General features: G+C 43.9%; 52 protein-coding genes (1 of these 52 running past the window's edge). 26 read left to right on the top strand and 26 right to left on the bottom strand.

The features are described from left to right. Together NG798_RS19080 and thyX are read left to right on the top strand one after the other, a co-directional pair. Positions 1-580, top strand: the 3' portion of a protein-coding gene (locus tag NG798_RS19080) for an NAD(P)/FAD-dependent oxidoreductase (RefSeq protein ID WP_261225292.1). It extends 869 nt beyond the left edge of the window; only the last 580 of its 1,449 coding nucleotides appear in the window; its start codon lies beyond the left edge, outside the window; the stop codon is at positions 578-580. 79 nt (positions 581-659) lie between these two features. Beyond that, positions 660-1,382, top strand: a complete 723-nt coding sequence (thyX, locus tag NG798_RS19075; protein ID WP_261225291.1) for an FAD-dependent thymidylate synthase — start codon at positions 660-662, stop codon at positions 1,380-1,382. 241 nt (positions 1,383-1,623) lie between these two features. Here thyX and dcd read toward each other — a convergent pair whose 3' ends face one another. The 4 genes from dcd to NG798_RS19055 all read right to left on the bottom strand — a co-directional run bounded on the left by dcd (position 1,624) and on the right by NG798_RS19055 (position 4,792). After that, positions 1,624-2,205, bottom strand: a complete 582-nt coding sequence (gene dcd, locus NG798_RS19070) for a dCTP deaminase (protein ID WP_261225290.1) — start codon at positions 2,203-2,205, stop codon at positions 1,624-1,626. A 74-nt stretch (positions 2,206-2,279) separates the two neighbouring features. After that, positions 2,280-2,816: a P-loop NTPase family protein gene (locus NG798_RS19065; protein ID WP_261225289.1), complete on the bottom strand. Its 537-nt coding sequence runs from the start codon at positions 2,814-2,816 to the stop codon at positions 2,280-2,282. Between the two features lie 305 nt (positions 2,817-3,121). Continuing rightward, on the bottom strand, positions 3,122-4,369 hold the full coding sequence (gene codA, locus NG798_RS19060) for a cytosine deaminase (protein WP_261225288.1): 1,248 nt from the start codon (positions 4,367-4,369) through the stop codon (positions 3,122-3,124). A gap of 93 nt (positions 4,370-4,462) precedes the next feature. Then, positions 4,463-4,792: a hypothetical protein gene (locus NG798_RS19055; protein WP_261225287.1), complete on the bottom strand. Its 330-nt coding sequence runs from the start codon at positions 4,790-4,792 to the stop codon at positions 4,463-4,465. Positions 4,793-5,017: 225 nt separating this feature from the next. Between NG798_RS19055 and NG798_RS19050 the strand changes: the two genes are divergently transcribed. Then, positions 5,018-6,793, top strand: coding sequence for a tetratricopeptide repeat protein (locus NG798_RS19050; RefSeq protein WP_261225286.1), 1,776 nt, complete (start codon positions 5,018-5,020; stop codon positions 6,791-6,793). On the opposite strand, the gene NG798_RS19045 is transcribed toward NG798_RS19050, so the two are convergent. Together NG798_RS19045 and NG798_RS19040 are read right to left on the bottom strand one after the other, a co-directional pair. Then, positions 6,787-8,451: an NAD(P)H-hydrate dehydratase gene (locus NG798_RS19045; protein ID WP_261225285.1), complete on the bottom strand. Its 1,665-nt coding sequence runs from the start codon at positions 8,449-8,451 to the stop codon at positions 6,787-6,789. The two genes, NG798_RS19050 and NG798_RS19045, sit on opposite strands and share 7 nt — an antisense overlap. 35 nt (positions 8,452-8,486) lie before the next feature. After that, positions 8,487-9,119: an SPOR domain-containing protein gene (locus NG798_RS19040; protein WP_261225284.1), complete on the bottom strand. Its 633-nt coding sequence runs from the start codon at positions 9,117-9,119 to the stop codon at positions 8,487-8,489. Positions 9,120-9,494: 375 nt separating this feature from the next. On the opposite strand from NG798_RS19040, the gene mnmA reads away from it, so the two are divergent. The 4 genes from mnmA to NG798_RS19020 all read left to right on the top strand — a co-directional run bounded on the left by mnmA (position 9,495) and on the right by NG798_RS19020 (position 15,108). Next, entirely contained in the window at positions 9,495-10,550 is a 1,056-nt protein-coding gene (mnmA, locus tag NG798_RS19035; RefSeq protein WP_261225283.1) for a tRNA 2-thiouridine(34) synthase MnmA, read from the top strand. Between the two features lie 186 nt (positions 10,551-10,736). After that, on the top strand, positions 10,737-11,918 hold the full coding sequence (gene sat / locus NG798_RS19030; protein WP_261225282.1) for a sulfate adenylyltransferase: 1,182 nt from the start codon (positions 10,737-10,739) through the stop codon (positions 11,916-11,918). 123 nt (positions 11,919-12,041) lie between these two features. Then, positions 12,042-14,198, top strand: a complete 2,157-nt coding sequence (locus NG798_RS19025) for a caspase family protein (protein WP_261225281.1) — start codon at positions 12,042-12,044, stop codon at positions 14,196-14,198. A gap of 79 nt (positions 14,199-14,277) precedes the next feature. After that, on the top strand, positions 14,278-15,108 hold the full coding sequence (locus NG798_RS19020; RefSeq protein WP_261225280.1) for a DUF3598 family protein: 831 nt from the start codon (positions 14,278-14,280) through the stop codon (positions 15,106-15,108). 206 nt (positions 15,109-15,314) lie between these two features. Here the strand turns inward: NG798_RS19020 and NG798_RS19015 are convergent, their stop codons facing one another. The 4 genes from NG798_RS19015 to NG798_RS19000 all read right to left on the bottom strand — a co-directional run bounded on the left by NG798_RS19015 (position 15,315) and on the right by NG798_RS19000 (position 17,293). Then, entirely contained in the window at positions 15,315-15,584 is a 270-nt protein-coding gene (locus tag NG798_RS19015; RefSeq protein ID WP_261225279.1) for a GlsB/YeaQ/YmgE family stress response membrane protein, read from the bottom strand. 264 nt (positions 15,585-15,848) lie between these two features. After that, on the bottom strand, positions 15,849-15,992 hold the full coding sequence (locus NG798_RS19010) for a cytochrome P450 (protein WP_261225278.1): 144 nt from the start codon (positions 15,990-15,992) through the stop codon (positions 15,849-15,851). A 106-nt stretch (positions 15,993-16,098) separates the two neighbouring features. Continuing rightward, the gene (locus NG798_RS19005; protein WP_261225277.1) at positions 16,099-16,626 is read right to left on the bottom strand and encodes a cytochrome P450; all 528 of its coding nucleotides are present in this window, start codon (positions 16,624-16,626) and stop codon (positions 16,099-16,101) included. Between the two features lie 253 nt (positions 16,627-16,879). Then, positions 16,880-17,293 carry a peptide chain release factor 1 gene (locus NG798_RS19000; protein ID WP_261225276.1) on the bottom strand — a complete coding sequence of 138 codons (414 nt, stop codon included), beginning with the start codon at positions 17,291-17,293 and terminating at the stop codon, positions 16,880-16,882. Between the two features lie 597 nt (positions 17,294-17,890). On the opposite strand from NG798_RS19000, the gene NG798_RS18995 reads away from it, so the two are divergent. Further along, the gene (locus NG798_RS18995; RefSeq protein WP_261225275.1) at positions 17,891-19,378 is read left to right on the top strand and encodes a peptidoglycan-binding protein; all 1,488 of its coding nucleotides are present in this window, start codon (positions 17,891-17,893) and stop codon (positions 19,376-19,378) included. Positions 19,379-19,402: 24 nt separating this feature from the next. Here the strand turns inward: NG798_RS18995 and NG798_RS18990 are convergent, their stop codons facing one another. Continuing rightward, positions 19,403-20,275, bottom strand: coding sequence for an alpha/beta fold hydrolase (locus NG798_RS18990; protein WP_261225274.1), 873 nt, complete (start codon positions 20,273-20,275; stop codon positions 19,403-19,405). A gap of 134 nt (positions 20,276-20,409) precedes the next feature. Between NG798_RS18990 and NG798_RS18985 the strand changes: the two genes are divergently transcribed. Then, positions 20,410-21,216, top strand: coding sequence for a DUF1206 domain-containing protein (locus NG798_RS18985; protein ID WP_261225273.1), 807 nt, complete (start codon positions 20,410-20,412; stop codon positions 21,214-21,216). Between the two features lie 116 nt (positions 21,217-21,332). On the opposite strand, the gene uvrA is transcribed toward NG798_RS18985, so the two are convergent. Then, positions 21,333-24,254 carry an excinuclease ABC subunit UvrA gene (gene uvrA / locus NG798_RS18980; protein ID WP_261225272.1) on the bottom strand — a complete coding sequence of 974 codons (2,922 nt, stop codon included), beginning with the start codon at positions 24,252-24,254 and terminating at the stop codon, positions 21,333-21,335. 74 nt (positions 24,255-24,328) lie between these two features. Next, positions 24,329-24,772, bottom strand: a complete 444-nt coding sequence (locus NG798_RS18975; protein ID WP_261225271.1) for a retroviral-like aspartic protease family protein — start codon at positions 24,770-24,772, stop codon at positions 24,329-24,331. Positions 24,773-25,179: 407 nt separating this feature from the next. On the opposite strand from NG798_RS18975, the gene NG798_RS18970 reads away from it, so the two are divergent. Both NG798_RS18970 and NG798_RS18965 read left to right on the top strand, forming a co-directional pair. Continuing rightward, positions 25,180-26,808, top strand: coding sequence for a hypothetical protein (locus NG798_RS18970; RefSeq protein ID WP_261225270.1), 1,629 nt, complete (start codon positions 25,180-25,182; stop codon positions 26,806-26,808). Positions 26,809-26,988: 180 nt separating this feature from the next. Beyond that, positions 26,989-27,852, top strand: coding sequence for a M48 family metallopeptidase (locus NG798_RS18965; RefSeq protein ID WP_261225269.1), 864 nt, complete (start codon positions 26,989-26,991; stop codon positions 27,850-27,852). A gap of 34 nt (positions 27,853-27,886) precedes the next feature. On the opposite strand, the gene NG798_RS18960 is transcribed toward NG798_RS18965, so the two are convergent. Together NG798_RS18960 and hisA are read right to left on the bottom strand one after the other, a co-directional pair. After that, positions 27,887-28,576, bottom strand: coding sequence for a M15 family metallopeptidase (locus NG798_RS18960; protein ID WP_261225268.1), 690 nt, complete (start codon positions 28,574-28,576; stop codon positions 27,887-27,889). Between the two features lie 130 nt (positions 28,577-28,706). Further along, positions 28,707-29,480, bottom strand: a complete 774-nt coding sequence (hisA, locus tag NG798_RS18955; protein ID WP_261225267.1) for a 1-(5-phosphoribosyl)-5-[(5-phosphoribosylamino)methylideneamino]imidazole-4-carboxamide isomerase — start codon at positions 29,478-29,480, stop codon at positions 28,707-28,709. A gap of 176 nt (positions 29,481-29,656) precedes the next feature. Here hisA and NG798_RS18950 point away from each other — a divergent pair, with 176 nt between their 5' ends. Together NG798_RS18950 and NG798_RS18945 are read left to right on the top strand one after the other, a co-directional pair. Next, complete coding sequence (locus tag NG798_RS18950) at positions 29,657-31,081, top strand: GH25 family lysozyme (protein ID WP_261225266.1); 1,425 nt, start codon at positions 29,657-29,659, stop codon at positions 31,079-31,081. A 55-nt stretch (positions 31,082-31,136) separates the two neighbouring features. Then, positions 31,137-32,297, top strand: a complete 1,161-nt coding sequence (locus NG798_RS18945) for a glycoside hydrolase family 10 protein (protein WP_261225333.1) — start codon at positions 31,137-31,139, stop codon at positions 32,295-32,297. A gap of 175 nt (positions 32,298-32,472) precedes the next feature. On the opposite strand, the gene NG798_RS18940 is transcribed toward NG798_RS18945, so the two are convergent. Together NG798_RS18940 and NG798_RS18935 are read right to left on the bottom strand one after the other, a co-directional pair. Then, positions 32,473-32,826, bottom strand: a complete 354-nt coding sequence (locus NG798_RS18940) for a hypothetical protein (RefSeq protein ID WP_261225265.1) — start codon at positions 32,824-32,826, stop codon at positions 32,473-32,475. 73 nt (positions 32,827-32,899) lie between these two features. Beyond that, entirely contained in the window at positions 32,900-33,706 is an 807-nt protein-coding gene (locus NG798_RS18935; protein WP_261225264.1) for an acyltransferase, read from the bottom strand. A 29-nt stretch (positions 33,707-33,735) separates the two neighbouring features. On the opposite strand from NG798_RS18935, the gene NG798_RS18930 reads away from it, so the two are divergent. Continuing rightward, complete coding sequence (locus NG798_RS18930) at positions 33,736-34,161, top strand: DUF2358 domain-containing protein (RefSeq protein ID WP_261225263.1); 426 nt, start codon at positions 33,736-33,738, stop codon at positions 34,159-34,161. Positions 34,162-34,184: 23 nt separating this feature from the next. On the opposite strand, the gene NG798_RS18925 is transcribed toward NG798_RS18930, so the two are convergent. Continuing rightward, positions 34,185-36,935, bottom strand: coding sequence for a PAS domain S-box protein (locus NG798_RS18925; protein ID WP_261225262.1), 2,751 nt, complete (start codon positions 36,933-36,935; stop codon positions 34,185-34,187). Positions 36,936-37,906: 971 nt separating this feature from the next. Here NG798_RS18925 and NG798_RS18920 point away from each other — a divergent pair. From NG798_RS18920 to NG798_RS18910, 3 genes are all read left to right on the top strand, one after another. Continuing rightward, positions 37,907-38,317 (top strand): Npun_F0494 family protein, encoded by a 411-nt coding sequence (locus NG798_RS18920; protein WP_261225261.1) that lies wholly within the window; start codon positions 37,907-37,909, stop codon positions 38,315-38,317. A 500-nt stretch (positions 38,318-38,817) separates the two neighbouring features. Then, positions 38,818-40,284 carry a cobyric acid synthase CobQ gene (cobQ, locus tag NG798_RS18915; protein WP_261225260.1) on the top strand — a complete coding sequence of 489 codons (1,467 nt, stop codon included), beginning with the start codon at positions 38,818-38,820 and terminating at the stop codon, positions 40,282-40,284. A 129-nt stretch (positions 40,285-40,413) separates the two neighbouring features. Then, complete coding sequence (locus NG798_RS18910) at positions 40,414-40,650, top strand: 2Fe-2S iron-sulfur cluster-binding protein (RefSeq protein ID WP_261225259.1); 237 nt, start codon at positions 40,414-40,416, stop codon at positions 40,648-40,650. Between the two features lie 65 nt (positions 40,651-40,715). On the opposite strand, the gene NG798_RS18905 is transcribed toward NG798_RS18910, so the two are convergent. The 3 genes from NG798_RS18905 to NG798_RS18895 all read right to left on the bottom strand — a co-directional run bounded on the left by NG798_RS18905 (position 40,716) and on the right by NG798_RS18895 (position 43,710). Beyond that, positions 40,716-41,159 (bottom strand): SRPBCC family protein, encoded by a 444-nt coding sequence (locus tag NG798_RS18905; protein WP_261225258.1) that lies wholly within the window; start codon positions 41,157-41,159, stop codon positions 40,716-40,718. Positions 41,160-41,254: 95 nt separating this feature from the next. Further along, positions 41,255-42,730: a 9,9'-di-cis-zeta-carotene desaturase gene (zds, locus tag NG798_RS18900; RefSeq protein WP_261225257.1), complete on the bottom strand. Its 1,476-nt coding sequence runs from the start codon at positions 42,728-42,730 to the stop codon at positions 41,255-41,257. Positions 42,731-43,044: 314 nt separating this feature from the next. Beyond that, a complete protein-coding gene (locus NG798_RS18895) occupies positions 43,045-43,710 on the bottom strand; it encodes a response regulator transcription factor (RefSeq protein ID WP_261225256.1) in 666 nt (221 codons plus the stop codon). Positions 43,711-44,125: 415 nt separating this feature from the next. Here NG798_RS18895 and NG798_RS18890 point away from each other — a divergent pair, with 415 nt between their 5' ends. Beyond that, positions 44,126-44,500, top strand: coding sequence for a response regulator transcription factor (locus tag NG798_RS18890; protein WP_261225255.1), 375 nt, complete (start codon positions 44,126-44,128; stop codon positions 44,498-44,500). 110 nt (positions 44,501-44,610) lie between these two features. Here NG798_RS18890 and NG798_RS18885 read toward each other — a convergent pair whose 3' ends face one another. Then, the gene (locus tag NG798_RS18885) at positions 44,611-44,769 is read right to left on the bottom strand and encodes a hypothetical protein (protein ID WP_261225254.1); all 159 of its coding nucleotides are present in this window, start codon (positions 44,767-44,769) and stop codon (positions 44,611-44,613) included. A gap of 105 nt (positions 44,770-44,874) precedes the next feature. Next, a complete protein-coding gene (locus NG798_RS18880) occupies positions 44,875-46,086 on the bottom strand; it encodes a transposase (RefSeq protein ID WP_261225253.1) in 1,212 nt (403 codons plus the stop codon). Between the two features lie 137 nt (positions 46,087-46,223). Between NG798_RS18880 and NG798_RS18875 the strand changes: the two genes are divergently transcribed. Next, on the top strand, positions 46,224-47,207 hold the full coding sequence (locus tag NG798_RS18875; RefSeq protein ID WP_261225252.1) for an ABC transporter ATP-binding protein: 984 nt from the start codon (positions 46,224-46,226) through the stop codon (positions 47,205-47,207). Between the two features lie 92 nt (positions 47,208-47,299). Next, positions 47,300-47,719: a fasciclin domain-containing protein gene (locus NG798_RS18870; protein WP_261225251.1), complete on the top strand. Its 420-nt coding sequence runs from the start codon at positions 47,300-47,302 to the stop codon at positions 47,717-47,719. 148 nt (positions 47,720-47,867) lie between these two features. Here the strand turns inward: NG798_RS18870 and NG798_RS18865 are convergent, their stop codons facing one another. Further along, the gene (locus tag NG798_RS18865; RefSeq protein ID WP_261225250.1) at positions 47,868-49,325 is read right to left on the bottom strand and encodes a glycoside hydrolase family 13 protein; all 1,458 of its coding nucleotides are present in this window, start codon (positions 49,323-49,325) and stop codon (positions 47,868-47,870) included. A 302-nt stretch (positions 49,326-49,627) separates the two neighbouring features. On the opposite strand from NG798_RS18865, the gene NG798_RS18860 reads away from it, so the two are divergent. After that, on the top strand, positions 49,628-50,287 hold the full coding sequence (locus tag NG798_RS18860; protein WP_261225249.1) for a helix-turn-helix transcriptional regulator: 660 nt from the start codon (positions 49,628-49,630) through the stop codon (positions 50,285-50,287). 534 nt (positions 50,288-50,821) lie between these two features. Continuing rightward, entirely contained in the window at positions 50,822-52,591 is a 1,770-nt protein-coding gene (locus NG798_RS18855; protein WP_261225248.1) for a pentapeptide repeat-containing protein, read from the top strand. Positions 52,592-52,617: 26 nt separating this feature from the next. On the opposite strand, the gene NG798_RS18850 is transcribed toward NG798_RS18855, so the two are convergent. Further along, positions 52,618-52,770, bottom strand: a complete 153-nt coding sequence (locus tag NG798_RS18850; protein WP_261225247.1) for a hypothetical protein — start codon at positions 52,768-52,770, stop codon at positions 52,618-52,620. A 17-nt stretch (positions 52,771-52,787) separates the two neighbouring features. Here NG798_RS18850 and NG798_RS18845 point away from each other — a divergent pair, with 17 nt between their 5' ends. After that, positions 52,788-54,077, top strand: a complete 1,290-nt coding sequence (locus NG798_RS18845; RefSeq protein WP_261225246.1) for a glucose-1-phosphate adenylyltransferase — start codon at positions 52,788-52,790, stop codon at positions 54,075-54,077. Between the two features lie 21 nt (positions 54,078-54,098). Here the strand turns inward: NG798_RS18845 and NG798_RS18840 are convergent, their stop codons facing one another. Beyond that, positions 54,099-54,257 (bottom strand): hypothetical protein, encoded by a 159-nt coding sequence (locus NG798_RS18840; RefSeq protein WP_261225245.1) that lies wholly within the window; start codon positions 54,255-54,257, stop codon positions 54,099-54,101. Here NG798_RS18840 and NG798_RS18835 point away from each other — a divergent pair. From NG798_RS18835 to NG798_RS18825, 3 genes are all read left to right on the top strand, one after another. Continuing rightward, on the top strand, positions 54,251-54,841 hold the full coding sequence (locus NG798_RS18835; RefSeq protein WP_261225244.1) for an AAA family ATPase: 591 nt from the start codon (positions 54,251-54,253) through the stop codon (positions 54,839-54,841). The genes NG798_RS18840 and NG798_RS18835 overlap by 7 nt on opposite strands. 139 nt (positions 54,842-54,980) lie before the next feature. Beyond that, positions 54,981-56,018 (top strand): DnaJ C-terminal domain-containing protein, encoded by a 1,038-nt coding sequence (locus NG798_RS18830; protein WP_261225243.1) that lies wholly within the window; start codon positions 54,981-54,983, stop codon positions 56,016-56,018. 481 nt (positions 56,019-56,499) lie between these two features. Then, on the top strand, positions 56,500-57,671 hold a 1,172-nt coding region (locus NG798_RS18825; protein ID WP_317619614.1), incomplete at its 3' end, for a calcium-binding protein.

Raw genomic sequence — 57,671 nt, 5'->3', positions numbered from 1 at the left:
TCAGGTTAATGAAAAGCTGCAAACAAGCTCATCTCGTATTTATGCTTGTGGGGAAGCGGCGAGTACCTATGGTTTGGAATTTGCCGGAAATTATCAGGCGGAAGTGGCGGTAAAAAATGCTTTGTTTTTGCCTATATTTAAGGTTAATTATGCGGGGATTCCTTGGGGGATGCAAACTGACCCCCAATTAGCAACAGTGGGGTTAACGGAAGCTGAAGCCATCAAAGAATATGGTGAGGATTTGTTGGTTTTGCGGCAATATTTTAAAAGTTTTGCGGCGGCGATAATTTCTGGGGAGACAACGGGATTTTGTAAAATTTTAGTGCGTCGTAATGGGACAATTTTAGGGGCTGTGGTGGTGGGAGAAAATGCGCGGGAGTTGATTTATCCGCTAGGCTTGGCAAGGCGAGAAAATATAAAGGTGGGCCGGTTGGCAGAATTAGGGGGAATTTCACCGGCATTTTCAGAAATGATTAGTAATACGGCGGCTGAGTGGGGCCGGTTGCGTTTGGCTGGAAATAGCAGGTTACAAGATTTTCTGGAGGGTTGGTTTAATTGGCGACGGGGCACATCTAAATAAAACGTTTCATTTTATGAGAAAATAGAACGTCTGCTTAAAAATAGGCAAGCGTTGATTTTTGTGTTGATGGCGTTGAAAGATGGATAGATTTAGAGTAGAAGTTATTGCGAAAACCCCCAATCCGCAACAGGTAATTTATGCGGCGCTGCATCAAGATTATAGCGAGGGATTTGTTTATGATGATCGGGAAAGTTGGCCGCCAGAAGAGAAATGTGGGGAGATTATTGTTAAGAGATTATTGGCCGGTGATCGCGGGCACTACGGCTGCATAGAACACCCACAAATTATTTTAAATTGTGGATTTTTCCCCCATAGTGTCATGCAGCAAGCTCGCACTCATCGGGTAGGAGTTTCGTTTGATGTTCAGTCTGGAAGGTACACATCCCAGCGGATTTTAGATGCAGCAATCGGAAAAAGAGACATTGAAGAAGTGTTTTATTTGAGGCCGGTGGGACATTACAGCGACAGGCAAGGTAAGAAATATTTTTACTCTCCAGAACAACGTCAAAGAGATGTCGAATGGTGTTTAGAAGCCGCAAAACGCTATCATGTTGATATTGAAGCGGGGATGGCGGAAGAACACGCGAGAGGCAAGCTTCCTTTTGATTACCGGCAGCATTTTGTAGTCAGTTTTAATATGCGGTCATTTTTACATTTTTGTGATTTGAGAAACAAAAAAGATGCACAATTAGAAATTCAAAAATTGTGTGAATTGATGTGGCCTCATTTTAAAGAATGGACACCGGCAATTGCTGAGTGGTATGAAACAAGCCGGTTAGGAAAAGCAAGATTAGCCCCTTGATAGCTAAGTAGGAACTAAAAATTGGTAATTGGGGATCAGCAAACTTTTTGATTCCCCATAACAAAAAACTGTAGGAGCAGGCATCCCGCCTGTGATCGCCTGCCCCGAAAAACCACAAATAATACCAAATCCGGTTAAAAGACGTTCCGCCGGAACGTCTCTACATCTGCATTTATCTGCGTTTATCTGCGTTTATCTGCGGTTAAAAAAACCACCACAATCAAATCTGGTATAACAATCTTTAAACTCGTGGAAGAGTCACAACTTCGCTTTGATCTTGATATTTTCCGCTGCGAGTTTCATAACTTGTCTGGCAAGGTTCCCCCTCAAAAAATAATAATTGCACCACCCCTTCATTTGCATAAATTCGGCAATCTGCACTCGAAGAGTTGGAAAATTCCAGAGTTAAATGTCCGCGCCATGCAGCCTCACCAGGAGTCAAATTCGCAATTAATCCGCAACGGGCATAAGTGCTTTTACCAATACAAATTACAGTGATATTCTCAGGAATTTCGAGGCGTTCTAAGGCAACTCCTAAACCGTAGGAATGAGCCGGTAATACAAAATAACTCCCATTAGAATCGCTATAAAGTTTTGTCGGTTCTAAATTGTCGGGGTTAAAGTTTTTCGGGTCAACAACGGTGCCGGGGATGTGGCGAAAAATGCGAAATTCCGCAGGAGATAAGCGGATATCATAGCCAAAACTGCTGAGACCGTAGGAAATCACCGGCAGCCCGTCAACCTTACGAACTAAGCGCGGCTCAAAAGGTTTAATCATGCCTTTTTGAGCCATTTGATTAATCCAAATATCGTTTTTGATCACAGCTACACCAGTAAATAAAGGCAGTTTACTAGCATACCTAAAAGAGGGATCTTTATTCTACAATTTGGATTTTTTTAAGGCCGGTGGGAACGGCGGATTTGCGTGATTTGATCCGCTTCATCTAAGATAGCTTTTGGCATTTCCGGGCCGGTTAAAATAATATCGAGATGACGCGGACGTTGCTCGAGCAACTCTAGCACTTCCGTCTCGGAAATCACACCAAATTTAATAGCTAAACTTAATTCATCTAAAACTACCAGATCATAGCTACCGGCTTTGACAACTTCTTTGGTATAGTCCCACAAATCTCGCAAAGATTTAGTTTCCGCTTCATCGAGTTGGGGAGTATCAATACAGCGGGGTAAGTCGCAGCGTATCCAGTCCAAATTTTGCCCCAAGCGGACGGGATGCTCGTGGCCTTGGCCAATACCACCTTTGAGGAATTGTACCACTAACACCGGCGTCCCCTGACCGGCAATCCGCAGAGCTTGAGCCATCACATTTGTAAAAAAACTGCGGTGAGAGCCGGTGAAAACTTGCAGCAGACCCTCAACTGTATAAGGTACACGACAAGGCGAACTGAGAATAGGAGTTTCTAGCTGTGCGACCATAGGGGTTACTTAAACGAATTACGCCCCTTGATAGTAGATCAATTGAGGGCAACCAAACAGTTTCCTCAACAATCCGCAATCAATATTTAGCGTGATTTAACAGAGTGTTGCTCAATATAACACTATATGTACCAATTGTCTTATGTCTTAAGAGAGGCCCGGAATACAGGCGACCAAGCAAAGGCTTTTCCCAATGGGGAGACGGGCGTGCGAAACCCTACAAGAGACGGGAGAGGCGAACAGTGAATAAAAACGCTTCCCCCCCCAAAAGCCTCTTAATTTTCAATAAAGATGGCTGGAATACCCTACAAATGCCATTTTGTCTCAGAAATAGACCTTTGAGCCAGCAATTTACCCTGTGAAAAAACATAACAAACGGGCGCCCGCCGGCGAATAGCATCAAACCGGCTTACAGCATCCAAAATAATCAAAGAAGCCGAATTTCCTACAGCAATTCCATAATCATTTAACTGCAAAGTCTTCGCCCCATTCACCGTCACCATATCAAAACAAGCATCAATTTCAGCCAACCCCGTCATCTGGCAAACATGAAGCGCCATATATGCCACATCCAGCATATTTCCCGTCCCCAAACTATACCAAGGATCTTGAACACAATCATGCCCCAAAGAAACATTCAAACCCCCCCGCCATAACTCCTTAACCCGCGTCACACCCCGCCGTTTAGGATAACTATCCATCCGCCCTTGCAAAGTAATATTAATCAAAGGATTCGCAATAAAATTAATCCTTGAGCGTTCCAACAAACCCATTAACTTATAAGCATAAGCATCATTATAAGAACCAAAAGCCGTAGTATGACTTGCCGTTACCTTTTCCCCCATACCCGAACGCAAAGCACAAGCCGCCACTACTTCTAAAAACCGCGATTGCTCATCATCAATCTCATCACAATGAACATCAATTAACTTATTATATTCCTCCGCCAATTCAAAAATTTTATGAATTGACTTCACCCCATCCTCTCGCGTAAATTCATAATGGGGAATACCCCCCACCACATCCGCCCCCATCTTCACCGCTTCTTTCAATAACTTCTTATTCTCAGGCTTGCCATAAATCCCATCTTGAGGAAACGCCACCACCTGCAAAGTAATCCAATCTTTAACTTCTTCCCGCACGTCCAACAAAGCCTGCAAAGCTGTTAAACTGTCCTCACTTACATCCGCATGAGAACGAACAAATAACACCCCTTGCATTGCCTGCAATTTCAGCGTTTCTAAAGCCCGTTTTTTAACATCTTTCAAGCTTAAAGATTGCTTACGTTCACCCCAAATTTTTATTCCTTCAAACAAGGTACCGCTTTCATTCCAACGAGGCTCACCGGCAGTCAAAGCCGAATCTAAATGAATATGAGAATCCACAAACGGCGGACAAACCAACCTCCCGCCTATTAAAATTTCTTCCTCTCCCCGTTCCTTTATCTGTTCAGAAATAGCGGCAATTTTTTTGCCATCAATCGCAATATCTACCACGTCCCCAGAAACCAGCCGGCATTGCCGCAAAATCAAGCCATAACTCTTTGGCGACATAAAAACTCCCCTATCTAAAAACAGTCAATAAAAAATCTTGACTATTTTAGAATACAAAACACAGGAGAGCAACCAAAATCAACCGCAACCTCCCTAAAGCAAATAATTTTGCAGATATTCCCAATGTTCATCTTCACAGATTGATTGTAAAAGGCTTTTCACATCCTGACTCAACATCACCTTTTCCTCAGAAATAGCCAAAAAATGCTCCTCAAAATAACCCGCCTCAGCAAGCATTTTTTTCAGCGCCTTAACCGTCTGACAAAAATCGACAATTGCAGCCCTACTATACATCCAATCAGTCACATCAGGCACAGAAACGTTTTTTTCTGAACTCGGTAGATGATTTCCTGCTTTGTCATTAAAAAATTCCATAGCTTCTCCACCAAAAACTTTGTAAAAAAAAGCACCTACTTCAATCATCAACCATCCCTATCACTTTTTCAGTGATATCCTCATATCTCTAGGGGTGATCCTAGACATAAAAAAGAGCGATCCACATCACTCAACACCACAAAATCCCACCCAAAATGCTTGAGTATGTTACGATATCAGCTAAATTTATAACTATCAGGGATTAAAACAAAGCTCCCGTCACCGCCAATAAGCCCAAGCCAAAACTATTAAATAACAAACCTTCTGCCTGGTATGACTGACACCGCAAACTTTGAGCCTACCCGTACCGGCAACAGCCAACCAACCCCCCCCAGTCCGAGTGTTTCCACACCAAGCCGGCGAGAACGACACAAAAGCCGGCGTAAAACCCTTGACTTTGGCAAACCCCTCGAACAAATCTTAAACTTCACCAATAGTATAGGGGAAAAATTTCGCGGCGAAATCCCCGACTACGAAAACGCAAACAAACTTTTTAGCCGCGCTAATTACGAAAAAGCCCTCTTTAGCTATCAAAAAGTTACCTCAGAAAAACCAGATTTTTACCCAGCCTGGTTAAAACTTGGCAACACCCTCGAAAAACTCGACCAGCCTACCAGCGCATTAGCCGCCTACGACAAAGCCGTACTACTCAAACCTGATGAATGCTGGGGCTGGTTACTGCGCGGCAAACTTCTCTACCAACTCCAACAATACGAACAAGCCCTCGCCTCCCTCGATCAAAGCTTATCGATCAACCCTAACAATTATGAAGGGTGGTATTACCAAGGCTTAGTCAGCGACAGCCTCCAACAATATCCTCGTGCTGTAAACGCCTATCGCAAAGCCTGCCAACTAGAAACAAAATCGGCAATTTTGTGGTATAATCTCGCCTGCGCTTTGCAACAAACACAACAATACGGCGCCGCCATCGAAGCCTACGAAAAAGCGATCCGCCTCAACAACAAAGATACAAATAGCTGGTTTAACCGAGGAATCTGCCTCAACAACGTCAAACGCCACGACGCCGCCCTAGCAAGCTTTGATCGCGTTCTATCCCTCAACTCCAACCACTTGCAAACTTGGATCGAACGCGGGCTGACCCTCGAACAACTCCAGCGCTACACCGATGCAGTCACCTGTTACGATCAAGCCATTATTCTACAACCCGACTCCTATCTGGCCTGGTATCACAAAGGCATGGCCCTCAAACACCAGTGGTATGAAGCAGCCCTCGCCTGCCTAGACAAAGCTATTCAACTGCAACCCGATATTCCCCTAGGCTGGTACGGACGCGGTATCACCCTCAGCGAGTCAGGACAACATAACACCGCCTTAACCAACTTTGAGCAAGCTATCAAACTTAGCCCGAATTGGCCCGAACCTTGGATCGGCAGAGGTAGCGCCCTACACGGACTGGGCCGGTATAAAGAAGCCATCATCGCCTACAGCAACGCTATTCAACTTTTACCCGACTCTCCCGAAGCTTGGTTTAAACGCGGCGAAGCCCTCGAACAACTCAACCGGCACTCCGAAGCGCTTTTTGCCTATGATAAAATTCTCCAAAAACTCCCCGCCCATCCCATTTGGGCCTATCGTTGCTGGATGAAACGCGGCCAAGTTTGCGAAAAACAAGAACGCTATCCCGAAGCTGTCGCCGCCTACGCTCAATTGATTTTTCTATTCCCCAATCAAATTGAACCGCATTTTAAACGCGCCGCCGCCCTCGAACGCGAGCAAAATTTTTCCGAAGCCCTCGCCACCTACGACGGTGCTCTGCAAACCTGGCCGAATAATTACAGCCTTTGGGTGAAACGCGGCAAACTTTTCATGCTTTTGGGCCGTCACTCCGACGCCCTAGCCAGCTTCGACCGCGCTATTCAACTTCAGGCTGGAGAATACGATGCTTGGTTAAAACGTGGCGAAGTCCTCGAAAGTTTGCAACGCTATCAAGAGGCTGCGAGTTCCTACAGCATTGCTATGGAAATCAAACCCCACGCCTATGAAGCCCTGAGTAATTATCAACGAATGCAGACTTTATTAGGTCAATAGCCATTTGTCATTTGAGCACAAACTAAAGACAAATACTGAGTTAATGTAAACGCATCTACTCCTAGCTCAGACCGCTCCTTTGCTGCCATAATTGCCGCTTGTGAGTGCCACCATGTCGCCACCGGCACGCAGTCTTCCACCGGTTTTTCTTGGGCCTGCGCCTGCGCCATCAACCCCCCCATCAAGCCGGTTAGCACATCCCCACTCCCTCCGCGTCCCAAAGCCGCCGTACTTTCCGGGTTAATCCACACTCTATTATCCGGGTAAGCAATCACCGTTCTCGCCCCCTTTAACAACACCACTCCCCCACAAACAGCCGCCGCTTTTTGCGTAGCATAAACTCTGTTTTTTGTCAAGTCTTCTGTCAACTCAGGAAATAAACGTTTAAACTCTCCCCCATGCGGCGTTAACACCGTCAGCGCTTGACGTTCATTAACCCTAGACAAACCAAGATTAGCTAAAACATTCAACCCATCCGCATCTAAAATTAGAGGCCGGTCAGATCCCAGCACAGTTTCCACCACCGGCGCCGCAGCCAGCGTTAAACCGGGCCCACAAGCAATAGCATCATAAGAACTCAACTCTACACCCACCGGCAAACAAGAAAGCGCCCCACTTTCCGTTTCAGGACAGCCAATAATTAACGCTTCTGGCAGTAGCGGGCTAAGCATTAACTTTAAAGACTTCGGCACCAAAATAGAAAGCATCCCCACCCCAGAAGCTCGCGCCGCCAAACCGGCCAAAATAACCGCGCCGGTGTACTTCTCTGAACCGGCAATTAATAATAAATGTCCGTTTTTGTATTTATGACTTGTTGGGGTTCGCGGCATAGGAAGACGAGAAACAGCCTCATCAGATGTAATTTTTCTAATATTAGGAGGATTGCCTAAAACTGCCCAAATATCTGCAAGGGGAATATCAAAATCAATTAACTCAGCTATACCGATATATTCCAAAGCCGGATCTTGCAAAAAAGCCAACTTCCACAAACCCAAACAAAACGTCCGATTAGCTCGAATTGCCGACCCCAAAACCTCCCCACTATCCGTATGCAACCCGGAAGGTAAATCTATGCTAAAAATTGGCTTTTTCCAAGCATTAATTTCCTCAATTTCCTCCGCCGTCTCACCTTCTAATCGGCGCTCTAAGCCAAAACCAAATAAACCATCAATAAATAAATCACAATCTTTAATATCCGAGATTTTTTGAAAAAAAGGAATACCGAGACTTGCACAATAACGAGCATGAAAGCCGGTGAGTTCTTTAACTTTTTCAAAAGGCGAATAAATGACAATTTGATAGCCGCGAAAGTATAATTCTCGCGCCACAACTAAAGCATCACCGCCATTATGACCGGGGCCGGCCAGTACCCCTATTTTATATTCACCCCATTTTTGTCCGACCAATTCCCTTGGGGTTTCCCCCTGATTGGGGATACTAGGACTGGGTTTATTAATGATGTTTATTGGGGGCAAAAATGGGGATGAACCGGCCCCGACATCAGTTAAAACTTGCTCGATGCGACCGGCAATTAAGCCTGCAACTTTTTCCATCAACGCCGCCACCGGCATCCCCGCATCAAAAATACGGCCTTCAATAGCTCGCATTTGTTCTGCCGTAACTGCAAATTCTTCGATGAGATTATGCCGGTGTTTCATCTTTTTAAAGCAAAATTTTTGAGATGCAATAATGCCTACTTTCCATAGTAAACCCGCGCATTACTCAAACCAAAATCTTTAAGATAACGGTTCCAGCGTTCGGCAATGGCCCGGTCATCAAACGGCCCAACAATCACATGAGAGCCACGCGGTTGATTTCGCCAACGGACGGCAGGATCATCTTGCTGTTGTCGCAAAGCCAGCCGGCGGACTTGTTCTTGAATATCTTGTAAATTTCGTTCGGGTGCCGGGATGACCACAAAATAGCCGGTAGAATCATAGTCCCATTGATCATTAGGACGATTTGGATTGTAACTTGTTATGGGAACAGCACCTTCTTGAATTCTGGCTTGGATGCCGATATTTTCGAGTTCTTGGACTCGTTCTCTGGCATCACGACGGTTATCAAAAGCACCCGCTTGAATGACATCACGCTGGCCATCCTGCCTAGTAAATGCGTCCGGTGCTATTTTTTGTACTTGTTCTAAGAGTAGCCGACTGTTTCCATTCACAAAAACCCGATACCGCAAATTACTTTGTGCCAGAAGTTGAGATGGCCTAGTTTGTTGCAAACTTTGGGTAAAAATTTCAGCAGCAGAGGCGCTATTTTGCAATCCCAAAAACAAAATACTGGTAAAGATGAGTGAAATTTTACTTTTACTTTGCATCAGCAAGCCCCCGAAAAGACGATTGAATATAAACATAGTTGTGGTGTTCTAAGGCTAAGGGTTGGGAATTTTAGGGAGTGAAAAATATTGTATAAAAACAAGTCAACCACTAGAAGCCACAAACAAAAAATAGTTTAACAAAGGGGAAAAGTGTTAAAATTGCCAAGAAAATAGGCAAAACTAGGGGCAGGTTTATAAAAAATATTTACCTCCCACAGACACCACACACCATCTATAAACCCCGAATTAGTGCAGAACTTCAAAAAAATAAATTGAAATTGAAGTTGATAGCACAGCCGGCCTGATTGGTGCCGTTGTTTGTCCAACAATGTTAGCCTATAAAAACAAAGAATTTTTAGCAATTGTTCAAATACGATGAACAAAGTTGTGGTGGGCCTCTCCGGTGGCGTCGATAGTTCAGTAGCAGCAGCAAAATTGCACCACGAAGGTTATGACGTGGTGGGGTTAACCCTTTGGCTAATGAAAGGCAAAGGACAGTGCTGTTCGGAGGGGATGGTAGATGCGGCGCAGATTTGTGAACAATTGGGAGTTCCTTATCACATTGTCGATAGCCGAGATGTGTTTCAGGCGCATATTGTCGATTATTTGGTGGGGGGATATAGTAGCGGTGTCACTCCCTTACCTTGTTCGCAGTGCAATAAAAGCGTGAAATTTGGGCCGATGCTGAGTTATGCCAAAGAAAAATTAGGCATTGACAAAATTGCCACCGGCCACTATGCACGCATTGAATATAACCCCGAAACAGGGCGATATCAATTATTGAGAGCGGTTGATAAAAGCAAAGATCAATCGTACTTTTTGTATGACTTATCGCAAGATTTACTAGCGGGAAGTTTGTTTCCGCTGGGAGAATTGCTCAAAACCCAAACACGCCAGATAGCAGCGGAATATGGGTTAAAAACTGCCGAAAAGCCAGAAAGTCAAGATTTGTGTTTAGTGGAATCCAATGGCTCGATGCGGGCTTTTTTGGATAAATATCTCGAACCGAAAAAAGGCGAAATTGTCAACCTGGAAGGCAAGGTTTTAGGATACCACGATGGCATTCATCACTATACAATCGGTCAACGCAAAGGCATAGGTATTGCAGCAGCCGAACCGCTTTATGTGGTTGCCATTGATAACGGTCGCAATCAGGTAATTGTCGGAAATCGGGAGAGTGTACATCAAGCAGAATGTACAGTAGCGGGGGTGAATTGGGTTTCAATGGGGCTGCCGGTCTCTCCAATTCGCGCTCAAGCTCAAGTCAGATACCGCACACAGGCAATGCCGGCCTCGATTATTCCCTTAGAAGACGGTCGAGTGCGGGTGGTATTTGATGAACCGCAATTTGGCATAACTCCGGGTCAGGCGGCGGTTTGGTATGAGGGGGATGTGTTGTTGGGTGGCGGAGTGATTGAGAATCAACGCTGAGAAAGTTAATAGTCATGGCTGAAAAGTCAAGAGTCAGAAGAGAAAATCTTTCTTTTCACTCTTGACTTTTTAGTATTAACTTTTGGCCGTGACACTTTACCGAACAGTAGGACATAGGATTAAATAGAAGCCAAGCAGGATGATAGCAAGTCCCTAGATTTTTACTAAAACAGAAGAGGAAAAAAGTTGAGCTACCATTCAGAAGGAATTGCGCCGCACGGCGGGCACTTGGTTAATCGCATTGCAACACCGGCACAGCGTCAAGAGTTTCTTGGCCTCTCAGAGAAGCTACCCCGCATTGAACTGACAAACCGTTCGGTTTCCGATTTGCAGATGATTGCAATTGGTGGGTTTAGTCCGCTGATTGGGTTTATGGAGCAAAAGGATTATGAAAGCGTAGTTACAGATATGCGCTTGGCAAATAATTTGCCTTGGTCGGTTCCTGTGACATTGGCGGTGAGTGAGGAAATTGCCGACTCTCTTAAAGAGGGCAGTTGGGTTCGTTTGGATGACCCAAGCGGAAAATTTATCGGTGTTTTAGAGTTAACCCAAAAGTACCGCTACAACAAAGCCCATGAAGTGGTGAATGTTTATCGGACCGATGATATTAAACATCCGGGCGTTAAGGTTGTTTATGATCAGGGGCCGATTAATTTGGCGGGGCCGGTTTGGTTGCTCGAACGAGAACCTCATCCCTTTTTTCCTAACTACCAAGTTGATCCGATAGCCTCGCGGGCAATGTTCAAGGATAAAGGTTGGAAAACGGTGGTCGGTTTCCAAACTCGCAATCCCATTCACAGAGCTCACGAGTATATTCAAAAATGTGCTTTGGAAACAGTGGATGGCTTGTTTTTACATCCGTTGGTGGGGGCGACAAAGGAAGATGATATTCCAGCAGATGTGCGGATGCGCTGTTATGAAATTTTGCTGGAAAGATATTTCCCTGCTGACCGTGTGATTTTGGCGATTAATCCTTCAGCAATGCGGTATGCCGGCCCGCGTGAGGCGATTTTCCATGCTTTGATTCGCAAGAATTATGGCTGTACTCATTTTATTGTCGGTCGAGATCATGCTGGGGTGGGTGACTATTATGGCACTTATGATGCTCAGTATATTTTTAAGGAGTTTGAGCCTGGGGAGTTGGGGATTACTCCGATGATGTTTGAGCACGCTTTCTTCTGCAAGATTACGCAGGGAATGGCGACGACGAAAACTAGCCCCAGTAAGCCAGACCAGCGAATTCATCTTTCAGGGACTAAGGTTCGGGAGTTGTTGCGTTCTGGTCAACTTCCGCCGCCTGAGTTTAGCCGACCTGAAGTGGCGGCTGAGTTGGCGCGGGCGATGCGAGTGCCGGTGGATTCTTATTAAAGAACCGGCTGGACTTGGGATCAGGGGGGTATTTATGTCTTCCGGTTCCCAAGTCTGTCGAAGAGTCTCCTCTTATCAGCCGTGAGAAATTCTAAACTAGAATTGACAAGCTAGGAATAGGACATGGCCTTGAAGCGGCGGGAATTTTTGGAACGGGCCGGCTGGGCGCTGGCTGGGTTGGGGTTTGGTGGGGCTGTTTGGGATTGCGCCGAAACGCGCTTTGTTAAGGCACTGGCGGAAACACCCAAGCGAAAGTTGGCTTTGTTGGTGGGGGTTAATCAGTATGGGGGCGGCTCTCTTCCCCTCTTGGGCTGTTTAACGGATGTGGAGTTACAACGGGAGTTGTTGCTTTACAGGTTTGGGTTTCAAAATGCAGATATTCTGACTTTGACGGATTCTCAAGCGACGGCTGCAAATATTAGGGCGGCTTTTATTGATCATTTGGTTGAGCAGGCTCGTCCGGGCGATGCGGTGGTTTTTCATTTTAGTGGCTACGGACGCCGGATGGAGATAGGGGGGGATGATCTGGGCTGGGCTGAAAGCAGTTCTTTGGTGCCGGTGGATGGGGTGATCAGCGCTGCTCCTAATGGGGTTATTAATGATTTATCTGTTAAAGATTTATTTTTATTGCTGCGTTCGCTTTCTGCTGAGAATGTTTTGGCGGTTCTGGATACGAGTTATGTTTATCCGGGGTCGAGTTTACAGGGATCTTTGCGGGTGCGGTCGCTTCCTGCGGTGCCGGTGTGGAAAATGGGGGCACAGGAGGAAGGGTGGATTGAGCCGTTAAAAGCCAAGTTGGCAAATGCAGGGGATTTAAAGGGCAAAAAAGATGTTTTGATGGGGGCACGCCCGGAGCAAGTGGCCGGTGAAATGCAATGGAGTGGCTTTAGTGCGGGAGTGTTTACTTATGCGCTGACGCAAACTTTATGGCAGACAACTCCGGCTTCGAGGCTGACTTTTATTTTGAATCAAGCGGCTTGTACGGTGGAAAGATTAACGGGTATCGACATCCCGCAGTTAGAAAATTTGGCTTTGGAAGAGAAGGGTGAGGAGGTTTTAAGGTCGTTTTTGGGGGGGGAAAATCAGGGTGCGGATGGGGTTTGTACGGCTTGGGATGCGGAGAGTAAAACGGCGCAGTTGTGGTTGGGGGGATTACCGGCGCAGGTTTTAGATTGTTATGGGGCGAATTCGATTTTGTCGGCTGTGGGGGCTACACCGGCTTGGATGGTTGTTCGCTCACGCAGTGGTTTGATGGCGACGGCGCAGGTTTTGGCCGGTGGGGGAGAACTCTCGACGGGCCAATTTGTGAGAGAGGCTGTGCGGGTTGTGCCGCGTAATGTGAGCTTGACGGTGGGGTTGGATAGCAGTTTGGAGCGGATCGAGCGAGTTGATGCTACTTCTGCTTTTTCGGCGATACCGAATGTTTCGCCGGTGGCGGCTGGGTCTTTTGCTGCTGATTGTTTGTTTGGCCGGTTGCGGGAAACGCTGATTGCTCAAGCTGGGGCGGCGGCTCTACCGGCTGCTAAAACAAGTTATGGGTTGTTTTCTTTAGCACAAAATATAATTCCGAATACGGTGGGGGAAGGTGGGGAGGCGGTGAAAAGTGCTGTGCGCCGTCTGGCTCCTCACCTTCATATTTTGTTGGCTGCGAAGTTGTGGCGCTTGACGGCAAATGAAAGTTCGTCTCTGCTTGCTTGTCGGGCGGCGCTGGAGTTGGTGGAAGACAATCAATCGCTGGTTTTGCAGGAACGCGGCACTTTGCAGGGTGAGGGTTCTGGGGGGTTAAAGGAAAAAGCGGCGTTGGTTTTACCGGCCGGCTCACGGATTCAATATCGTTTGCATAATGAGAGCGAAAGCGATATATATTATGTGTTGTTAGGGATGGATAACCGGGGACGGGCTTTTGCAAGTGCGGTTTATGATCCGGGGGATGGCGAAAGTGGGGTGGTGCGTCCGGGTGAGAGTATGACGATTCCTTCGGAAAGTTCGGGTGGGCCTTTCTTGCTGAGGGGTGCGGGGGGTCTGGCGGAGGCGCAGTTAATTTGCTGTCGGGAACCTTTGACAAAAACTTTGGCCGGTCTGGCGGCGGTGATGTCGGCGAAGGCGGACGGCCAGCCGGTGAGTGTGTTGGCGAATCCGATGCCGGTGGCGATGGCACTTTTGCAAGATTTACACGATAGCAGTGTGGCCGGTGTAGCCGAAATGGGGGTTTTGACGGATGGATTTGCGTTAGATATGCGGGTTTGGGCAACGTTGAGTTTTTTTTATCGGGTTGTCTGAAATCTAATTTTCCTTTTAAGAGGCCGGTTTATAATTGTTTTGCTTAGGGAAAATTTCGAGTAAAAATTAGGTTAAAGCTATGAGTTTTCAATGGAATAATTTTTTGAAAAATTTGGCTGAGTGGCAGGGTTCTTTTACTACAATGTCTCCGAGTGGGGAGGTTGTTAATGATATCAAAAGTGTTTTGATTTTGGAGGGGTTAGAGAATAATGAAAAAGTGCGGCTGACTTTGCGCCTGTGGTCGTCTGGCGAAAGCGAACCCCCAAATGAGTTGGTTAGGGAATATGAAACGGTGGGAGGAGATATTTTATTTTTTGAGGATGGGGCGTTTTCTCAGGGTACTATTCAATTGGCTCCTAATGTGAATTTTGGGGCGGAGTTTGGATTTATTAATGATGATCGGCGTTTTCGTTTGGTGCAGATTTTTTCGGGGAGTGAGGGGAAGTTATCGGGTTTGACTTTAATTCGGGAAAAAAAGGCGGGTTCAAATGCAATTGAGCGACCGATTTTGACGGTTAATCAGTTATTTGGTGAGTGGCGGGGACAGGGGGTGACGCTTTATCCTGATTGGCGTGGGGCTGATAGTTTTTCTTCGAGTTTGAAGTTTGAAGATTTAGGGGATGGGAATGTTAAGCAAGAGCTTTCTTTTGATATCGGAAATGGGATAAAAACGCTTTCTTCTACTGGGGTTGTAGAGGGAAATAAAATAAAGTTTGAAAAAAATACGGTGCTTTTGTTACCTGATGGTGGTTCGGCTAATATTCCGGGGGTTGTTAAGTTGAGGGAGGGGTTTTTTTTGGAGGCGGGGTGGTTAGTTGAGCCGAATTTAAGGCTGCGAATGATTCGCCGGTATAGTGAGAAGGGGGAATGGGTGAGTTTAACTTTGGTTCGGGAAGAGAAAGTTGATTAGAAATGGGGAATAAGTAATAAAAATTGCCTCTTTTCGGAGAATATATTGGTTGATTAGAAATTTAATGTTTATCTGAATATCAATGAAAACAGGTATATATTTTATTTGAGATGCTTTAAAAAGCCGGTTCTTAAAGAAAAACCGGCTTTTTTGAATTGTATTTAATTGGGCTGAGGTTTGAGTTTGGCACAACCAAGCGGGCATAATTAATAGGCGCGACGGTTGATCATGTACCAGCCCCAGATGGCTACAAGTGCCCCTAAAACGGCGATAAAAATTCCCGGAATGCTTAAACTTGCGGCGGTGAGTTGGAGTGCACCGGTTTCTAAAAAAGTTGCTAAGGTTCCGCCGATAAAGGCGCCAACAATTCCTAAGATCATTGTAGAAAGTATGCCGCCGCCTTGAGCACCAGGATAAATTGCTTTGGCGATGGCACCGGCAATTAATCCTAAAACGATCCAAGCAAGTAGGTTCATAGTGTTTTTTCCTTGAATATTTTGTGTTTTTGTTATTTTAAGATTAACAATTTGAATCAGGGAGTATCATCTATCTAATGATATAAATAAGACTATCTCTTCTAGGTAAGGGTTAAGCAATACGCCTAGCTTTTATTAAGAAATAATAAGAGTCTATCCTTAGAGGGGTGGCCGGTTTTGGAAGGGAAACTGGAATAGGTTTTGAGGAAAGTTAAAAGTTAAGAAGGGTGTGGGGAAGGGGAATTTAGTTGTGCTTAAATTAATTTAGATTGAGGTGAGGGGTTTGGCAATCATTCTGACTCCCCTAGCCGGCGCAATTAATAGTCCCAGGCGAACGGGTATTTCTTGTTTATCATCGGCTAAGCTTAATTGCCAGCTAGACAAAATTTTGGCGAGGATAATTTTCATTTCAAATTGGGCAAAATTTTTTTAATTTGGCATGAGGAGTTAGGGGGGCCAAAATCTTTTTGCAAAAATGAGAAAAATAAGACGGCTGTGCTGAGAGAAGAATTGACTATTTGCAGTCTTTCTGTAAGAATTTGTTGAAGTTTTTCGCTTCTAGAGTTATTATTTCCAGGACGGCTTGGACAATGGCTTGGAGGGCAATAACCTGCATGGAATGGAGAATGTTAACGGATTTTTTGGCCGGCCAGCGGTTTGTTTCTTGTTCGGTAATTTCGCTGATCATTTGCCCATAGGTTCGCATTCGTTCGCCATGAAAGGGGGGAGTTAATAACTTTCGCTGACTTTGGTGAACTTCGCCGTCTAAGCTGATTAAAGATTGCTCTCTTAATAAGTTTAATTTCATGCCGTTTCCTTTACCGGCATCTAATTTTTTCGGGTCTGTGGTAAAGATTTGTTTGATGGCTTCCGGGTGACTTATAAATACTACAGGCGTAGATTTTGGGCCGAATCGGGCGGTAAAAATCTCGCCATATTCTTCAGCGCAATTTTCCATAAATTCGAGGGGGCGCATTATCCATTCTAGCTTCTGCAACCATTGGGGAGTCTGGGGGCCGGCCGGCAGTTTAGCTGTTTGCATATTGTATTTTTTAGCACTTGTTTTATGGTGGGCGAGGTTTTTGCACCCCAAAGTTTTCTCGCCTTTAGAGTTATATTTTAGCAGAGGTTTTTTGCCTAGTCCTAGAAAAGCTTAAGTTATTTTTTTTTAAATTAGATAAAAATGGAAGAGCGAGGTTTTTATAAAGCCTATTAAAGGGGAATAAAAGCCAATCATCAAAAAGCCGTATAGGCGATAATTGATGCCTAAAGACGACTTTTTAAGAGGAAGATAATTATCGCCAGTAGGGCCGGCCTTTCCAAAAAATTCCGACAATTATAGAGACAATTTCCGGCTGACTAAAACCGACGAGAAAGCTGGGAAGGGGTAAGAGAGATTTTAATAAAACGGTGAGAACAAAACACGGTACTAATGCCCATAAACTGGAACGATCTATATAAACTTCGCGGAAAAAACGCTCTAAAATATAGACAGATAAAGCCCCAACTCCTGCGGCGGTAAGTAAGGGGAGAATGATTCCTAAAGGGGGGCTATATAAAAGTCGTAAGCTGCTTTGGATGGGGGCAAATTGAGTGGCACTTAATGCGATTATAAATTCAAGCACAGAGGCAAAAGCTGTGACGATAGCAGCAACTTGAAGTAAAGACAGCCAAGGGAGATGTTTTAAGCGTTCAAAAGGGTTTATCATAGTGCAATAATCTCGGAGACTAATTTAATTTTATATGATTTAGGAGTTAAGCGGTTGAGATGAGATTTTAAGACGCAATCAGCAAGCGCAAACAGAGACCAAGCTGAGGGGCGAAAAGTTGTGTCAAAAGTTGGAAAAGCGTTAATTTTTATGAAGGGCTGGGCTGTCGGGCTTGCGGTAGTAGAATTTTTGGTGGGATAAAAGCAGCAGGAGAGTGAAAAAAGTTTGAAGAAAATTCCTGACTGAGAAGGAGGTATCTTGTAACTTGAAGTTTGTAAGCTTAAAACAAAGCGAGGGGCTGTGTGGAATGGTAAAGAGGTTTGGGGGATAAGTGCTGTCTGCCGACGCTAAAGGTTTTGAATTAAAAATGCAAGGCTAGGAGAATGGCGGCCACCGGCGGATCGCATTTCTGAAGAATTTATACTTTTTTGGAGAGTTGAGTCAGAGAGGTATATTATGGTGGTTAACTAAATTTCATTAACTAAGCTAACCTGATGTGGAAGCGTTTTCACTATTATTTTTTGGGAAAATGCTCTATTTAGGGAGTAGAAAAGCTGAAAAACAGGAAAAACTTTGAGGTTTTAAGAGGTTTAAATTATGCGGCTAGAAGATATCATTGAAAAAAATTTAGTCATCGATTTGGAGAAGCTAAAAACAGATGAAGAATTGCTTAAGCAAATCCAAAAACAGTTAAGTTATTTGGGGTTATATCCCACCGGCAGATGGATTGATGGCAGCTATGGGCCGCGTACAGATTCGGCAATTAGTGAATTTTGCAAAACAGTCAATCTTGACAGTATGAAAACCGGCAAATTTGATAAACGTTTTGCCGAAGTGCTAATTAAACTTGAGGGGTCGATGTTCAAGTTATATGTGGCAACGTCCCGCGACCAAGTATTTAAAGATTTTTTAAAAGCGGAGGCCGGCTATGATGCTTATAAATTAGCTTTTTTAGATCGCGGCATTAATAATTCGCCTTATAAAGCAGACGTTAGTAGTTATCCTTTGCGGCTAAAAGAAAAACCCGACGACCTCGAGGTAACATCGTTAGGCGAAAAAGTAACACAGGCAAAAACTTCGGTTACTGTGACCTACACTCCTTATCCTAAAGTGGGGGAATTTCCAAAAATTGATGATAACGGACTGAGTTTTTTGCATTCGGATATCACAGAAGCTTGTGTTTGTTTGGGTAGTTTTGTTGGCGGTCAATTTCGGTCGCGCTGGCTGGGGAAAAAATCTTTAACTTTGACACAATTTTGGAGTACGACTAAATTTATAAGTATTTTAAATTTAGTGAGCCAAGCTAATAGTAAATTTGCTGGTTGCGATGTTGATAATTGTGCTGTGAGAGACCCCAAGGATGGAGCTTGGTTTAAATTTTATGATTTAGTCAGCGATGTAGTAACCTACGCCAACAAAATAGGAACTTCTAACTCTATCGCGGCAATGTTTAAGCGATTTGAAACTTATCCGGGGTTGGAAGCTTGGCTGAAGAAAATCACAGGAAACACCGGCTTAGTATTTCGCGGAAACTATGGCGAAGGGGCGTTTATTGAGTCGCCAGAACTCTACGATCAGAAGTTAAAAAAAGTTGTATTAACGGCTGCACCGGCCAGCGAAAAAGGAGGAAATGCGCTATCTGCTTACGATTTAACGCGGATGATTTCGATGTTAGGATGGCATTTTTATTTGCCGCAAGCGTCGCGCTTACCCGGCGCCCAGTGGGATAGTTTGGAATCTGTAATTCGAGCAATGGGGTTAGAATCTGCTCGCTTTGTAGATGTGGCTTTGGAAAAACTGGGTTTACCAAGTGAAATAAAATCGCCGGTAATTATTTCTAAAATGGGGTTTGGACGCAGTTCGGCTCGCAATCAAACAGAAATGTGTTATGTGGCGTTGGTGCAGTTTATTGACCGGCGCCCAAAAGCCAAAGGAAAGCCGGCAAAATTACGCACTTTAGCAATGGCTTTGCGGGGGGTAAAAGGTTTAAATGATGCCAATGCGGAAGCCACAGAACTTGATGCCAGAATGGCGGCGGAAATAACAGAAATTATCCGTCGTGTGGTGACTGAAGAATTGGTTTAAATTGTAGGCTGGGCAATGCCCAGCTTAGACAATTATACTTTCCAAAAACTCCCGCATATACTCATTCACCAAAACCGGTTTTTCTTGCTGCACCCAATGACTGCAATTTGGAATATAACGAAGCTGAAAATTCCGTACATAAGCCTCAGTTCCATAAGTTAACTCTTTCCCCAAAGGAATATCATCCTCACCCCAAATCATCAACGTAGGAACCTCTAAAACTCCCCATTGTTTCTGACTTAAAAACCCCTGAAAAGCATTGCGGTAATAATTTAAAGCCGCCGTCAAAGCACCACGCTTTGCCATTGCATTTTTATAAAGCTCAATATCCTCATCACTAAACGTCGTTTTATCAACCGCCATCCCTCGCAACGCTCGCTCAATTGCTTGGTAATCATTAGCCTGAATTGCCAACTCCGGCACCAAAGGAAGCTGAAAGAAAAATATATAAGAACTCCTCATCAATTGCTGGGGAGTCATTAAACCCTGAGCAAACTTTACAGGATGGGGAATATTCAAAACAATTAACTTTTGCACCATTTCCGGGTGAGAATATGCAAAACACCAAGCAATTGCACCACCCCAATCATGCCCCACCAAAACGCAACTTTCATAACCCAAACCCCGGATAATTCCTAACACATCTTTAATAAACTCTGCCATCACATAAGCAGATTGTTCTTTGGGTTTTTCGCTGTCATTATATCCGCGTAAATCTACCGCCACAACTTTATAATTTTTGGCAAATTCGGGGATTTGATAGCGCCAAGAATACCAAAACTCAGGGAAACCGTGCAGCATTAACATTAAGGGCCCTTCTCCCTGCGTAACATAATGCAGTCTCACACCATTAGTGACAATGTAATCATGGTGCCAAGGATAGTTTAAATTTTGCATGATTGCTACCGCTTATATTCCTAAAGATTGAGAAAATTTATGTCTTTTGAAAGAGGTATTCAACTCCCCAGAGGGATGTAATTATACCGCTCTCAAGAGTATAAAAAAAGTAGAAAACATTTTAGCATAAAAAAATGCGACAACAATCTTCTCAGTGGGTAGACCGGCTCGCCAGATTTGGATTGGCATCGAAAGGAATTGTCTATGCAATCATCGGGTTACTAGCAATAAGAGCCGCAGTTGGTACCGGCGGAAAAACAACCGATACACGCGGTGCCTTAGAAGCAATTATTACGCAACCCTTCGGAAAATTTTTGCTGACCTTAGTAGGAATTGGCTTAATTGGCTATGTATTATGGCGATTTGTGCAAGCCATCAAAGACCCCGAAAATAAAGGCTCAGATGCCAAAGGTTTACTACAACGTCTTGGCTATGTCATCAGCGGTTTAATTTATGCCGGCCTTTCTTTAACTGCCTTTCAAATGGTCTTAGGTACAGGGGGTGGTAGCGGTGGAAATTCGGCCCAAGATTGGACAGCAAAGGTACTTTCTCAACCCTTTGGGCAGTGGTTAGTGGGACTTTTTGGAGCTTTTATTATTGGCCTGGGTTTCTACCATTTTTATAAAGCTTATAAAGCTAAGTTCCGCCAAAAATTAAAGTTAAATCAAATGAGCCAAACTGAGGAAACTTGGGCAACTCGTTTAGGCCGGTTTGGTTTAGCAGCGCGGGGAGTTAACTTTATTGTGATTGGCTTGTTTTTAATTCAAGCTGCTCGCCAAGCTGATCCAAATCAAGCGCGGGGACTGGCCGGTGCGTTGCAAGCCTTAGCCGCACAACCTTATGGCCCTTGGATTTTATTACTTGTGGCCCTGGGGTTACTTTCCTATGGCATTTATATGGGTGTAGAGGCGCGATACCGGCGTATTTTGGCGGCGATTTAAGGAGTATGAATTTGAGTAAAAACTTAGGTAGAAAAAAGCCGGCAGGCAAGATGCCTGCCCCACTGTGGAGCAGGCATCTTGCCTGCCATCCCCCCACCTGCCAATGCTCCATCTATTCAAGTTTTTGGCGGATAATATTGCAAAGCTTTTTTCAAATATTGCGCCGTATAACTCCCCGGAGTTTCCGCTACTTTTTCGGGCGTGCCAAAAGCAATAATTTCGCCGCCTTTATCGCCTCCTTCTGGCCCCAAATCGATCACCCAATCCGAGCAGCGAATCACATCTAAATTGTGCTCAATCACCAAAATAGAATTACCTTTATCCACCAAACGCTGCAACACATTTAACAACTGATGAACGTCATAAAACGATAAACCAGTTGTCGGTTCATCAATGAGATAAAGCGTTTTTCCTGTGGCGCGCCGTGACAATTCAGTGGCTAATTTTACCCGCTGCGCTTCTCCACCAGAAAGCGTTGGTGCCGGTTGTCCGAGTTGAATATATCCTAACCCCACATCAAGCAAAGTTTGTAACCGGCCCGCCGCACGCGGAATATTTTTAAACATTTCCAGCGCCTCCTCCACCGTCATATTTAAAACATCGGAAATCGACTGGTTTTTATATTTAACTTGCAAGGTTTCACGGTTATATCTTGCCCCCTTACACACCTCACACTGGACATAAACATCAGGTAAAAAATTCATTTCAATTACATTCATGCCTTGTCCACTGCACGCCTCACATCTTCCCCCCTTGACATTAAAAGAAAATTGCCCTTGTTTATACCCCCGTGCTTTTGCCTCAATTGTCTCCGCAAAAACGCCGCGAATAATATCAAAAACTCCTGTATAAGTAGCAGCATTTGACCGGGGTGTGCGTCCGATGGGAGACTGATCAATCACAATCACTTTATCAATTTCATCCAATCCTTTCATCGCTTCCAATTCTTTTGGAAAAGGCACTTTTTTAGTTAAATGATGCTGCAAAGCAGGATACATTAATTCATTAACTAAAGTTGATTTACCCGACCCAGAAACGCCCGTTACGCAGACAAGTTTACCCAGCGGAATTTCAACATTAATATCTTTTAAGTTATTCCGGTTGGCATTTTTCATTATCAACTTTTTGCCATTGCCACCTCTTCGTTTTGGCGGCGTTTCAATGACACTTCGCCCCGAAAGATAGGCTCCGGTGAGAGATTTTTCTGCCGTTAAAAGCGCTTCTAAATCGCCTTGGGCAATAATTTCTCCCCCATGTACACCGGCTTTTGGCCCAATATCCACTAAATAATCAGCAGCGCGAATCGTTTCTTCGTCATGTTCGACAACAATTAACGTATTTCCTAAATCGCGCAATTTCGTTAATGTATTCAACAAACGATTATTATCACGCTGGTGTAAACCAATGCTAGGTTCATCTAAAACATACAAGACACCGGTTAATCCTGAACCAATTTGCGTAGCCAAACGAATGCGCTGCGCTTCGCCGCCAGAAAGCGTCATAGCCGGTCGATCCAGCGTTAGATAATCTAAGCCAACATCGAGTAAAAACTGCAAGCGAGCGCGAATTTCCCGCAAGACTAAATCAGCAATCTTTGCTTGCCGGTCACTTAATTTTAAATTGTGAATGCGTTCCAAACAATCGCCAATAGAAACCCCGCTTAACTCTAAAATTCTATAGCCTCCTAAGCGCACCGCCAGGGCTTCTGGTTTAAGGCGTTTTCCATGACAAGCTTCGCAAGGTTGCTCGTGAACATAAGGCTCAAGTTTTTGTTTTTGTAATTCTGAAGAAGTCTCATCATACTGGCGTTGTAATAAAGGAATAACCCCCGGAAAACGGCGCATATATCCCTGTCCGCTGCGGTAGCGAGATTCAGTTTCAATCAAAATTTCTTCTTCGGAACCATAGAACAAAATTTTCTGTTGTTCGCGGGTTAATTTTTTCCATTGCGTGTTTAATTCAAAACCAAAGGCTTGCCCAACGCTGTGAAGTAAAGATAAATAATAAGGGTCTTCTTTTTCTGCCCAAGGTACAACGGCGCTATACACCGGCGCATTCAAATCTGGCACTACTAATTCTGGCGAAAATGTTCGCAAACTGCCCAATCCATGACAATTTGGGCAAGCACCATAAGGCGAATTAAAAGAAAATAAACGCGGTGAAAGTTCTTCCATAACTGCGCCATGTTCCGGACAGGCAAAGTTTTCAGAAAAAACAATTTCTCGCTCATTTTTGGCATCCGGTTCGGCTGCTAAAATTAAAACAATTCCTTCTGAATGTTTTAAACAAGTGCTAAGCGAATCGAAAAGACGTTCTTGGATGCCTTCTTTTTTGATCAGCCGATCAATTACAATTTCTATGGTATGAGAAAGATTTTTATCTAATTCGATGCTGTCGGAAAGTTCGCGGACTTCGCCATCAATTCTTACCCGCACAAAGCCTTCGGAAGCAAGGGAAGAAATGAGTTTTCTATGAGTGCCTTTTTTTCCTCTTACCACCGGCGCGAGAATTTGAAATTTTGTTTTGTCTGGCAGTTCTAAAATCCGGTCGCACATTTCATCAATGGTTTGCGGCGCAATTGACCGGTCACAAATCGGACAATGGGGCTCACCGGCCCGTCCATAAAGTAAGCGAAAATAATCATAAATTTCTGTGACTGTCCCCACCGTTGAACGGGGGTTATGAGAGGTTGATTTTTGGTCAATAGAAATTGCCGGACTTAACCCTTCAATGGCATCAACATCAGGTTTATCTAATTGTCCTAAAAATTGACGAGCATAGGCGCTGAGAGATTCTACATATCGGCGTTGTCCCTCGGCAAAAATTGTGTCAAATGCAAGGGAAGATTTACCACTTCCAGAAACGCCGGTGAAAACGATCAGCCGGTCGCGTGGTAATTCGAGGTCGATGTTTTTTAAATTGTGCTGTCTGGCTCCGCGTATGCGGATGGTGTTCCCTGGTAGATGTGCGTGAGAGGGGTTGAGTTGGAATTCTGGGGCTTTTTCTGGCGAGTCAGACAGAGGGACAAAATTGGACATGAAGACAAAACATTATACTGCTTAATAATTTTAGCGCTCTGCCATAATTCTTAACACTCAACCGCCCTGACGTTTTAAAGTATCGTTAAATAAGTTTCTGTTGGCCCGTCTGGCAGCAGTTTTAAGGCTTGATTTTTTAAATCTATTTCAATGCCTAATGCTTCCATCGGAATTACACCTAAAAGTGCCCGGCTTCCTCCTGGTAATTCTAAACATTCAAACGTTCCTTCTCGTCCTTGCAAGATAATAGTAGCATCTCGAAAAATACGGGCTTCGCTGATACCCGTTGCCGTTTCAATCACAACTTGTTTAAGGATTTTTAAACCAAGTTGGGCGATGATATCTGCCGGTAAACATAATGTGGTGGCGCCGGTGTCTACCAGCACATCATTGAGGACAACAGACCTTACTTGATCCGCGCTAATAAGCCCATCTTCGGCTTTGCCTTGATCGAGCCGGTTGATAATCGTTAGAGTGGTTGTTACTTTTCCCATTGTTTCGTCTTGAATTTGGGGCATAAATTTAAAAGGTGTGTGAGGTCATTTGTTGAATGCGGGTCTGACAGAATGAAACCATCAGCCATCAAAAAAAACCCTCATCCGACTTAATAATATTAGCATTAATTTAGCTGAACCGTAAAATACACAACCAATCAAAACTCATTATTAGCGCTATTAATTTAAACCAAAATAGACTAAAATTTAAATAACTAAACAAACTGATTACCCCTAGCCCCTAACTTGTAATAAATGTGGCAAAATTTCGCCGATTTTCCCATAATAATGTAGCTTTTATGACAAAATTAAACAAATTTAGCCGTCAAACACGACATTCTGTTTAAATAGAATTTATTGGCACTTAAAAAAATCCCACAATTAACCAATTTCTCCAACCACTCAGCCAACAAAACAACATAAAAATCTTTATGAGAAATTTATTTATTCAGCAAGCCCTCGCCCAAATTCCAAACATCTTGAGTCGCCTCGATAGCAACCCCCACAGCCCCACCTACGGCAGTTTTGACCGCAACTTCTGGCACCACAAAATCACCGATTTTCCCACCGGCACCGCCATTGAATGCGTATGGCCCCTCGCCTTAGTTTATGACTTAAACATTCCAGAAAATCCCTATTACCAACAACCGGCCTTGCGTCAATGGATAGAAGCCGGCATCTTTTATGCAGCCAAAAGCGCCCACCCAGACTTTTCCTGCGACAACTATTTTCCCTATGACAGAGATAGCAAAGCCACCGCCTTTTCCCTTTTAGCCTGCATAGAAACTTGCGTCTTACTTGAACTAGATAACCCCGAAGTTCTCAATTTTTTTGAAAAGCGAGCCGACTGGTTAGCAAACCACCATCAAATAACCCATCCCACGCATATATTAGCCGCAATTATCCTTTGCTTAGAACTGCTTTCTCAACTTTATAAAACCTCCAAATGGAAACGCGCCAAAGCAGCATTTTTAGAAAAACTTTTACAATCTCAAACCCAAGAAGGTTGGTTTCCAGAAAATAACGGATGTGACCCTGGGTATCATACCCTAACCCTTTCTCATTTAGCCAGACTCTATCAACTCAAACCCGATCCAAAACTCCGAGAAAGCCTCATCAAAGCCATAGAATTTGCCGGCCAATTAATTCATCCCGATGGCTCCTATGGCGGAGACAATAGAAACGGCGGAGATTATTTTTTCCCGCACGGCTTTGAATTAATTGGTCGCTGGTTGCCCGAAGCTTTACGCATCAATGATACTTTTTTGCAAGCAATCGCCACCGGCATATTTCCCCCTTTTTGCGATGAACGAAACACCCCTCTTTATGTCAGTAATTATTTACTTGCAGGGCGAGATTTTGTTTCCGACCGGCCCCTTGCTGCACCCCGTCCCATCAGTCGTTTTTGGTTTCAGCAAGCCCAAATTTTTATTGACCGGCGCAACTTTACCAACAGTCCAACTCTCCCCAGCGCGCCACCCACCCAACGTCCCTCAGCCAACACAGAACTATATGTTGTCCTCAGTCAAGGAGGAGCTTTTAAACTGTTTCGAGACGGCAAATTAGTTGCCTCTGATACACACTTTTCTGTTGTAATTAACCAAAACAATCAAATCAAAAACTACACCGCAAACTTAACATCCCAAAACACCATAGAACTCGAAAAAGAGCAAATAATCATTCAAGGTCAATTGCAATGGGTAAAACAGCAAAACCTCACCCCAAAAAAATTAATTTTGCAGAGACTAATTGCCCTCAGTCTAGGCCGCTTTTTTCCCCAACTTATCAGCCTACACCATCCAAAAAATCGGCAACAAAATCCACCCTTGCATTTTACTCGCCGGCTGCGTTGGCAAACCGGCCAGTTGCTAGTAATTGATGAATTAGAATGTGATAATTGGGAAAACGTCATAGCAGTAGGAATTGGCAGCAGTTTAACAAGTGCAAATACCCAAATAAAACGCATTCAAAACTCTAAGCTACCAGCTTGGATAGATTTGACAGCCACCGCCCAAAAACTCTCTAGCGGCGATGTTTTAAAATTAGAGCGCCGGTTGTAAAATTATTGTCTAGTGCCTTTGTAGGTTGGGTTTCGTTTCTCAACCCAACCTACTACTAAAGGTATATTCTTAAAGAAAGATAACTCCGAAAAACACCCCTTTGAAAGACACCTCTAGGTAGATGATTTTCAACAGCCCCGGATGCTAGTTTCCTGTTAAAAGAGTAGGGAGAAAAAAGCAGTGAATCGTGGGCTGTTTCGTTTAGGAATGGGGCTATTAGTTGCCTTTTTCGGACTAATTAGCTATTTGGCAAGCGGCGTAAAAAATCCTATCACAGGAGAAACACAGCGCGTAAAAATGACCCCTCAAGAAGAAGTCGCCCTGGGGTTACAAGCGCGGGGAGAAATGGCACAAGAATTTGGCGGACTTTATCAAGATAAAGTTTTACAAGATTATATAGATAGCGTTGGCTTAAAAATTGTCCAGCAGTCAGGCGCCGCCCAAGCCGGCTATCCCTTTGATTTTCACTTATTACGAGATCCTCAAACCGTCAACGCTTTTGCCCTACCAGGCGGACAAATTTTCGTTACGATGGGTTTAATGCGGCGTTTGCAAAGTGAAGCACAACTGGCCGGTGTCCTTGCCCACGAAATCAGTCATGTCATCGCAAGACACGGTGCCGAACACTTAGCCAAACAACAACTCGGTGCAGCCCTTGTAACCGCTGTTGGCGTTGCCACCACTGATGAATACGGAAGAGGCCGAGAAAGCGCCGTCATCGCCCAAGCCGTCAATCAAATGGTGGGTTTGCGTTATGGTCGCCAGGATGAACTCGAATCCGACCGGCTGGGAGTGCGGTTTATGAGTGAAGCCGGTTATAACCCAAAAGCCATGATCGAAGTCATGCAGATCCTTGACGCAGCGAGCAAAGGAGGCAAACAGCCAGAATTTCTCAGCAGTCACCCGAATCCGGGGAACCGAGCGCAACAATTAAACACTCTGATCGCCGAACAATACCCCAATGGAGTGCCGGCAAACCTGCAAACCGGACGCGAAGAATTTAACCGCATTGTATTATCTCGTGTAGGAATGGCAGGCCAATAAAACAGTAATAAAAGTAAATTTTGCCAGCAATTATTCATTCCAAACGACCATAACGAGCGCAACTTTCACCGCTTAACCAAGCCCACATTTGATCACCCAAACAAAAATGCCACCATTCCGAGGGATGTTGAAGAAAACCGGCCCTTAACATAGCGTCTTTTAAAATGCAGCGGTGGGTGTGATATTGCATTTCTTGGGCTTGGCAACTTTCCCCAAAATGATCGGGAAAAGAACGCGGGGAAATTTCATCAATAGGCGAACCCATATTCACCGGCTCTTTTTTTTCATCAACTAAAGTCACATCCACCGCCGCGCCGGTGCTGTGCGGTGGTGGAGTCGCCAGATCCAAACTCGGACGAGCCCAAAACTGATAAACCCGCTCCATCATTTCTTGCTGCTGAATTTGAGTTAAATTTTCCGCTTTTAAATTTTCAATTTCTAACAATTGGTGAAAACTATAATCCACCATAAATTTCTGAACAGAAACCGGCCGGTAAGCATCAAAAATTTGCAAACTCCAAAGAGGATAACTTTCTTGTAAAAATTCTTGGGCCTTCAACAAAGCCGCCAGCACACTTTCGCGCACAAAAAAAGGCGATTTTCCCCCATACGGCGCACCGAGTTTTTGATAAGGATGCGGCGAAACCAAAGCAAACTTTTCTGGCGGAATTGCCACCAAACTTTCCCCACATTCCTTAATCGCAACTGAATAAAAAGGTTTCATTATACTAACCAAAAGCTAAAAACTTTTTTAATTTAACCACACAATGAATCTGGCGTTCTAAAAACCCAGTTTCTTGAAAAAAAACCGGGTTTTTGCCATAGCGCCGTATCTAAAACTCTATAAAGCAAAATTAAGCAAAACCAGAAGAACCTAAATCAGGAGGCACATCTTGCCACCGGCCCTCTCCCACCGCTTGAATGGCCTCTTTCAGCGAAATATCGCCCGTATATAACGCTCTTCCCACAATCACACCAGTCACGCCTTGCGGTTCCAAAGCAAGCAAACTCAGCAAATCTGTCACCGAACTTACCCCCCCAGAAGCAATCACCGGCACATCCACCGCCGCCGCCATTTCCCGCAACGCCGCCATATTCGGGCCAGAAAGCGTCCCATCCCGGTGAATATCCGTATAAATAATCGCCGCAGCGCCTAATTTCGCCATTTGCTGAGCTAAATCGGTTGCTAAAACCTCGGAAGTTTCCAACCAGCCTCGCGTGGCAACTTTGCCATTACGCGCATCAATTCCCACCACAATTTGACCAGGGAATTCTTGACACAACTCCTTTACCAAATCGGGCTTTTCTACCGCAACTGTACCCAAAATCACGCGGTCAACGCCAAGGGCCAATATATCAGCCACCGTCTGCCGGTCGCGTAAACCGCCACCCACTTGCACCGGCACATTTGTTGAGCGGACAATTTCTGCAATAGCGGGCCGGTTCACAGGCTCACCTTTTTTTGCGCCATCAAGATCCACCAAATGCAAGCGCGTTGCACCTTGCGCGACCCATTGCTGCGCCACCGCCGCCGGGTTTTCATTAAATGTTTCCGCCTTATCGTAATCTCCTTGATATAAGCGAACACACCGGCCTTCTAATAAATCAATAGCTGGAATCACTTCCATTTTTTATTTCCCCATTCCTGTAATCGAAAAGATAGTTATCAGCCGGTCTTTAAAACAAACCGGTGCAACTCTTTTAACTTTATCTTACAATTTACCTATTCCTCATACACTGTTTTTGCCTTTTCATCTTTCGCATTTTCAGCAATCACCTGACAAGAGACAATCAATAATTAATTATGGGCGCTTACGGAATTGATGTTTCAGACTTTCAAGAAAATGTCAACTGGCGAGCCGTTGCCGATGATGGCATTTCCTTTGCTTTTGCCAAAGCAACCGAAGGAACAACCTTTGTAGCCGATTCTTTTGCAAGAAATTGGTCAGGCATGAAATCGGTTAAAATTTTGCGAGGAGCCTATCATTTTTTTCGACCCCAAAGTGACCCGGAAGCCCAAGCCAAACATTTCCTAAAAATCGTTAAATTTGAACCAGGAGACTTGCCGGCAGTTTTAGACATTGAATCTAGCGGTGGAGTCAGTGGCAGCGCTATAGCTGAACGTATGACCGTTTGGTTAAACATTGTTGAAAAAGCCACAAAACGCAAACCAATTATTTACACTTATCCGGGGTTTTGGGAACGCATTGGAAATATCCAAAAATTTACCGATTATCCGCTGTGGATCGCGCATTATACCAACGATCCTGAGCCTTGGGTAACAGGAGGTTGGGATGTGTGGACAATGTGGCAATTTACCGATTCTGGGAGGGTTAAAGGAGTCTCAGGGCCGGTGGATATAAACCGCTTCCAAACTTCGCGGGAAGGCAAGCGAAATTCCAAAGTAAAAACGGTGCAAAAATGCCTAAAAGACAAAGGGTTTTATGGTGGAACAATTGATGGATATTTTGGCAACACAACCAAAAAAGCTATCGTTGATTTTCAACGGAGAAGAGGTTTAGAAGCGGATGGTTTGGTGGGGGTAGAAACCTGGACAGCATTGCTTGATGGTTCGTCATCAGCTAACATTGCTCCCGCACCTTCTCCGACACCTTCTCCGGCACCCAAACCAACCCCAACACCGGCCCCAAAATTAGATAACATGACGTTACTTGATGCCTGCCGGTATTATCAGGCATATTCTTTTCAAAATGAGGCATTAGATGCTCTGCAAGAACAAATTCCGCTGAACATCATGGAGCGGTTTTCTCAACTGTGGAGAAATTCTAAAACGGTGTCGCCTATTCGTTTAATTGATGTCTGTAAGTTTTATCAAGGAAACTCGACTCAGCAACAGGCACTACAGTGGTTACAAGGGCAAATTTCTCCAGGTGTGATGCAACAGTTTGCCCGCGAGTGGAGAGCGCAGTCTATTTCGCAATCAACGGGAATTCGCTTGTTAGATGTGTGCCGGTTTTATCAGAGCAAATCAAATCAAAATTTAGCGCTTGTTTGGCTGCAAGGACAAATTCCGTCAGCGACGTTACAAGAGTTTGCTAAAAAGTGGCGAAATTCAAATTTAATTTTGCCGATTCAGTTGTTGGATGTGTGTAAGTTTTATCAGGCACAACCGCATCAAGATGCAGCCTTACAATGGTTACAATCGCAAGTTTCCGCGCAAATTTTAGAAGAATTTGCTCGTCGTTGGCGAAGTAATTCTGCCGGTTAAACCTCTGGGTGGGAAAACCCACCCTGCCAACCTCAAAAACCTACGGAAAAAGATTATGGAATTGCGTGGAGTATGGCTAACAAATACCGCCAGTAAGGTATTACATTCGCGGGACAATATTAAAGAAGCAATGGAGTTTCTGGCGGAAACCGGCTTTAATTTTGTGTTTCCGGTGGTTTGGAATAAAGCCCTAACAATGTATCCCAGCCAAGTCATGCTGGAAAATTTTGGCGTAGAAATTGATCCGCTTTATAAAGGTCGAGATCCGCTGGCAGAATTAATAGAAGAAGCTAAAAAAGTTAATTTAAAAGTTATTCCTTGGTTTGAATATGGGTTTGCGACTTCGTATAACCTTAATGGTGGTCATCTTCTGGCTAAAAAACCTGAATGGGGGGCCAAAGACCAGGCCGGTAATTTACTGAATAAAAACGGCTTTGAGTGGATGAATGCTCTTGATCCGCAAGTGCAAGAATTTATGTTAAATATGGTTTTGGAAGTTGTCAAAAATTATGATATTGATGGCGTTCAAGGCGATGATCGAATGCCGGCTTTTCCTTCGGAGGGAGGGTATGATGTGGCAACAATTGAACGTTACCGGCAAATGTTTGAAAAAGACCCCCCGCAAAATCCAAAAGATCCCCAATGGGTACAGTGGCGTGCTGATATTCTCACCGGCTTTTTAGAACGTATTTACACTGAAGTAAAAGCGCTGAAACCAGAGATAGCAGTTTCGATGTCACCCAATATTTATAAATGGGGCTTGGATGAGTATTTGCAAGATTCAAAAACCTGGGTTAACCGTCAGTTAGTTGATTTGATTCACCCCCAACTTTACCGCCGCGATTTTGGAAGTTATAAAAGCCTCATAGATAAACTTGTTACCGAGCAATTTACGCCGGAACAATTACCAAAACTTTTCCCTGGAATTTTGATTAAATTGGGGCCATATCGTATCAGTGCGGAAGATTTAGTTAGGAAAATTGAGTATAATCGTTCGGTGGGAATTCAAGGGGAAGTTTTGTTTTTTTATGAAGGGTTAAGAGAGAATGATGGGGCTTTGGCAAAGGCTTTACGGGAGGGGCCGTATGGCAGGCCAGCATCGGAAGTTCCTATGTTTTCTGCTAAGAATAGAAATTTGCCTGGGTTTTCTTTTCAAAGAGTTTTTCCTCGCTTTTATGCGGTTTTAAGTCGCTTTCGTGCTTGGCTTCGTTTTTAGGGAAAAGTAATTTAGTAAGTTTTCAGGATAGGTCGGATTTATACAGGGTGTTTTTTTTGGATTTTATGGCTTTAAGCATCAGGGGTTTTCTACCGCAGATATATAGCAGCGGCGATGCTTGCTTTACATCTGTGTCGTCTGCTTTTTTTTGGGCTTTTGGCAAGTGGATTTGGTCTTATTTTAATTGGCGGTTCAGCAGGGGTTGAAGTTTAATTTCCGTGAGATAGGCTAGGGTAAATAGTAGGCAAAATTTGATGAAGTATTCTAGCCACAAGTTGCTGATAAATGGGGTTAAATTCAACTGAAGTAAAATCGGGAAATGGAAAATATAGATGGCATAGGAAATGGGAGCAATTTTTGCAAAGATTCCCAGTAGCCGGTCGAAGTTATAAAAATTCTGCTGATACCATAAGAAGCCAAGCCAAATAATTAAAAGTGCTGATAAAAAATGCCGGAAAACTAAAAAGGGATAAACCCCAAATTTAATTTCTTGAGTTTGGAAGATAGGAAATAAGCTAAGAATAATCATAAAACCTAATGATAAGCTGAGGATTTGTAGCCGCTTGAAGGTAAATTTGCCTTGCAGAAAACAAATTGCTAATTCAACCCCACCAAATAATTAGATAAGAACCAACCAAACAAAGATGATTGGGGTAAGCAGTAAAAATCAGGTAACAACAGGCGGAAAAGGCTAAAATAATGTAAAGCCGTTTCGATTCTGGTAAAAACTTGTAAATCGGGTAAAAAAGCATATAAAACCACCACTCATAAGACAAAGACCATAGGGGTAAATTGCCTAAAAAGGGGCTAAACCAATTTCCCGGTTTAACGCGGCCAAAATCTTGAAGTAAAAGTAAATTGCCGATGAGTTCTTGCCAAGAAAACTTTTCTGCTAAGTTCCCATTAAAATAGAAAATAATGATAGATAAAAGAATAGATAAAAGAAAGGGGAAATAGATTCTTCTAAACCGGCGCACACAAAAGGAGCGAAAATCAAGGTTTTTTTGATGAGTAGATAAATAAATCACAAAACCGCTGATTAGAAAAAATAACATTACGGCTTCTTGGCCGGCAAAAAACAACAGCTTCCAATTTTCTGAAATCATGTCTAAGCCATACAAGCCATAAACAAGATTATGCAAAACAACATAAAGCGAAGCCAAACCTCGCAGACTATCAAGCTTTTTCAGATGAATTTTTTGGCTGCTCATTTTATACACACTTAAAAAAAGAAAATAACCCTTGCCGGTGACGTTATAGCAAGCGAACTGAAACGCTGAGGAAACTCGCACAGATTGGATCTTAAGTTTACTCGGAAGTTTCACCCCAAGCGACATAATCGGCATCCCTGAGATGGCTTGTTTTATCCTGCCGGTGTCACAAGCGAGTACAATAGCACCACAACTCAAATTTTTAACATTTAAAATCTTGAGAGCCCATGAGCGAAAATCAAATTCAAATGCAGCAGCTAATAGAAACGCTGAAACACGACTTACCCACACTTTTTGAAAAAGACATTTCCTATGATATTTACAGCCAAGATATTTACTTTAAAGATCCCGTCAATACCTTTAAAGGCAAATTCAATTACCGCATTATCTTTTGGACATTGCGATTTCATGCCAAGCTTTTTTTCAAAGAAATTTACTTTGACGTGCATGAGGTCAGCCAAATAGAAGAAAATCTAATTATCGCCAAATGGACAGTACGGGGAATATTGCGGCTGCCTTGGAAAACAGAACTATTATTTAACGGTGATTCTAACTATAAACTTAATCACGACCGATTAATTTACGAACATATTGATCGGTGGGATCGCCGGCCCGGAGAAATTTTAAAACAATTTTTACCTCAAAAAAAGTAGGGTGAGCTATGCCCACCGCAACCTTAATTTAGTTCATTAAAAGCAAACTTTTTTACTTTTTGGCTCACAGGAATTTCAATCACAAACTCCGCACCTTCACCCGGACGGGAAAGACACTTAAGCTTACCGCCGTGCTTTTCGACCACAATTTGATAGCTAATAGACAAACCTAAACCAGTGCCTTTTCCCACCGGCTTCGTCGTAAAAAATGGATCAAAAAGTCGTCCAATCACTTCATGCGGAATTCCGGGGCCATTATCACTAACATGGATTGAAATCCAGTCAGCATGGCATTGTTCGGTGCGGATAGAAATTTTAGGACTATAGAGTTCCCCCCCCGAAAGTACCCGCAAGTGAGCATATTCTTCCAAAGCATCGATAGCATTTGCCAGCACATTCATAAACACCTGATTAAGCTGCCCTGGATAGCATTCAACCTCTGGCAAATAACCATAATTTTTGATAACTTCCATCTGCCCATATCCGGGTTTAGCTTTCAGCCGGGGTTGCAAAATTAACAGTGTAGACTCTATTCCTTCGTGAATATTAACCTGCTTCATTTCCGCTTCATCCAACCGAGAAAAATTCCGCAAAGACAACACCAAATCCCGAATTCGATCAGCCCCCAAACGCATCGAAGAAAGCAGCCTTGGCAAATCTTCCTTCAAAAAATCGAGGTCTGAGGCTTCTGCGGCTTCTTCAATTTCTGCGGGCGGATTAGGATAGTATTGCTGGTAAAGTTTCAGAAGGTTAAGCAAATCTTGGGCATATTCACTGGCATAACTAACATTGCCATAAATAAAATTAATCGGGTTATTAATTTCATGGGCAACCCCAGCCACCAATTGTCCCAGCGATGAAATTTTTTCGCTTTGAATTAACTGCGCTTGAGTTCTTTGCAACTCAAATATAGCTTTTTCTAGCTCTTTTGCTTGCTGACGATATCGCCCTTCCGACTCTCGCAAAATAGTTTCTGCATTCACCCGTTCTGTAATATCTGTATCCGTGCCAATCCACTCTCGAATACTGCCATCTTCTCCTAAAACCGGCACACCCCGCACCCAAAAATGACGGTATTTTCCATCAGCATCCTTAATGCGATGTTCCACTTCATAAATGCTTTTTGTTTCCACCGCGCGATTCCAATGCAGAGCAGTACGCACGCGATCTTCGGGATGAATTGCATCAATCCAACCCCAACCCATACACTCTTCAATACTTTGGCCGGTGTAAGCTCTCCAGCTTGGCACATCTTCAACAATCATACCTTGTGCGTCTGTCATCCACACCATTTGAGACGTCGCTAAAATCAAAGAGCGATAACGTTCTTCTCGCAGTTTAAGCGCTTCTTCAGACAATTTTCTTTCCGTAATATCCCTAGCAATTCCCACCAACCCACAAATATTTCCGTCTAAATCCCGGTAAACATTTTTTGTTAACAAATACGTTCGGGTTTCGCCTCCTAAAAACACTCTCTCTTCTGAAACTTCCACAACACCAAACTTAATAATTCTCTTTTCACTTTCTTTGATAATCGCTCCAATTTCACCCCCAAATAACTCCCTATCATCTCTGCCGATTATTTGTTCGTTTTCCTTTCCAATCATCCTCGCCGAGGCAGAATTGGCAATCAAATATCGCCCATTAATATCTTTAACAAAAATTGAATCAGGGATGCTTTCTATCACGGCTTGCAACAAATTTAAACTTTTTTTGACAGCATTTTCAGCCCCAATGCGTTCGCTAATTTCGGTTTGCAGACGCTCATTTACTTGTTGCAAAAGCGCAGTCCTTTCTAACACCCGGTCTTCGAGTTCAATCTTTGATTTTAGCAAGTCTTTTTCCACTTGTTTGCGGAGCCGGTCAGACTTAGCCAAAGAGTGAGCAGTTGCCCAAATTAAAACCGCAAAAACCCCCATCGTTAAAACACTAAAAAGGGAAAAACCCATTTCTGAAGTGTAAATCTTAAACCGATAACCGACTAACACCAACCACCCTAAAAAAGAAGGAATCAAAACCGCCGAAGGAAATAACTTTCTCGCCATCAACCCACCGGCACAATCACTCGTGAACACAGAAATAAATCCCCCCTCTGCACGGGCAAATAAAATACCCAAACTCAGCAATAATAAAGCCACGCTCGTATGTATTGCCATTGCAGTATGGGAACCGGCGCTATAAAAATAAGCATTGCCATAAACATATCCCAAAAATCCCGCAAAAGCCACCAAAAACGCCCCTAAACTTAACAATTGAATCCCCCGATTATTCAGGGGTCGCCTATTTAGCAACCACAATGCCGATCCATTCAGCAAAAAAGCAAAAGCCGTATTGGGAGCCATCCTACCCCCCGCAGCATTAGCGATTTCGCCCAAACTTTCTCTAAACAACAGCCGATCAATTCCCAAATCTACATTCAAAGCATACTGAATAATTGTCAGCAAACTAATAACAATAGCCCCGCCAGCAAAAATTTTAGACAGCCTAGCGCCTAAACCATTTTGCTTTTTGGTTCCCTGATTTTGCCCCAGTAACCACAAACTTATTCCAGCCAAAATAAAGCTCAGTGCTGCGTAGGGTTTCATGCTCACCAGTCCGGGGAGTACGCTTTTTAACCAACCCACATCAAACATCCAACCCAAAAACACCGCACTACCAATCACCGTTACTCCCACCCCAGCTATTTTGGAAAAGCTTTGTACAGAATTGATTCTCCGTACCGTCAGGGGGGTTACTTTTTCACACACTTCTAAACTCCGATATGTATTTTCCAAGTCCCTACTCCTAGTTTTTTTCCGAGATATGTGTGTTTTTATAAACAATGGCTCAAAAAGCATTTAACAATACAATTTCTGAAAGCGTTTTGTGTTTTGTTACACCTAAGATTCAAATGCCTGTGAGCCGGTGTCTCACCCCCAGCAAAGCTGGCGCTTAACTGTGTCTCACGGTATTGCCTTTATTTTTCCAAGCCTATTTAATTTCAGCCGGAAGAGCCTCTAGCCCAGCCCCTTATCTGTGGCAAAGCTTTTTGGCATTATAAAGACATTTTTCCCTAAAGATAGCGGAACCTAACGGGGAAAAATGTAAAACTTGTCACTTTTTAATTCGTTTATTGCAACCGGCCTTTCCCCCCTACACCGTTGTCACCGCGTTTTTTCGGTTTTAAGAACAAACCTGTTATTTTCCTTAAAAAAATCCCAAAATAAGCCTGCCTTTACCCTCACGTCCTCCCAAAACAACCACCAACCCCCGATAAAAAGATTAGCGGTATGATGTCAGAAAAACTCAACAAACTTGTTGCTTAAATTTGGATGCCTTTTAATTTGGTTTTTTAAATCGCTATCATAATTTATATATTCATCTAACAATGGACATAGAACAACCAACCACTTACTATTAACAAATAACCCTGAGTTAAATTTATAACTTTTGGGGTTGATTGCCCACATTAAACCATTTTTTTAAAACCTCGTCTGTCTTCGAGGCTACAAGTTGCTATTTCAGCAGAAAATCATCCTCTTATTCGAGAGTTTGTTGCACATTTCTACCGCTGAAATTTATAAGAACTGTTGACAAGTGTCGCAATTTCTAACAATCACCTACAACCCTCACCCCTCGCCAAACCCAGACGTTTATTGATGTCGCCTATATTCGAGTAAGGCGTTAGCAAAAGCATTTTCGCAACATATCGCAAAGCTAACCCCAATTTTTGTTAACCTTTATTAAAACCTCTTAAAATCCAGCAATGATTGCAACTGCAACAAAAACTGACTCCACCATCGCTTACTCCCCGCGCACCGTCCTCCGCGCCGAAATAGCCATGCGTTGCGCCCCATTTTCCCTAAAATTTTATGCAACCATGCTACAGCAAAGCGTTGGCCTGCAAAGCATTGCCGGCTCCGCAGGAGTTGAAAACCACTACACCACCCAACCCCAAAGCGAACTCAGCGCCGAAGGTGCCTTGATGTGGCTGATACAAGTTGGCCTGTTGCGGAGAGAAGTTGATGGTCAAGGGTTAACCGACAGTTTCCGCCTCACTCCCCTGGGCCGGCAACTCGTCGAAAAATGGCAATCTCAAGGCGGAACCTGGCCGGCCCCCTCATGGCTAGACCGGCTCAAAAATTCTTTTAATCGTTGGTTTCGTTTGCCTTTTTAATCAGCTTTGACAATGCCGGTATTTTACACAAGGCCGGCATTTATCAACATTTTTGATTATAAAGTTATTGAATTTAGGCGTTTTTACTTGTATCAAAATAACCCTATAAACGGCTCTCAGTCTAAACACTTTATTAGCCTTTTGAATGTCGGAAATGTCGGATCTTTTAGCTTTTCGTCCCAGAGATGTTTGGATAACCACTCAAACGGACTGAAATTTTTTAGTACAGTTTTACGATTTTGTCAACCCCCTTTGGGTAAATCTTTCTTCCTCACCAGACAAGTCGTGAAAAAATAACAAACCAAATAACCGGCCTCTAATTGAGGTTGTCGTGAGGTCTGGCCTTTTAACCGGCCAGAGGCAACAATCCCCATGCCCCGCATCCCACCGGCCACCAGTCTTTCCTTTTGAGCCGCAATTCCCCCTATAATCCTATTAGGTAAAAATCCCAGAACGCCGCAAAAATATTAAAGCCAACCCTCCACAAAATCAAACAAAATATGAAAGCAATTATGGTAGTGGGCACAACCTCCCACGCAGGAAAATCTCTGATAACAACTGCGATATGTCGAATTCTTTCCCGTCGCGGTTGGCGAGTCACCCCTTTTAAAGGGCAAAACATGGCCTTAAACGCCTACGTCACCAACACTGGCGGCGAAATGGGTTATGCACAAGCCGTACAAGCATGGGCTGCCGGTGTCACACCTTGGGTAGAAATGAACCCCATTTTATTAAAACCCCAAGGCGATATGACCTCCCAAGTTATTATTAAAGGCAAAGTTGCCGGCAAAGTTTCAGCCTCCGATTATTATGAACAATATTTCGATATTGGTTGGCAAGCCATCCAAGAATCCCTCCAACAATTAAGCGGAGAATTTGATGTAATTGTCTGTGAAGGTGCCGGTTCCCCCGCCGAAGTTAACCTCAAACATCGTGACCTCACAAACATGAGAGTCGCCCGTCATTTAAACGCCAAAACCCTCTTAGTTGTAGATATTGATCGCGGCGGTTCTTTTGCTCATGTTGTCGGAACTTTACAATTACTAGACCCCGAAGAACGCGCCTTAATTAAAGGAATAGTTATCAATAAATTTCGCGGACAAAGATCAATATTAGAACCAGGCATAAAATGGTTGGAAGAATACACCGGCATCAAAGTAGCCGGCGTTATTCCCTGGATAGAACTAGACTTCCCAGCCGAAGATTCCCTATCATTATTAGAAAGAGTTTCTCGGAAAACTCAAAGCGAATTAACCATTGGAGTTATTCGTCTTCCTCGCATTTCCAATTTTACCGATTTTGACCCCCTCGAAGCCGAATCAAGCGTTACAGTAAAATACATTCATCCCAAACAATCTTTAGGCCATCCTGATGCAGTAATTATCCCCGGTTCTAAAACAAGCATTTCTGATTTAAAAATCTTGCAACAAACCGGCATGGCAAAAGAAATTCAAGATTATGTGGCCGCCGGTGGTACAGTCATGGGAATTTGTGGCGGGTTTCAAATGTTAGGACAAAGCATTGTAGACCCCGATGGATTGGAAGGTGAAGAAGGCCGGTTTGAAGGATTAGGATTACTACCTTTAAAAACCCTGATTACTCCCCAAAAAATTGCCCGTCAGCGTCAAGTAACCTCCAACAAACCCCAGGCCGGTTTACCTGTGACTGGTTACGAAATTCATCAAGGACGTAGCCAAATTGCCGAAGATAAAAACATTAGTTCCCTCTTTGATGATCCGAATTTGGGAGTCGTTGATAACGAACAATTAATCTGGGGAACCTATTTACACGGCCTTTTTGATAATGGCCCCTGGCGTCGTTCTTGGTTAAATAATCTCCGCCAACAACGAGGTTTAAAATCTCTCCCCACCGGCATCCCTAACTACCGCGAACAACGCGAAACTTTACTCGATGCTGTTGCCGATATTGTCGGTGAACATTTAGATTTAACATCGGTTTTATCTTAATTTATTCTTTGTCATTTGTTGGGATCTGCACACAGGCGGGACGGCGGCGCCACTCTTGGCACCGGCCCTACAGCGGGTGTGTGAACCCGTAAACTGCTCATTTATATATAGGAATTCATCGGAAAATCTATGCCTAAAATTACTTTTTTACCTGATAATATCAGCGTAGAAGCTGAGGTGGGAGAAGCGTTATTAGAAGTAGCAAAAAGGTGCGGTGTTTCTATTCCCACCGGCTGTCTCATGGGTTCTTGTCATGCCTGCGAAGTCGAATTAGAGGATGGCGAAATTATCTGTGCTTGTATTTCAGGAGTGCCGGCGGGAAAAGATGAAATTACCCTCAATCTTTTTGTTGATCCAGTTTGGTAGGTTGCTGTAGAGACGCTCTGGCAGAACGTCTCTTCTGGCGGGGGTACAGACGTTGCGGCTGGGGTTCAATTCCCATAAGCCTTAAGTGCATAATCTCGAAACCGGTCTAAATCAGCTTGAAGCGTAGACTCCACCACCCGTCCCAAAAACAAACTATCCATAATTTGACCAATAATCCCCGGAATTGCATAAGCAATCGTCATCTTAACAATGCTACTTCCCTTGCGGTCATAAAACCTAACTGCGCCCCTATTGGGCAAACCATCCACCGATTCCCATTGAATAATTTGCTGAGGAATTACCTTTGTATTGCGCGATAACCAGCTAAAATCTAAACCGCCGGTTGACAACTTCCAGCGCGACAAATCTGGGTCATTATCTACCACCTCAACCGAATCAATCCATTTCATCCAGCGGGGCATTTGTTCTAAATCTGACCACAAATTCCAGACAAAATCAATCGGAACCGCCACCTCAATTTGTACACTATGCTCTAACCAGTTAGACATAAAATTTTAATTTTTAGATGGTAGATTGTAAATTCCAAAACACTTAATCGATAACCGATAATTACCCCCCTAAAAAAAGGGGGGTATGGCGGTATCTATCTCACGACAGCAGAACTTTTGAAATCACCGGTTAATGTTCCAGCACTTTCCAAAATCGCCTTAGCAGCCTGCCGGCCCGAAAGCGTCGCCCCTTCCATACTATCGATATAATCTTGCTGCGTGTAACTTCCCGCAAGAAAGAAATTACCCACCGGCGTCTTTTGTGCCGGCCTGTACAAATCCATTCCCGGCGCTTCCCGATACAAAGATTGCGCCAGCTTGACCACACTGTACCACGTCATATTCAACTCCCGCGAAGAGGGGAACAAATCATGCACCTGTTTTAAAACGTGCTGAGCAATTGCCTCATTACTCTCCTTAATAAACGGATCACCAGGAGTCAACACCAACTGCAACAGTGAACCCTCACCTTTGCGGTAGTAATCAGCCGGACTTGTTAACGCCAAATCCGCAAAACACGAAAAATCTGCATCAGGAGTATAAAGCAAATTATCCAGCCCCTCCGCTTGCTCTAATTGCTTGCGTTTTGCCGGATCGTGCATTTCCGTTACCCAACCATCAAAGCGTAACTGAACTGTTGCCACCGGCACCGCATCCAGCTTATAAATATTGTCAAACTCCGGCCATTTACGCCACGCGCTGGGTAACACCCGCTGTATCCCCGGTACATCACAAGCAAACACATAGGCATCCGCTGTAATCGTTTCCTCCGACTCACCAGAAGCAACGCGAATCCCCGTCACACGAGTTTCACCGCTATTTTCCTCAAACAAAATCTCCCTTACCCGGCGTCGCGTGTAAAACTTCCCGCCGCGATCTTCGATATATTTAACAATTGGTTTGTGCAAATATTCTGCCGGTGAACCTTCCAACATTCGCAACACCGAAGCCTCAGTTTTTACAGCGAAAAACTGAAAAATTGTCAACATACAACGGGCAGAAATATTTTCACAATCAATAAAACCCAAAGCATAAGCAATGGGGTTCCACATCCGCTTAATACTGCCATCACTACCGCCATGACTGCGAAACCAATCCGCAAAACTAACCTTATCCAAATTGCGAATCGTTTTCATTGCCCCATCAAAATCAATTAATCCGCGAACGATGGGACTTGTCCCCAAAGCAATAGAATTTTGGATTTTATCTTGCAAAGATAGCTGAGATGTGGTAAAGAAAGCCTTTAAACCATTAAAAGGGGCGCCGGTGATAAAGCGAAAATCAAGTTCACCAGTCACTCCACCCCGGTTTACAAAAGTATGGGTATGTTGTTTTAAACGCAGGTTTTCACCGGCCCCAACTTTTCGCATCAACTCAAATAAGTTGTAATAGCAGCCAAAAAAAACGTGCAACCCCATTTCAAGATGATTGCCATCTGCATCAACCCAACTGCCAACTTTCCCCCCCACAAAAGGGCGAGATTCAAAAAGTTCGACTTCGTGACCGGCATCCACTAAATCAACGGCTGTGGCCATGCCTGCCAGTCCTGCACCGGCAATCGCTACACGCATTTTAATCTTTCCCTTTAACTTTTCTCTCTAGTAGTCTACGCTATTATAGAGGAGGGCGTCGCCCACAGCTTGCTTATTAGGTTTGCGCTTTTTCTTGAGCATTAGGGAGAAACGCTAAAACCTGCGCTGTCGCCTCAGTCTCTGCATCAAGTTTCATCATCACATATTTGTCGCGCTGGCCCGGTTTAGCTGCCAAAAACCGGCCTTGAAAATTCAGAAAATTTCTGGTTGTTTTCTATAGTAATTCAGAGCTTTAGAAACTTATCTTTTTACTATTTATCAATAAAATATCCCCAAAATTGTCATTTTTTTAGCTATTCATTTTGATTTTCTAACAAAGGCAAAAATGAATTAGCAATAATGGCAGCTTGGGTGCGGTCGCGGACATTTAAGCGATGTAAAATACTCGTGACATGATTTTTGACAGTACCCTCAGAGATAAACAGAGTTTTGGCAATTTCTTTATTACTTGAACCTTGAGAAATTAACTTTAAAATTTCCCGTTCTCTGGGGGTTAACTCTGACCATCCGGGGGGTAAAGAGGGAGGCTGACTGGTGGCCGGTGCAGCCCATTTTGCCATAATTTTTTCTACTAAACCGGGGCCAATTTGGGTATAACCTTTATCAACCGTTCGGATGGCAGCGGCTAATTCTTCGGTGGGCATATCTTTTAATAAATAACCCATTGCCCCACACCGCAAAGCATCAGCTACATATTCATCTTCATCAAACGTTGTCAGCACTAAAACCTTTACCCCAGAAAAGCGTTCTGAGATAATTTTGGTTGCCGTCACGCCATCCATCACCGGCATATGAATATCCATCAGCACCACATCCGGCATCAAAGTTTCTACCTTTTGAATAGCACTTTGGCCGTCGGAGGCTTCGCCAACGATTTCGATATCTGGCTCTGTTTGTAGCACAACTTTTAAGCCAGAACGAATTAAATTTTGATCATCCACCAACAGCACGCGAATCATTTAAACACCCCCGCAGCATAGGTGCCGGCGTAGTCCTACTCAGCAGAGTCAAACCGGCAATATGCAGATATTACGATGAATTTTCTCGCTTAGGGAGACTGCTAACAGCATTGCAGTGTGAGGTTGAGTCCAGAAGAGGTGCTCTCCCAAACCTAAAAGGCCACCTGCACCCTTTGTGACAATTTAAAGATGAGACCCATTACTAAAGTCATACCCTGATTCGTGACTTTTTCCTCATGCGGAAAGAATGCCGACAATATTATGATTGAGATAACCCAAAAGAAATTGCAACTGCAAGCGAACTAACAAACGCAGGGACTTAAGGGAGATTTCCGGCAGCCCCCCGTCTTGGGGGAAGTCGGGCACAACCAAATTTTTAAATTAAATTTTTAAGGTAAGTATCAGGGAGGAAATTATGAGTACAGTTTTAGTTGTTGATGACAGTGCAACGCTTCGAGAAATGCTTTCGATACTCTTGACAAATAACGGAATTAATGTTATTGAAGCTTGCGATGGAGTAGAAGCTAAAGAGAAAATTCAGGCAACTTGTCCTGATTTGGTGGTGGTGGATATTGTCATGCCTCGGATGAATGGCTATGATTTGTGCCGGTGGTTAAAAAGTGACCCAAAAGCTCGCAAAGTGCCGGTGGTGATGTGTTCGAGCAAAATACAAGATTTTGATCGCTATTGGGGGATGAAACAAGGGGCAGATGCTTATGTTTCTAAGCCTTTCCATCCGAATGAGATGTTAGAAACGGTGAAAGTTCTTTTGGGAAATGCGGGCCGATAAAAGGTGCTGATGGTTAGTTTTTAAAGGGTTTTACTTGGGATTTTGTTATTTGTCAAAAGTCATTTGTCTATTGTCTGAGTGAGCAATAACCAATGACTAATGACGTTTAACTAATGACCAAAGAAAGGGGAAAAAAGAGGTATTAAACTGATGGGTGCCGGCAACATTTCGCCACGAGAATCAAGCAGTTGTACGACCACAAGATAAGCAAGAGCAAGGATGATAGAAATTATGCCGGTGAGAATGGCAACGATTTTAGAACGATCCATAGGTTTGTATGGGTGATAAGTGCGGTTAATAAAAGTTTATCGGCAACCGGCATCGCGTGCCAAGCAGTGAAGCAAATTAGGGTGGGTGCGTTGACACTCACCGTCCTAAAGGAGCGGTGATTCTTCGTTCAAAGACTCAACTTGCCCTGACAGGACGGCTCCAATCAAAGTAGAGGTTAAATCTCCCGTAGCGTTCGGGTCTAAGACCCAAGTTCCGGTATGCCCTACCGTACTCAAGGCTAATTTCAGAATATTGATAGCCGCATTCCAATCTCTATCTAAGATAAATCCACATTCACAGACATGGGTTCTCACGGATAAAGATTTCTTGACGACTACACCACAGTTAGAACATTCCTGAGAAGTATAAGCAGGATTAACACCAACCGTTATCTTGCCAAACTTCCTGCCGAAATACTCCAACCATTTTCTGAATTGATACCAACCCGCATCATTAATCGACTTGGCGAGACAGTGATTTTTCACTAAGTTTTTAATCCTCAAATCTTCATAGGCGACCAAATCGTTAGATCGGATTACGCAACGCGCCACTCTCTTGGCGTGTTCTTCACGTTGCCTACTTATATTGAGGTGGACTCGTCCAAGTCGATTAACGGCTTTTCTTCGGTTAGCAGAGCCTTTCTTTTTACGAGAAACACGGCGTTGTCGAAGCTTCAGCTGTTTCTCACCGAGTCGATAAAACTTAGGTGATGGTTCATTGTGACCATTACTGTCAGTGTAGAATTCTTTGAGTCCTACATCTAAACCAATAGTTTTGCCTGTGGGTTGTGTTTCAACTTTAGTGTCCACACTAATCAGGAATTGGACATAATACCCGTCAGCACGACGGATTAACCTAACCCGTTTTATCTGTTCTAGCTGGTAGAAGTTTAAATCCCACGTTCCTTTGAGCTTGAGCTTGCCAATTCCCTTCTTGTCAGTGAAGGTTATTTGTTTTCTCGTCTCAGAAAGTTTCCAGCCGCTAGTCTTGTACTCGACTGAACGACAATTCTTTTTGAATTTTGGATATCCTTTCTTCCGCGCCATAGCCTTTTTGCAGTTCTCGTAGAACCGTGCAATCCCACTATACGCCCTTTCTACAGATGCTTGGCAAGCACTAGAATTCAAAGCCTTAACAAAAGAAAACTCGTCTCGCAAAGCGGTACTGAGACGATACAACTCTTTTTGTCCCACACCTCGGTTGTCCATCCAAAAACGGACACACTTGTTGCGGATGAATTGAGCAGTCTTTATCGCCTCATCTACACTCTTGTATTGAGTTGTTTTCCCTTTTGCCTTGAATTCTATAACAAGCATTTTGCGTGGAAAACCTCTACGCTAGTATCATACCAACACAAAAGCAAAGTCGCCCTAGAAGGGCGAGGCTTTAGACCCAGTTTTTTCGGTAAAGTAAGGAAGAAAACATTTAAAAGGATGCGGATTGCTCAATTATTATGGAATCTGTTAGCACACCTTTCCAAACCGAACCAGGCGCGGATCTCCCTGTGCCGGTGGTGCAAACTTACCAACTCAAAAAAGTTTACCGCACCGGCTTTTGGTTAAATCAAAAAATTGAATCCCTCAAAAGCTGTACCTTGACGGTATATCAAGGCGAAACCTTTGGTCTTTTGGGGCCCAATGGTGCCGGTAAAACCACTCTCCTGAAAACCCTCCTTGGCATTATACGGCCTACCGGCGGACGAGGGATGCTTTTAGGTCAACCGTTGGGAGATCGCACTGTTAAACAGCGAGTCGGATATTTACCCGAAAATATTTATTATTACGATACCCTGAGCGGCTGGGAATTTTTAGAATATACTGCCGGTTTATTTGGCATTTCCAAAGCAAGCGCACAGCAGCGTATTCCGCAGCTTTTGGACATGGTGGGGCTGGATCAAAAAAGCGCCCGCAAAAAACAATTGGGGCAATATTCTAAAGGCATGGTACAGCGAATTGGCATGGCGCAAGCTTTAATTAATGACCCGGATGTGGTGTTTTTAGATGAACCGATGTCAGGGCTTGATCCAATGGGCCGGTATTTAATGCGAGAGATTATTTTATCGCTGAAAAGAAACGGGAAAACCATTTTTTTTAACAGTCATATTTTATCGGATGTTGAGCAAATATGTGACCGGATTGCTATTTTGGCAGAAGGCGAGTTAATAGTCACCGGCTCGCTCGCTGATCTGTTAGGAACCGAGGAAAAATATCACGTTAAAGGCAGAGGCGGCAACCCAGAAGTGATAAAACAGCGAGTTCCTGATTTAGAATTTGAAAATGGCTATTGGCAAGGACATTTAGAAGGAGATCCGCAAGATTTTTTAGCCAGCCTCAACCTCATGGGAGGCCAAATTTTGGGCTTGACTTTAGCAAAGCAAAGTTTAGAAGAATATTTTATGGAACAGTTGCACTTGCGGGGCATTCGTTCCAGCAGTTGAGCTTGGATAATGTCTATCTCTTGAAAGAGGCCGGTGAGGGGTTTTTACTTGTATTTCTAAACAAGATACTCATGAAAAACAGGTAAAAAATTATGGCAAATATTGTCGAGACTGCTGCAAATGCCGGCTCTTTTAAAACGCTTTTAACCTTAGTTGAGGCGGCTGGATTGTTAGAACTTTTAGAAAGTCCGGGCCCCTATACCGTATTTGCACCAACCGATGAGGCATTTGAAAAACTGCCGGCAAATAAGATTGCTTCTTGGATGGAAGACTTACCTACCCTCAAAAAAATTGTCAGCTACCACGTTCTTTTTGGAGATGTCAGAACAGATAACTTTGTCGAGTTAAATTCTGCCGAAACTGTCGAAGGTAGCGTGGTAGGAATAGACCAAACAGGAGACGGATTTAAAGTCAATGATGCCAAAATTCTCCAAACAGATATCCTTACCGATAACGGAGTAATTCACGTTATTGATGCTGTAATATCTCCCGCCTTAGTTGCAGCCAAATAGCACCCACAAATAACCTATCTGCGTCCATCTGCGTTTATCTGCGGTTAAAAAATCTACCCTAATCCAGAAAACCAGAAGTGCCAGAGAGTAAATAAGTTCTAAAACATACACTTTGCCCACCATAAAGGCCGGTGGGCAAAGTTTGATTTTACGCAATAATACAACCACTACGAGGAGGAATAGTTAAACTCAATTTAGTAGATTCTTCTTCACTACTCCATTTAATTTCTGCCTCGCCATAAACAAGATTACTTGGCTGAGTTTTTAAAGCAGTAACAGGGAAATTAACACTCCCCGGCGCCGTTCCCACATTCACCCCAACAATAGTTTCCTCTCCGTTTAAAATGCGAGCAAAAACGTAAACCGTTCTTTCTGCACATAACACTTCATAAGCGCCGGTGCGGAGACTGGGATAGGTAAGACGCAGAGCAATGATTTTTTTGTGACAATTGAGAATATCTAAATCCCAATTTGCTTCGAGTGGAAAAGCGCGGCGGGAGTCGGGATCAAGTTTTCCTGGCAAACCGACTTCATCACCATAATAAATGCTTGGAGCACCGGGGAAAGTTAATAACAACAGCGTCGCAAGTTCTACACTGGCTTTATCACCACCGGCAATTGATATTAACCGCGCCGTATCGTGACTTGCCAATAAATTTAACTGAGTGAGTTGAATTTCCCAAGGGTATAATTCCAGCAAAGCTTGAATTTTTTGGGCATATTCTGAGGCGAATAAAGGAGGATAAGGGCTATAAGCGATGTCTTTCAATTGATCTTTATCAACACGATCACCGGCAGCAAATGCAATGGTGGGGCCGGCAAATAGATAATTCATTACCCCATCAAATTGCGTGCCATCCAGCCATTCCTGCGCCTCTGTCCACACCTCGCCGACAATATAAGCATCAGGGTTAATTGCTTTTACTCGCTCTCGAAATTCTTGCCAAAAACCCGGAGTTTTGACTTCAAAAGGCACGTCTAAACGCCAACCATCGATGCCTAATTTAATCCAATGTTCGGCAATTTCCATGATATATTCCCTAACTTCTGGGTTATCATGGTTAAAGACAGGTAAGGCTCGGTTATCTGCCCAGCCGACATAATTGGCCGGTGCTTGATAGTTATAGGGAGCAAGCGGCCAGCCTTCTATTCTAAACCAATTTTTCCAAGGCGAACTCTGACCATTTTCTAAAATATCGTGGAAGAAGAAAATGCCGCGACTAGCGTGGTTAAAAACGCCATCTAAAACGACTTTAATATTACGTTGATGGGCGGCTTCAAGGAGTTCTTTAAAGGCAAGGTTTCCGCCTAACATCGGATCGACTTGATAGTAGTCGTGAGTGTGATAACGGTGATTGCTGGCAGATTGAAAAATAGGGGTGAAATAGATGGCATTGATGCCTAAATCTTGTAAATAATCGAATTGTTCCATCACCCCCCATAAGTCACCACCTTTGTAACCATAGAGTGTTGGGATATCCTCCCAAGCTTCCCAGGTAGCATTTTTTAAAATCAGCTTGCGCGGTTGCTGGCTTTTGGCAAAACGGTCGGGGAAGATTTGGTAAAATACCGCGTGTTTGACCCAATCTGGTGTTTGAATTTCCATAGATTTTGCATAAGATGGTCTAATTTTAGGTTACTCAGATTGGGCCGGTTTCTGTATCTAGCTGGGGGTAGAAAGGTCAGTTTCAGGTTTGGGGAAAGATTTTTTGTATCAAAAGTTACAATTAAAGGCCGGCTGGGGTCAGCTTTATAAAGAAATATTTGCTACTGTATCTATTTATGAAGCTCAGGGCAGCAAAAGGTTGGTAAGAATATAAAAAAGTTTATTTAAGTTCATTGTTTTGTTCCGGGTGACTGCTTGGTTTGTGTGGATACAATAGAAATAACATTCTGGACGATTAAGTTATGGTAAATCTTAGAATTAGAGACTTAGCCGCAGCAAAAGGATTGACGGTGAGTGAACTTTCCGAAGTCTCTGGAATTTCATCAGAAACTATGATGAAATATGCTACAGAGTCTGTAGAAATCACCGAAGAAACCACAGCTAATTTGATAAAAATCGCTGAAAAACTGGATGTGCCGGTGATGAAATTAATTAAGCCGGTGGCGAAACAAGCAGCTTTTAAACTCACAATTATTGAGAAAACTAAACAAAAAAACATAACCTTAGAGCAATTAAGCGAAAAATCAGGAGTGCATCTTGCTCTTGTTGCTTTCTACAGCACTCAGGTAATTTCTAAAGAAAAATTAGCTGAAGAGCCTTATCAGACATACCTAATAAAAATCAGTGAAGCTTTAGAATGCAAGAGTGAAGATTTGAAAGTAGCCGCAGACTTGCCGGCTACACGGCTTCGTCTTGAAGAAATGGCTCAGGAAAAAGGGTTATCTTTAGAAGATGTCAGCCGGTTTACAGAAACGCCAAGGGAATTTGTAGATTTAATGGCAACGCAGCCGGTGAATATCAACCTATTATTAAACAACAGTGCTATAAAAAGAGTAAACGTGCCATGTGTTTTACGATGTTGGATAGACAAAATTCTAGGTAGAGTTTGTAGTTGTGATTAAGGCTAATGCTTTAAATATCCAATCGTTGATTTAAGTTGTTAGTGAAATTTCACCGCCTATTAAACCAAATAGGTATCTAGGGGCGAATTTATAAATTTTTTCATATTTAAATATATGTATAAAATTGCCCCAAAAACCCTTAATTCAGGTAGTTTTAGTGGATAACTAGCTACCTTGCTTAGTTAAAAAATGAATCGCAAAATTTGCCTTATGAATGACATCAGAAGCATTCAATTTAAAGGTCTTATCAGCAGACCCTTTCAAGAATCTAAAGCAGGGCATAAATTAAGGTCTAAGTTATTATTGGCATTTGTAGAATATTTAGCAGTTATTCTAATTCCCTTAATACCCTTTTTATCTGTTTCATCCATTATTATAGTCATATATAATTTAGAAAATAATCAGTACGCTTTAGAAAATTTATCGAACTATATATTGGGAATATTTATTATAGTTTTTTATATTTTCAGTTTAGCTTTACCTGTATGCAAGGGCTTTGAAGCTTTTTCTCTGATTGTGATAGGTCTTCCTATTTTGCTTATTGTCATGATAGCTATTACCATTAGTTCCCAAGATAAAATATGGGGAGATACTATTATTTTTTGCTTAGGCATAGTCTTAAATAATTTGGGAATTTACCTGACTACTTGGATTTTTGTATTTACCGCTATTAATTCAGGTATCTACGGGAAATTAGCGGCCTTATTTTTACATGAATTCACTACAATTAATTTAATTTTTATTTATACTGATCATTCGATAAAGTTAAAAATTTTAACTTTCATCCTATCGGTGGGCGTAACCCTCACCGGCATCATCATCGCACACAAAGCCATCAAAGGAGATCCCAAATTTGCCTGGATAAAAGAAAAAGCAATATTTTGGGCAGCCACCGGCGGCACATCATTTTACGGAGTTGATCTCACCGACGTCTGCTTTGATAATTCCCACTTACCCCACACAGACTTTCGCAACACAATTTTAACCCGCACCAGCTTTAAAAACGTCACTGGCCTAGAACTCTCGCGCCTCCAAGGCACCATCTTAGAAGATCCAAAAGTCAGAAGATTGCTAACACATCCCCAAGAAGGTTGGAAAGGAAATTTTTCTCACGCAAACTTGAAAGGAGCTAATTTAATACAAGCAAACTTAACCCTAGCAAGCCTCAAAAAAGCACACTTAACCGACTCAGAATTGACAGACATACTTTTATCAGAAGCCAACTTAACAGATGCCAATTTAACAAATGCCAACTTAACCGGCGCAAACTTAGAAGGAGCAAACTTAACCGATGCCAATTTAATCAATGCTAATTTAACAGGAGCCAACTTAGAAGGAGCCAATTTAAACTGTGCTAATTTAAACGGAGCCAATTTAACAAATGCCAACCTAGAAGGAGCCAACTTAACCAAAGCCCAAGTTTTAGACGCTAATTTTTCCGGCGCTAACCTTACAGATGCCTGTATAAAAGACTGGAGTATCAACAGCGGTACAATATTTACAGACATAACCTGCAAGCGTATTTATTTAAAACAAGGCAAACATGGCTTCTTAGATCCCAAACCAGACAACGGAGAATTTCAACCAGGAGATTTTGAAAAATGGATTTATAAATTAAACGAAACCATTGATATCATCATCCATCAAAAATTAAATTGGAATGCTTTAACCGTAGCCCTAGGCAAAACCTTGGTCGAACAAGAAGGATTAGATGGTTCCTGGTCTGTTCAAAAAACAGACGACCTGTATATAGCCAAAGTAGGCGTTACCGCAAATGCTCACAAACAAGCAATACACCAAAGCATTACCAATTACTATCATACAGAAGTAGCCATTCAGGGTGAAAAAGCCAATATCTTATTAAATCCAGCAAAAGAGGTAGACATCATGGAAAGCAAAAAAGAAGGCATCAACGTCGGCGGAAACATGACCATAGGCGGAGACAACATGACCCTCACCGGCGCCAGCATCATCGGAGACCTAAACAACGTCACCAACACGATACAACAACTACAAGACATCAAAACCGAAAAAACAGAAGACCTTGTAAAAATCTTAACCAACCTCAAAGACTCCATAGCCAACGACAACCAACTCACAGAACCCCAAAAAAAAGAAGCCCTAGAAGCCGTTCAAACCATAGCAGAAGAAGCCAAAAAACCAGCCCCAGAACGCACACTCAAATACTGCACAATGGCACTAAACGCCCTCAAAGGCATCACCAGCGCCGTCACAGACGCCAGCAAACTAGCCGAAGTCTTCAAAACCTGCCTACCAACCCTAACAACACTCCTGGGGCTATAAAAACATTTAGCATTCTCACCCACCAATCAACTTAAAAGAAATTTTCCACAAAAGGGAGGCAACACCTCCCTTTTTTCATTAAACCCCAACCCCAACCGGCCCTTAACCTCAAATCCAGCCACCCCCCCTTGCCAACGATCCCCTACCATCCGACACTGAACATCAGAGACAGTCGGCATATAAAGAGGATCATCTCGTGAAAAAAGTATTAGCAATTATCCTAGGTGGCGGCGCAGGCACCCGCCTTTACCCCCTAACCAAACTCCGCGCCAAACCAGCCGTACCCATCGCCGGCAAATACCGGCTTATAGACATCCCCGTAAGCAACTGCATTAACTCCGAAATTTACAAAATCTACGTCCTAACCCAATTCAACTCAGCCTCCCTCAACCGGCACCTCTCACGCACCTACAACTTCAGCGGCTTCTCCGACGGCTTCGTTGAAGTCCTCGCCGCCCAACAAACCGCCGAAAACCCCAACTGGTTCCAAGGCACCGCAGACGCCGTGCGCCAATACCTCTGGATGTTCCAAGAATGGGACGTTGACCAATTCCTCATCCTCTCCGGCGACCACCTCTACCGCATGGACTACCGGCAATTCATCCAACGCCACCAAGAAACCGGCGCAGACATCACCCTCTCCGTCCTCCCCATCGACGAAAAACGCGCCTCCGACTTCGGCCTAATGAAAATAGACGACAACGGGCGCGTCGTCTCCTTCAGCGAAAAACCCAAAGGAGACGCCCTCAAAGCCATGCAGGTAGACACCAGCATCCTCGGCCTCAGCCCCGAACAAGCCCAAAAATCCCCCTATATCGCCTCAATGGGCATCTACGTCTTCAACAAAGACGCCCTCATCAAACTCCTCAAAGAATCGCCCGAACGCACCGACTTCGGCAAAGAAATCATCCCCGCCTCCGCCAAAGACTACAACGTCCAAGCCTACCTCTTTGGCGGCTACTGGGAAGACATCGGAACCATCGAATCCTTCTACGAAGCCAACCTCGCCCTCACCAAACAACCCCAGCCCCCCTTCAGCTTCTACGACGAAACCGCCCCCATCTACACCCGATCTCGCTATCTACCCCCCACCAAAATGCTAGATTGCCAGATCACCGAATCGATGATTTCTGAAGGCTGCATCCTCAAAGAATGCCGCATCGACCACTCAGTATTGGGTGTCCGTTCCCGCGTTGAAAAAGGCTGTCTCATCCAAGACACCCTCCTCATGGGTTCCGACTTCTACGAACCCTTTGTCGAACGTCAATCTGGCCTTCAAAAAGGCGGCGTCCCCCTCGGTATCGGCGCAGACACCACCATCCGCCGCGCCATCGTAGACAAAAACGCCCGCATTGGCCGCAACGTTCAAATCATCAACAAAGACAGAGTAGAAGAAGCAAGCCGCGAAAGCGAAGGCTTCTACATTCGTAGCGGCATTGTCGTTATTCTCAAAAACGCCATCATTGCAGACCGCACAATTATTTAGTCAATTGTCCTTTGTCCTTTGTTATGGGGCAATGGCGAGCGCGGGCAAAGGGCAATGATGAGCGCGGACATCTTGCCCGCACCACTGTAAGATGCCGGCCCCAGTGGCGCGGGCATCTTGCCCGCGATTAACAATTTCCGGCCCCCTTACCAATGACCAATGACCAATGACCAATGACAAAACTAATTTTATTAATTGGACTTCCCGGCAGCGGAAAATCCTATTTAGTAAAACAAATCATTTCCCAATTTCCTGAAATTCACCTCGTCTCCACCGACAACATCCGCGCCAAACTATTTGGAGACGAAACCATCCAGGGCCCTTGGTTACAAATTTGGGCAGAAATAGAACACGAATTTCAACAAGCTGTTACTCAACAAAAAACCCTTTTTTACGACGCCACCAACGCCGCCCGTAAACAACGCCGCGAAATCATTCAACTTGCTAAAGACACCGGCATCACCCACATCACCGGCCTCTGGTTAGACACCCCCCTCCAACTCTGCCTTGAACGCAACCAAAAACGCCAGCGCAACGTCCCCGAAGAAATCATCCTTCAAATGGCAGTCCGCCTCAACGACTGCCCCCCCAGCCTTGAAGACGGCCTCGACCGCATCATCCGCTACACCCCAGACGGTTTATGTACGGAAATTCCCTACACCCCCTCAGCAACAACCGAACCTGAGCAACCTTTCCTATTCGATACGCTAAAATTATACAATTGCCAAAAGGAAAACAATAATCGCTCCCAACCTGATGAATAAAATTTAAAATCGTAAATTTTATAACATTCTTCCCTTCCTCAAACAGTAGGGATAAGGTAAAAAAATATTCCTTGCGATTCTTCCTTTTAGCAAGACAAAAAATTAAACTAACCCCCTAACAACTGGAGGATATTTATTAATGGCTGCAACAGATTTTAAAGATTATTATGCAATTTTAGGAATCAACAAAACTGCAACTGCCGAAGAAATTAAAAAAAGCTTCCGCAAATTGGCCCGGAAATATCACCCCGATATGAACCCCGGCAACAAGGAAGCAGAAGCACGTTTTAAAGAAGTTAATGAAGCCTACGAAGTGCTTTCTGACATCGATAAACGCCGCAAATATGACCAATTTGGTCAATATTGGAAACAGGCCGGTGCCGCAGGGCCGGGGCCGGGTTGGGCCGGCAGTCAAGGCGTAGATATGAGTGGCTTTGACTTCAGCCAATTCGGCAGTTTTGATGAATTTATTAACGAATTACTCGGACGAGTTGGTACTAATGGTAGCGGTCGCAGTAACCGCTGGAACTATAACAATTATCGCACCACCCCAGGCGGATCAGCCGGCTTCGGTAGCGGCTTTAATGGCTATGATAATTTCAGCAACCCCACCGGCACCACCAATAGAACCTCTGCCGGTTCTGCTGACCGAGAAGGCACGGTTAGCCTAACATTTTCTGAGGCATTTCATGGCACCCTAAAACGCTTTAACCTCGGCACAGAAACCATTGATGTTCGTATTCCTGCCGGTGCAAAAGCCGGTAGCCGCATCCGCATCAAAGGTAAAGGACAACTCAACCCTTATAACTCTCAACGCGGCGATCTTTACTTAACCGTTGAACTTCAACCGCATAACTTCTTTCAATTTGACGGCGAAAACTTGCTTTGTGAAGTGCCGGTGACACCCGATGAAGCGGTTTTAGGGGGTTCCATCGAAGTACCCACCCCCGACGGAAACGTAACCATGAATGTACCGGCCGGCATTCGTTCAGGGCAATCTCTGCGGTTGCGGGGCAAAGGCTGGCCCAACCCCAAAGGCGGACGCACCGACCAACTGGTACGCATTACCATTGTACCCCCCAAGGAACTCACCACCGCCGAGCGAGAACTCTACGAGAAAATCCGAACGGCCCGCAGTTTCAACCCCCGCAGCAATTTACAACAAATTCGTCTTTAGACACAGAATTTTATCTCCGTGATTTTGGGTTTTATCTGTTCTTTAAAATCCAAAATCTTTTTTTTATCTAATTCTTCTAAAATCGTAGAAGCTTGCCTTTATAGCTTGAAAAACCCCGTTTCGACAAAGTTACCGGGTTTTTAGTATTCTTTGGTTTACTTCATCCCAGTGAAAACCGCTATAACTATTGGGGAAACCCTAACAGCTTAGAATATTAACACACTATATTAAATTTAGCAAATATTTTATAAAAAAATTAATTAACTTCAAAAACCCAAATGGTTTTGTAAATTTTTGAACAAGTTTCCTGTTTGGGGTAAATAGGGCCAAGCTTATCAGCCACAATGGTCTATACTACATTAGAGTGCATTTGGCTACAGAAAAAATACGGAATTGTAGCATTACAGCTTAATAGCCGGTCAGTATTGTTGTGGGTTTAAAGAAAAATAGGTTCCTGAAGCGTCAGTTAGGGTCTAAAACTATGGCATCTGTAAAAGGTACAATCGGCAATGATTTATTACAAGGCACATCTGCGCCAGACATTCTGGAGGGGTTGGCCGGTAATGATGTGATATTAAGTTTAGACGGACAAGACAACGCCACCGGCAATTCAGGAGACGATAATATTTTTGGCAATGCCGGCAACGACACCCTACGCGGCGGTCAAAATGATGACGTGGTGAGGGGAGGTCAAGACGATGACCTGATCTATGGCGACCGAGGTAACGATACCCTTTTAGGAAATAAAGGCAACGACACCATTTTTGGCGGCACCGGCAACCCCTCAGTGGACGATGCAGACGGCAAAGACTATCTTTTTGGCAACACCGGCAACGACTACCTCAACGGTAACGAAAGCGACGATATCATTCACGGTGGTACAGATAACGATACTGTTAGCGGTGGCAAAGGTAATGACCTAGTATGTGGCGACCGAGGTAACGATGTTGTTTATGGAGACAGCGGTAATGATTTTCTGATGGGAGGCGCGGCTATTGGCGATGCAGAAGGTAGGGACTACCTGGATGGCGGAGAAGGCGACGACTATTTAAACGCAAATGAAAACGACGACACACTTTTAGGTGGCACCGGCAATGATACTGTTCAAGGCGGTAAAGGCAACGATCTGCTTACCGGTGGGGATGGCAACGATGTAATTTTCGGAGATCGGGGTAATGATACCCTTGCCGGGGGTGAAGGAAGCGACGTATTTGTTCTTGGGAAAACCACCGGCGGTGACGAATTAAGCGAAGCCGATATTTTGATAGATTTTGATATAACAAAAGACTTTATTGGGTTAACTGAAGGGCAAATTTTTGCCAATTTAATTATTTATCAAGGCACCGGAAATAATGCCGGCAATACAATCATTCAAGATCGGCAAACCCGTGAATATTTAGCAATTATTCAAGGTGTAGACGCAACACGCCTCACCTCTAATAAATTTAGAAGCATTCTATCTGTTCAACCTCCGGCCAGTGGAGGCGGTCCTACTTCTACGCCATCTCCGTCACCTTCACCAAACCCAACACCGGGCCCATCTCCCACACCGGGGCCAGATCCCACACCAGATCCGACACCGGGCCCATCTCCCACACCGGGGCCAGATCCCACACCAGATCCGACACCGGGCCCATCTCCCACACCGGGGCC

Source organism: Ancylothrix sp. D3o (assembly GCF_025370775.1).
In the GTDB taxonomy this organism is placed as follows: Bacteria; Cyanobacteriota; Cyanobacteriia; order Cyanobacteriales; family Oscillatoriaceae; genus Ancylothrix.
Note: the sequence above shows the minus strand (reverse complement) of the source record. Positions and strands in the feature narration are given on the sequence as shown.

What these genes read in the sequence shown, in the direction of transcription:
- NG798_RS19050 (WP_261225286.1), top strand. Translation starts at nt 5,018, where the DNA reads ATGACTGACACCGCAAACTTTGAGCCTACCCGTACCGGCAACAGCCAA.
- NG798_RS18990 (WP_261225274.1), bottom strand. Translation starts at nt 20,275, where the DNA reads ATGCAAAATTTAAACTATCCTTGGCACCATGATTACATTGTCACTAAT.
- NG798_RS19000 (WP_261225276.1), bottom strand. Translation starts at nt 17,293, where the DNA reads ATGATAAACCCTTTTGAACGCTTAAAACATCTCCCTTGGCTGTCTTTA.
- NG798_RS18975 (WP_261225271.1), bottom strand. Translation starts at nt 24,772, where the DNA reads ATGCCCCAAATTCAAGACGAAACAATGGGAAAAGTAACAACCACTCTA.
- NG798_RS18950 (WP_261225266.1), top strand. Translation starts at nt 29,657, where the DNA reads ATGGGCGCTTACGGAATTGATGTTTCAGACTTTCAAGAAAATGTCAAC.
- NG798_RS18940 (WP_261225265.1), bottom strand. Translation starts at nt 32,826, where the DNA reads ATGATTATTCTTAGCTTATTTCCTATCTTCCAAACTCAAGAAATTAAA.
- NG798_RS18850 (WP_261225247.1), bottom strand. Translation starts at nt 52,770, where the DNA reads ATGCCGACTGTCTCTGATGTTCAGTGTCGGATGGTAGGGGATCGTTGG.
- NG798_RS19005 (WP_261225277.1), bottom strand. Translation starts at nt 16,626, where the DNA reads ATGCAAACAGCTAAACTGCCGGCCGGCCCCCAGACTCCCCAATGGTTG.
- thyX (WP_261225291.1), top strand. Translation starts at nt 660, where the DNA reads ATGGATAGATTTAGAGTAGAAGTTATTGCGAAAACCCCCAATCCGCAA.
- NG798_RS18960 (WP_261225268.1), bottom strand. Translation starts at nt 28,576, where the DNA reads ATGAAACCTTTTTATTCAGTTGCGATTAAGGAATGTGGGGAAAGTTTG.
- NG798_RS18920 (WP_261225261.1), top strand. Translation starts at nt 37,907, where the DNA reads ATGATTGCAACTGCAACAAAAACTGACTCCACCATCGCTTACTCCCCG.
- NG798_RS18945 (WP_261225333.1), top strand. Translation starts at nt 31,137, where the DNA reads ATGGAATTGCGTGGAGTATGGCTAACAAATACCGCCAGTAAGGTATTA.
- NG798_RS18905 (WP_261225258.1), bottom strand. Translation starts at nt 41,159, where the DNA reads ATGTCTAACTGGTTAGAGCATAGTGTACAAATTGAGGTGGCGGTTCCG.
- NG798_RS19045 (WP_261225285.1), bottom strand. Translation starts at nt 8,451, where the DNA reads ATGAAACACCGGCATAATCTCATCGAAGAATTTGCAGTTACGGCAGAA.
- NG798_RS18985 (WP_261225273.1), top strand. Translation starts at nt 20,410, where the DNA reads ATGCGACAACAATCTTCTCAGTGGGTAGACCGGCTCGCCAGATTTGGA.
- NG798_RS18930 (WP_261225263.1), top strand. Translation starts at nt 33,736, where the DNA reads ATGAGCGAAAATCAAATTCAAATGCAGCAGCTAATAGAAACGCTGAAA.
- NG798_RS19040 (WP_261225284.1), bottom strand. Translation starts at nt 9,119, where the DNA reads ATGCAAAGTAAAAGTAAAATTTCACTCATCTTTACCAGTATTTTGTTT.
- NG798_RS18830 (WP_261225243.1), top strand. Translation starts at nt 54,981, where the DNA reads ATGGCTGCAACAGATTTTAAAGATTATTATGCAATTTTAGGAATCAAC.
- NG798_RS19010 (WP_261225278.1), bottom strand. Translation starts at nt 15,992, where the DNA reads ATGAAAATTATCCTCGCCAAAATTTTGTCTAGCTGGCAATTAAGCTTA.
- NG798_RS18885 (WP_261225254.1), bottom strand. Translation starts at nt 44,769, where the DNA reads ATGGATCGTTCTAAAATCGTTGCCATTCTCACCGGCATAATTTCTATC.
- codA (WP_261225288.1), bottom strand. Translation starts at nt 4,369, where the DNA reads ATGTCGCCAAAGAGTTATGGCTTGATTTTGCGGCAATGCCGGCTGGTT.
- NG798_RS18860 (WP_261225249.1), top strand. Translation starts at nt 49,628, where the DNA reads ATGGTAAATCTTAGAATTAGAGACTTAGCCGCAGCAAAAGGATTGACG.
- NG798_RS18995 (WP_261225275.1), top strand. Translation starts at nt 17,891, where the DNA reads ATGCGGCTAGAAGATATCATTGAAAAAAATTTAGTCATCGATTTGGAG.
- NG798_RS19020 (WP_261225280.1), top strand. Translation starts at nt 14,278, where the DNA reads ATGAGTTTTCAATGGAATAATTTTTTGAAAAATTTGGCTGAGTGGCAG.
- NG798_RS19015 (WP_261225279.1), bottom strand. Translation starts at nt 15,584, where the DNA reads ATGAACCTACTTGCTTGGATCGTTTTAGGATTAATTGCCGGTGCCATC.
- NG798_RS19055 (WP_261225287.1), bottom strand. Translation starts at nt 4,792, where the DNA reads ATGATTGAAGTAGGTGCTTTTTTTTACAAAGTTTTTGGTGGAGAAGCT.
- cobQ (WP_261225260.1), top strand. Translation starts at nt 38,818, where the DNA reads ATGAAAGCAATTATGGTAGTGGGCACAACCTCCCACGCAGGAAAATCT.
- NG798_RS18895 (WP_261225256.1), bottom strand. Translation starts at nt 43,710, where the DNA reads ATGATTCGCGTGCTGTTGGTGGATGATCAAAATTTAATTCGTTCTGGC.
- hisA (WP_261225267.1), bottom strand. Translation starts at nt 29,480, where the DNA reads ATGGAAGTGATTCCAGCTATTGATTTATTAGAAGGCCGGTGTGTTCGC.
- NG798_RS18890 (WP_261225255.1), top strand. Translation starts at nt 44,126, where the DNA reads ATGAGTACAGTTTTAGTTGTTGATGACAGTGCAACGCTTCGAGAAATG.
- NG798_RS18970 (WP_261225270.1), top strand. Translation starts at nt 25,180, where the DNA reads ATGAGAAATTTATTTATTCAGCAAGCCCTCGCCCAAATTCCAAACATC.
- mnmA (WP_261225283.1), top strand. Translation starts at nt 9,495, where the DNA reads ATGAACAAAGTTGTGGTGGGCCTCTCCGGTGGCGTCGATAGTTCAGTA.
- NG798_RS18875 (WP_261225252.1), top strand. Translation starts at nt 46,224, where the DNA reads ATGGAATCTGTTAGCACACCTTTCCAAACCGAACCAGGCGCGGATCTC.
- uvrA (WP_261225272.1), bottom strand. Translation starts at nt 24,254, where the DNA reads ATGTCCAATTTTGTCCCTCTGTCTGACTCGCCAGAAAAAGCCCCAGAA.
- NG798_RS19065 (WP_261225289.1), bottom strand. Translation starts at nt 2,816, where the DNA reads ATGGTCGCACAGCTAGAAACTCCTATTCTCAGTTCGCCTTGTCGTGTA.
- NG798_RS18865 (WP_261225250.1), bottom strand. Translation starts at nt 49,325, where the DNA reads ATGGAAATTCAAACACCAGATTGGGTCAAACACGCGGTATTTTACCAA.
- NG798_RS18870 (WP_261225251.1), top strand. Translation starts at nt 47,300, where the DNA reads ATGGCAAATATTGTCGAGACTGCTGCAAATGCCGGCTCTTTTAAAACG.
- NG798_RS18835 (WP_261225244.1), top strand. Translation starts at nt 54,251, where the DNA reads ATGACAAAACTAATTTTATTAATTGGACTTCCCGGCAGCGGAAAATCC.
- zds (WP_261225257.1), bottom strand. Translation starts at nt 42,730, where the DNA reads ATGCGTGTAGCGATTGCCGGTGCAGGACTGGCAGGCATGGCCACAGCC.
- NG798_RS18910 (WP_261225259.1), top strand. Translation starts at nt 40,414, where the DNA reads ATGCCTAAAATTACTTTTTTACCTGATAATATCAGCGTAGAAGCTGAG.
- NG798_RS18880 (WP_261225253.1), bottom strand. Translation starts at nt 46,086, where the DNA reads ATGCTTGTTATAGAATTCAAGGCAAAAGGGAAAACAACTCAATACAAG.
- NG798_RS19025 (WP_261225281.1), top strand. Translation starts at nt 12,042, where the DNA reads ATGGCCTTGAAGCGGCGGGAATTTTTGGAACGGGCCGGCTGGGCGCTG.